Annotated in this window: 55 protein-coding genes and 2 tRNA genes (1 of these 57 running past the window's edge); 34 read left to right on the plus strand and 23 right to left on the minus strand. The window is 39.8% G+C overall.

All coding sequences use genetic code 11. From position 1 onward, the window contains the following. Positions 1–104 precede the first annotated feature (104 nt). The 6 genes from ACKTS5_RS17245 to ACKTS5_RS17270 all read right to left on the minus strand — a co-directional run bounded on the left by ACKTS5_RS17245 (position 105) and on the right by ACKTS5_RS17270 (position 4,219). Complete coding sequence (locus tag ACKTS5_RS17245) at positions 105–275, minus strand: class I lanthipeptide (RefSeq protein WP_408045127.1); 171 nt, start codon at positions 273–275, stop codon at positions 105–107. 49 nt (positions 276–324) lie between these two features. Continuing rightward, positions 325–483: a class I lanthipeptide gene (locus ACKTS5_RS17250; protein WP_408045128.1), complete on the minus strand. Its 159-nt coding sequence runs from the start codon at positions 481–483 to the stop codon at positions 325–327. A gap of 181 nt (positions 484–664) precedes the next feature. After that, positions 665–841, minus strand: coding sequence for a class I lanthipeptide (locus ACKTS5_RS17255; RefSeq protein ID WP_408045129.1), 177 nt, complete (start codon positions 839–841; stop codon positions 665–667). A gap of 39 nt (positions 842–880) precedes the next feature. Continuing rightward, on the minus strand, positions 881–1,042 hold the full coding sequence (locus tag ACKTS5_RS17260; RefSeq protein ID WP_408045130.1) for a class I lanthipeptide: 162 nt from the start codon (positions 1,040–1,042) through the stop codon (positions 881–883). 68 nt (positions 1,043–1,110) lie between these two features. Then, positions 1,111–3,480, minus strand: coding sequence for a TonB-dependent receptor domain-containing protein (locus ACKTS5_RS17265; RefSeq protein ID WP_408045131.1), 2,370 nt, complete (start codon positions 3,478–3,480; stop codon positions 1,111–1,113). A gap of 52 nt (positions 3,481–3,532) precedes the next feature. Next, entirely contained in the window at positions 3,533–4,219 is a 687-nt protein-coding gene (locus ACKTS5_RS17270) for a hypothetical protein (RefSeq protein WP_408045132.1), read from the minus strand. A gap of 176 nt (positions 4,220–4,395) precedes the next feature. Here ACKTS5_RS17270 and ACKTS5_RS17275 point away from each other — a divergent pair, with 176 nt between their 5' ends. Then, entirely contained in the window at positions 4,396–5,157 is a 762-nt protein-coding gene (locus ACKTS5_RS17275; RefSeq protein ID WP_408045133.1) for a response regulator transcription factor, read from the plus strand. Here ACKTS5_RS17275 and ACKTS5_RS17280 read toward each other — a convergent pair. Continuing rightward, entirely contained in the window at positions 5,154–5,909 is a 756-nt protein-coding gene (locus ACKTS5_RS17280) for a ThiF family adenylyltransferase (RefSeq protein WP_408045134.1), read from the minus strand. The genes ACKTS5_RS17275 and ACKTS5_RS17280 overlap by 4 nt on opposite strands. 249 nt (positions 5,910–6,158) lie before the next feature. Here ACKTS5_RS17280 and ACKTS5_RS17285 point away from each other — a divergent pair, with 249 nt between their 5' ends. From ACKTS5_RS17285 to ACKTS5_RS17310, 6 genes are all read left to right on the plus strand, one after another. Further along, on the plus strand, positions 6,159–7,670 hold the full coding sequence (locus tag ACKTS5_RS17285; RefSeq protein ID WP_408045135.1) for a tetratricopeptide repeat protein: 1,512 nt from the start codon (positions 6,159–6,161) through the stop codon (positions 7,668–7,670). A 143-nt stretch (positions 7,671–7,813) separates the two neighbouring features. After that, positions 7,814–10,675, plus strand: a complete 2,862-nt coding sequence (locus ACKTS5_RS17290) for a TonB-dependent receptor (protein WP_408045136.1) — start codon at positions 7,814–7,816, stop codon at positions 10,673–10,675. A 32-nt stretch (positions 10,676–10,707) separates the two neighbouring features. Beyond that, positions 10,708–11,727 (plus strand): phytase, encoded by a 1,020-nt coding sequence (locus tag ACKTS5_RS17295; RefSeq protein WP_408045137.1) that lies wholly within the window; start codon positions 10,708–10,710, stop codon positions 11,725–11,727. 96 nt (positions 11,728–11,823) lie between these two features. Beyond that, complete coding sequence (locus ACKTS5_RS17300) at positions 11,824–12,441, plus strand: DUF4230 domain-containing protein (RefSeq protein ID WP_408045138.1); 618 nt, start codon at positions 11,824–11,826, stop codon at positions 12,439–12,441. After that, a complete protein-coding gene (locus ACKTS5_RS17305; protein ID WP_408045139.1) occupies positions 12,438–12,803 on the plus strand; it encodes an MmcQ/YjbR family DNA-binding protein in 366 nt (121 codons plus the stop codon). The genes ACKTS5_RS17300 and ACKTS5_RS17305 overlap by 4 nt, the downstream gene beginning before the upstream one ends. Beyond that, positions 12,804–13,352, plus strand: a complete 549-nt coding sequence (locus ACKTS5_RS17310) for a 5-formyltetrahydrofolate cyclo-ligase (protein ID WP_408045140.1) — start codon at positions 12,804–12,806, stop codon at positions 13,350–13,352. A gap of 52 nt (positions 13,353–13,404) precedes the next feature. On the opposite strand, the gene rho is transcribed toward ACKTS5_RS17310, so the two are convergent. Continuing rightward, positions 13,405–15,072, minus strand: coding sequence for a transcription termination factor Rho (rho, locus tag ACKTS5_RS17315; RefSeq protein ID WP_408045141.1), 1,668 nt, complete (start codon positions 15,070–15,072; stop codon positions 13,405–13,407). Positions 15,073–15,273: 201 nt separating this feature from the next. On the opposite strand from rho, the gene ACKTS5_RS17320 reads away from it, so the two are divergent. The 4 genes from ACKTS5_RS17320 to ACKTS5_RS17335 all read left to right on the plus strand — a co-directional run bounded on the left by ACKTS5_RS17320 (position 15,274) and on the right by ACKTS5_RS17335 (position 19,602). Further along, complete coding sequence (locus tag ACKTS5_RS17320; protein ID WP_408045142.1) at positions 15,274–15,711, plus strand: DUF4293 domain-containing protein; 438 nt, start codon at positions 15,274–15,276, stop codon at positions 15,709–15,711. A 353-nt stretch (positions 15,712–16,064) separates the two neighbouring features. Then, positions 16,065–16,718 (plus strand): response regulator, encoded by a 654-nt coding sequence (locus ACKTS5_RS17325; RefSeq protein ID WP_408045143.1) that lies wholly within the window; start codon positions 16,065–16,067, stop codon positions 16,716–16,718. Between the two features lie 275 nt (positions 16,719–16,993). Beyond that, positions 16,994–17,701 (plus strand): hypothetical protein, encoded by a 708-nt coding sequence (locus ACKTS5_RS17330; protein ID WP_408045144.1) that lies wholly within the window; start codon positions 16,994–16,996, stop codon positions 17,699–17,701. Positions 17,702–17,814: 113 nt separating this feature from the next. After that, positions 17,815–19,602 carry a tetratricopeptide repeat-containing sensor histidine kinase gene (locus ACKTS5_RS17335; protein ID WP_408045145.1) on the plus strand — a complete coding sequence of 596 codons (1,788 nt, stop codon included), beginning with the start codon at positions 17,815–17,817 and terminating at the stop codon, positions 19,600–19,602. On the opposite strand, the gene ACKTS5_RS17340 is transcribed toward ACKTS5_RS17335, so the two are convergent. Continuing rightward, complete coding sequence (locus ACKTS5_RS17340; RefSeq protein WP_408045146.1) at positions 19,589–20,086, minus strand: metallophosphoesterase family protein; 498 nt, start codon at positions 20,084–20,086, stop codon at positions 19,589–19,591. The two genes, ACKTS5_RS17335 and ACKTS5_RS17340, sit on opposite strands and share 14 nt — an antisense overlap. Positions 20,087–20,344: 258 nt before the next feature. Here ACKTS5_RS17340 and truA point away from each other — a divergent pair, with 258 nt between their 5' ends. The 3 genes from truA (at position 20,345) to ACKTS5_RS17355 (ending at position 23,432) form a co-directional block, all read left to right on the plus strand. After that, the gene (gene truA / locus ACKTS5_RS17345) at positions 20,345–21,082 is read left to right on the plus strand and encodes a tRNA pseudouridine(38-40) synthase TruA (RefSeq protein WP_408045147.1); all 738 of its coding nucleotides are present in this window, start codon (positions 20,345–20,347) and stop codon (positions 21,080–21,082) included. Positions 21,083–21,129: 47 nt separating this feature from the next. Continuing rightward, positions 21,130–22,842, plus strand: a complete 1,713-nt coding sequence (locus tag ACKTS5_RS17350) for an ABC transporter ATP-binding protein (protein WP_408045148.1) — start codon at positions 21,130–21,132, stop codon at positions 22,840–22,842. A gap of 119 nt (positions 22,843–22,961) precedes the next feature. Then, on the plus strand, positions 22,962–23,432 hold the full coding sequence (locus tag ACKTS5_RS17355; RefSeq protein WP_408045149.1) for a hypothetical protein: 471 nt from the start codon (positions 22,962–22,964) through the stop codon (positions 23,430–23,432). 44 nt (positions 23,433–23,476) lie between these two features. On the opposite strand, the gene cdaA is transcribed toward ACKTS5_RS17355, so the two are convergent. The 4 genes from cdaA to ACKTS5_RS17375 are packed head-to-tail and all read right to left on the minus strand — an operon-like array spanning position 23,477 to position 26,547. Beyond that, positions 23,477–24,259 carry a diadenylate cyclase CdaA gene (cdaA, locus tag ACKTS5_RS17360; protein WP_408045150.1) on the minus strand — a complete coding sequence of 261 codons (783 nt, stop codon included), beginning with the start codon at positions 24,257–24,259 and terminating at the stop codon, positions 23,477–23,479. 27 nt (positions 24,260–24,286) lie between these two features. After that, complete coding sequence (locus tag ACKTS5_RS17365) at positions 24,287–25,129, minus strand: metallophosphoesterase (RefSeq protein WP_408045151.1); 843 nt, start codon at positions 25,127–25,129, stop codon at positions 24,287–24,289. 7 nt (positions 25,130–25,136) lie between these two features. Beyond that, the gene (gene folP / locus ACKTS5_RS17370; RefSeq protein ID WP_408045152.1) at positions 25,137–25,958 is read right to left on the minus strand and encodes a dihydropteroate synthase; all 822 of its coding nucleotides are present in this window, start codon (positions 25,956–25,958) and stop codon (positions 25,137–25,139) included. Further along, positions 25,942–26,547, minus strand: a complete 606-nt coding sequence (locus ACKTS5_RS17375; protein WP_408045153.1) for an LOG family protein — start codon at positions 26,545–26,547, stop codon at positions 25,942–25,944. The genes folP and ACKTS5_RS17375 overlap by 17 nt, the downstream gene beginning before the upstream one ends. An 85-nt stretch (positions 26,548–26,632) precedes the next feature. Between ACKTS5_RS17375 and ACKTS5_RS17380 the strand changes: the two genes are divergently transcribed. The 4 genes from ACKTS5_RS17380 to ACKTS5_RS17395 all read left to right on the plus strand — a co-directional run bounded on the left by ACKTS5_RS17380 (position 26,633) and on the right by ACKTS5_RS17395 (position 29,312). Next, complete coding sequence (locus tag ACKTS5_RS17380; RefSeq protein ID WP_408045154.1) at positions 26,633–27,178, plus strand: DUF1599 domain-containing protein; 546 nt, start codon at positions 26,633–26,635, stop codon at positions 27,176–27,178. A 22-nt stretch (positions 27,179–27,200) separates the two neighbouring features. Beyond that, positions 27,201–28,166, plus strand: coding sequence for a DoxX family protein (locus ACKTS5_RS17385; RefSeq protein ID WP_408045155.1), 966 nt, complete (start codon positions 27,201–27,203; stop codon positions 28,164–28,166). 66 nt (positions 28,167–28,232) lie between these two features. Continuing rightward, positions 28,233–28,607, plus strand: coding sequence for a fluoride efflux transporter CrcB (gene crcB / locus ACKTS5_RS17390; protein ID WP_408045156.1), 375 nt, complete (start codon positions 28,233–28,235; stop codon positions 28,605–28,607). Beyond that, a complete protein-coding gene (locus ACKTS5_RS17395) occupies positions 28,608–29,312 on the plus strand; it encodes a crotonase/enoyl-CoA hydratase family protein (RefSeq protein ID WP_408045157.1) in 705 nt (234 codons plus the stop codon). A gap of 59 nt (positions 29,313–29,371) precedes the next feature. Here ACKTS5_RS17395 and ACKTS5_RS17400 read toward each other — a convergent pair whose 3' ends face one another. Further along, positions 29,372–29,977, minus strand: a complete 606-nt coding sequence (locus tag ACKTS5_RS17400) for a DUF1684 domain-containing protein (RefSeq protein ID WP_408045158.1) — start codon at positions 29,975–29,977, stop codon at positions 29,372–29,374. A 406-nt stretch (positions 29,978–30,383) separates the two neighbouring features. On the opposite strand from ACKTS5_RS17400, the gene ACKTS5_RS17405 reads away from it, so the two are divergent. The 4 genes from ACKTS5_RS17405 to ACKTS5_RS17420 all read left to right on the plus strand — a co-directional run bounded on the left by ACKTS5_RS17405 (position 30,384) and on the right by ACKTS5_RS17420 (position 32,545). Continuing rightward, positions 30,384–30,614 (plus strand): hypothetical protein, encoded by a 231-nt coding sequence (locus ACKTS5_RS17405; RefSeq protein ID WP_408045159.1) that lies wholly within the window; start codon positions 30,384–30,386, stop codon positions 30,612–30,614. 134 nt (positions 30,615–30,748) lie between these two features. Next, a tRNA-Pro gene (locus ACKTS5_RS17410) sits at positions 30,749–30,823 on the plus strand. 121 nt (positions 30,824–30,944) lie between these two features. Next, complete coding sequence (locus ACKTS5_RS17415; protein WP_408045160.1) at positions 30,945–31,505, plus strand: TetR/AcrR family transcriptional regulator; 561 nt, start codon at positions 30,945–30,947, stop codon at positions 31,503–31,505. Positions 31,506–31,516: 11 nt separating this feature from the next. Further along, positions 31,517–32,545 carry an NAD(P)/FAD-dependent oxidoreductase gene (locus tag ACKTS5_RS17420; RefSeq protein ID WP_408045161.1) on the plus strand — a complete coding sequence of 343 codons (1,029 nt, stop codon included), beginning with the start codon at positions 31,517–31,519 and terminating at the stop codon, positions 32,543–32,545. An 80-nt stretch (positions 32,546–32,625) separates the two neighbouring features. Here ACKTS5_RS17420 and ACKTS5_RS17425 read toward each other — a convergent pair whose 3' ends face one another. The 8 genes from ACKTS5_RS17425 to ACKTS5_RS17460 form a co-directional block, all read right to left on the minus strand. After that, positions 32,626–34,842, minus strand: a complete 2,217-nt coding sequence (locus ACKTS5_RS17425; RefSeq protein ID WP_408045162.1) for a nitric-oxide reductase large subunit — start codon at positions 34,840–34,842, stop codon at positions 32,626–32,628. Next, the gene (locus ACKTS5_RS17430; protein WP_408045163.1) at positions 34,839–35,561 is read right to left on the minus strand and encodes a hemerythrin domain-containing protein; all 723 of its coding nucleotides are present in this window, start codon (positions 35,559–35,561) and stop codon (positions 34,839–34,841) included. Before ACKTS5_RS17430 ends, ACKTS5_RS17425 begins: the two co-directional genes overlap by 4 nt. Positions 35,562–35,764: 203 nt before the next feature. After that, a complete protein-coding gene (locus tag ACKTS5_RS17435) occupies positions 35,765–36,202 on the minus strand; it encodes an RrF2 family transcriptional regulator (protein WP_408045164.1) in 438 nt (145 codons plus the stop codon). 69 nt (positions 36,203–36,271) lie between these two features. Further along, positions 36,272–37,042 carry an N-acetylglucosamine kinase gene (locus ACKTS5_RS17440; protein WP_408045165.1) on the minus strand — a complete coding sequence of 257 codons (771 nt, stop codon included), beginning with the start codon at positions 37,040–37,042 and terminating at the stop codon, positions 36,272–36,274. Positions 37,043–37,165: 123 nt separating this feature from the next. Beyond that, positions 37,166–39,220 (minus strand): beta-N-acetylhexosaminidase, encoded by a 2,055-nt coding sequence (locus ACKTS5_RS17445; protein ID WP_408045166.1) that lies wholly within the window; start codon positions 39,218–39,220, stop codon positions 37,166–37,168. A gap of 62 nt (positions 39,221–39,282) precedes the next feature. Beyond that, the gene (nagB, locus tag ACKTS5_RS17450; RefSeq protein ID WP_408045237.1) at positions 39,283–41,199 is read right to left on the minus strand and encodes a glucosamine-6-phosphate deaminase; all 1,917 of its coding nucleotides are present in this window, start codon (positions 41,197–41,199) and stop codon (positions 39,283–39,285) included. A gap of 151 nt (positions 41,200–41,350) precedes the next feature. Next, positions 41,351–42,943 (minus strand): SusD/RagB family nutrient-binding outer membrane lipoprotein, encoded by a 1,593-nt coding sequence (locus ACKTS5_RS17455; protein WP_408045167.1) that lies wholly within the window; start codon positions 42,941–42,943, stop codon positions 41,351–41,353. Between the two features lie 4 nt (positions 42,944–42,947). Further along, positions 42,948–46,031: a SusC/RagA family TonB-linked outer membrane protein gene (locus ACKTS5_RS17460; RefSeq protein WP_408045168.1), complete on the minus strand. Its 3,084-nt coding sequence runs from the start codon at positions 46,029–46,031 to the stop codon at positions 42,948–42,950. 369 nt (positions 46,032–46,400) lie between these two features. Between ACKTS5_RS17460 and ACKTS5_RS17465 the strand changes: the two genes are divergently transcribed. The 4 genes from ACKTS5_RS17465 to ACKTS5_RS17480 all read left to right on the plus strand — a co-directional run bounded on the left by ACKTS5_RS17465 (position 46,401) and on the right by ACKTS5_RS17480 (position 50,913). Further along, entirely contained in the window at positions 46,401–47,462 is a 1,062-nt protein-coding gene (locus ACKTS5_RS17465) for a sensor histidine kinase (protein ID WP_408045169.1), read from the plus strand. Further along, positions 47,459–48,172 (plus strand): LytR/AlgR family response regulator transcription factor, encoded by a 714-nt coding sequence (locus ACKTS5_RS17470; protein WP_408045170.1) that lies wholly within the window; start codon positions 47,459–47,461, stop codon positions 48,170–48,172. The genes ACKTS5_RS17465 and ACKTS5_RS17470 overlap by 4 nt, the downstream gene beginning before the upstream one ends. Before the next feature lie 120 nt (positions 48,173–48,292). Beyond that, the gene (locus ACKTS5_RS17475) at positions 48,293–50,104 is read left to right on the plus strand and encodes a sodium:solute symporter family protein (RefSeq protein WP_408045171.1); all 1,812 of its coding nucleotides are present in this window, start codon (positions 48,293–48,295) and stop codon (positions 50,102–50,104) included. A 2-nt stretch (positions 50,105–50,106) separates the two neighbouring features. Continuing rightward, on the plus strand, positions 50,107–50,913 hold the full coding sequence (locus ACKTS5_RS17480; RefSeq protein ID WP_408045172.1) for an acyltransferase family protein: 807 nt from the start codon (positions 50,107–50,109) through the stop codon (positions 50,911–50,913). On the opposite strand, the gene ACKTS5_RS17485 is transcribed toward ACKTS5_RS17480, so the two are convergent. After that, on the minus strand, positions 50,893–51,054 hold the full coding sequence (locus ACKTS5_RS17485; RefSeq protein ID WP_408045173.1) for a hypothetical protein: 162 nt from the start codon (positions 51,052–51,054) through the stop codon (positions 50,893–50,895). The genes ACKTS5_RS17480 and ACKTS5_RS17485 overlap by 21 nt on opposite strands. A gap of 142 nt (positions 51,055–51,196) precedes the next feature. Here ACKTS5_RS17485 and ACKTS5_RS17490 point away from each other — a divergent pair, with 142 nt between their 5' ends. The 8 genes from ACKTS5_RS17490 to ccsA all read left to right on the plus strand — a co-directional run. Beyond that, positions 51,197–51,535: a hypothetical protein gene (locus ACKTS5_RS17490; protein WP_408045174.1), complete on the plus strand. Its 339-nt coding sequence runs from the start codon at positions 51,197–51,199 to the stop codon at positions 51,533–51,535. Positions 51,536–51,650: 115 nt separating this feature from the next. Continuing rightward, positions 51,651–51,724: transfer RNA gene (locus ACKTS5_RS17495), tRNA-Thr, on the plus strand. Positions 51,725–51,823: 99 nt separating this feature from the next. After that, positions 51,824–52,429, plus strand: coding sequence for a uridine kinase (gene udk, locus ACKTS5_RS17500; RefSeq protein WP_408045238.1), 606 nt, complete (start codon positions 51,824–51,826; stop codon positions 52,427–52,429). 2 nt (positions 52,430–52,431) lie between these two features. Continuing rightward, a complete protein-coding gene (locus ACKTS5_RS17505) occupies positions 52,432–52,746 on the plus strand; it encodes an FtsB family cell division protein (protein WP_408045175.1) in 315 nt (104 codons plus the stop codon). Positions 52,747–52,748: 2 nt separating this feature from the next. Next, entirely contained in the window at positions 52,749–54,098 is a 1,350-nt protein-coding gene (locus ACKTS5_RS17510; RefSeq protein ID WP_408045176.1) for a methylmalonyl-CoA mutase subunit beta, read from the plus strand. Beyond that, positions 54,091–56,154: a methylmalonyl-CoA mutase gene (gene scpA / locus ACKTS5_RS17515; protein WP_408045177.1), complete on the plus strand. Its 2,064-nt coding sequence runs from the start codon at positions 54,091–54,093 to the stop codon at positions 56,152–56,154. Before ACKTS5_RS17510 ends, scpA begins: the two co-directional genes overlap by 8 nt. 2 nt (positions 56,155–56,156) lie before the next feature. Further along, positions 56,157–57,035 carry an archaetidylserine decarboxylase gene (asd, locus tag ACKTS5_RS17520; protein ID WP_408045178.1) on the plus strand — a complete coding sequence of 293 codons (879 nt, stop codon included), beginning with the start codon at positions 56,157–56,159 and terminating at the stop codon, positions 57,033–57,035. A 138-nt stretch (positions 57,036–57,173) separates the two neighbouring features. After that, positions 57,174–57,671, plus strand: partial view of a cytochrome c biogenesis protein CcsA gene (gene ccsA, locus ACKTS5_RS17525; RefSeq protein ID WP_408045179.1) — the beginning only. Its footprint extends 2,649 nt past the window's final position; only the first 498 of its 3,147 coding nucleotides appear in the window; its start codon is at positions 57,174–57,176; its stop codon lies off the right edge, out of view.

Genomic DNA, 57,671 nt, shown 5'->3' on the forward strand with positions numbered 1-57,671 from the left:
GTTACTGCCTCTTTGTTTAATTTCAATCCTTTGGTGATGTTGATTTTGTTCATCGTTTCTAGTTTTTTGGTTATTTTATTGTGTGAATTTTTTGGGATGCGTGATTAACGCTCAATTGATTGCTCTGATGCTTTGTCACAAGACAATAACAAACAAGATTTTGCTGGTGCCTTTTCTCCAGCTCCTCCTTTTAAGTTTGCCAATTGTGAATCTTGTAATTTCGTTACAGCTTCTTTGCTTAATTTCAATCCTTTGTTGATGTTGATTTTGTTCATCGTTTCTAGTTTTTTGGTTATTTAATTATTGAATGCTTGATAGTTACTCCTATTTATCGTCCTCCTTCTTACACGAAATAAAGAAGCAAGAGTAGTTGGGTGTTTGATCACCTACACCACCTTTAAGCTTGCTCAACTGGCTTTCTTGTAATTTGGTAATGCGTTCCTTGGTTAATGTAAGGCGTTGCCTGGTGTGAATTTTATTCATAATCTATCGGTGTTTTCTGGTAAAAAAAGTATACCCCCTATACCTCTGAATTCTCCTTACCATGAATTCAGTTAAGCTCCTTGTGAAACAGCTCTCCGAAATTTTATCAATTGGCTCCCCGAGTCCTTTCTTCTCAGTTGCAAAATTTCATTTCGACAGGTTCCACCCGAAAATCCATTCTTTATCGGTTAATTGTATTATCTTCTTCTTGCTGTCCGTCACAAGAGAAAAATAGACATGATGAAGCAGGTGCTGCTCCTTGTTTTCCTCCTCGAATATGCTCCATTTGAGAGTCTTGTAATTTGGTGATGACAGCCTTATTTAATTTTAATCCCTTTTCTAATCTTATTTTTTTCATGATCTTATATGTTTTTTAGTTCAGTATTCGTAGTTCGTTTTAGTTTCTTGCTTGCTCTTCATCACACGATAAAAGGAGACACGACGATGCTGGTGCGGCCTTTTGTCGCCCTCCTCGAATGTCCTCCATTTGAGAATCTTGTAATTTGGTGATGACTGCTTTGTTCAATTTTAATCCGTTGGTCAGTTTGATTTTTTTCATGGTGTTCTATTTTTCAGGGTTGTTCTATAATTGTATTGTGATTCAGTACTGTTTTACTCACCGGGTAGCTACCTGGCGCGGTTCTGGATATCTTTGTTTCCTGCTCGATTTCTCTTCGTTCGAATTTTATTATTTCCGAAGGTGTAGCGTACACTGAAACTCACCGATCGAGCATCGAAATAATTGTCATAACGGGTACGTACGTTGTTGTAAATGGTAGTTGCTCTCGTTCGATACGTTTTTAAGACATCGTTGAAATTCACAGCCAAATTCAAGTTTCCTTCCATGAGTTTCATTCGAAACGAAAGATCTAAGGGGCCATAACCTTCTATCTCGGCTACGTTTTGTCGGGATGGAAAAATGTAGTAATAGTTAATTCCAAGAGACATTTTATTCTTCGGAGCCAGTTTGATAAAGTTTTGACTTTGTACAAACGCATTCGCCCCTTCTTGTTGTCCGATCGTTTGTGGGATTGATGATTTTATTTTTGAATACCCCACATCAACAGTATTGTACGACGTTAACCAACTCCAAGAATCAAACACATAGGTATCTCTAAATCCAAACGATTGGATGTTGAGGTGGTTGTAGTAAGTGTAATTCACTACTTTGGTTGTCGGATTCACTTCACTCAACTGCTCGTAATCATTTTCGATATCCTTGAAGTAAAACTTTAATTCGTTCTTTTTACTGTTGAAGTTAAATTCGTAGTTGGTGATAAATGCCGGTTGTAAAAAAGGGTTTCCTTGTACCGTTTTAAACGGATTTACCACAATTTTAAACGGATCCAAACTTTCGAATTGAGGCCTGTCTATACGTCTGCTTACATTGAGCCCTATCGAATTGTGCTCACTTAACTTATAGTTTAAGTAGACCGTAGGAAACAACTTGGTGTAGTCGTTGGTGTTGGTCTGATTTCCTGACTTCGAATAGGCTTTGGTCTCTGTACTCTCCATTCGTAGCCCTACTTTTGCACTCAGTTTATCTGTGATGTTTTTTGATGCCGACACGTACAAGGCGTAGATATTTTCATCGTATTGAAACATGTTTGACTGATTCGGATCTAAAACAGGGCTCCCCGAAAAACTATTGTAAAATTTGAAATCATTGTTCGTTTTTGACAAGGCTAGTTTTCCACCGGTCTTTAAGGTGATGGCCTCAAGTGGTAAGGTCAGGTCAACTCGTCCGGACCAATTTTCAAAATTGTACTCCACTCCGGTCTGATTTGCAAAGGTCGGTTGCAGTACCCCTGCCGTTTGTCGTTCACCGCTATTGCCGCCGTCTTGAGTAGACCCCGATCTAAAATAATCGACATCGATAGAAAGTTTTTTACCTAAGGTATCCAAGGCGATGGTATTGTTTAAATTCACCGCATGTGTGGTCGCATCCTTAGCGCTATTTCCTCTGGAAATCAATGCGTACTTTAACTGGTTATTTAAATCAAATACCTCATCGATATTGCTATTGATCTTTTCAATATCCGTATTGCTTCCGGTATATCCGATACCGAGTTCCCAGGCATCTGTGAGTTCTTGTGATAAAGAGATTCGGTAATTCCAATACTTGTTGGAATAATCTAAAGGACCTTTTCCTTCCCAACGTTCATCGCTGAAGTAATTGGTATTCTGAAATGTATTTCTCTTTTTGTACACCCCATTAGAAGCACTAATGCTCAAATAGGTTTTGTTTTGCTTATAATTAAACGCTAAGCTACGGGCATGTGAAAACAAGGTTCTCTGAGTACTCGAGACTCTCGCTACTGCACTCCAAAAGTCATTTCGTTGTTTTTTGAGAACGATGTTGACAATCCCTCCGTTACCTTCTGCCTCGTACTCTGAAGGCGGGATGGTAATTACCTCGATACGTTCGATATTTTCACTGTTGATAGCCGACAAATACCCTCTCAGTTCATCGCCTTGTAACGGCAACATTTTTCCATTGACCATTAAGCGAACAAAACTCTTCCCTAGCATACTCAACTTGTCGTCTCTAATCACGAGGTTCGGTGTTACTCGTAAAACCTCTACGGCCGATCCTAAATCCTGAGCAACGCTCTCCTTTACGTTGAATACCAATCGATCACTGCGCCTTACCAAAGTCTTTTTCTTCTGAGTGATCACAACTTCACTCAAAACGCTGGAATCTTCTTTTAGCTCAACGGTTCCTAAATCAGGAGCTTTGACGGGTACTTTTTGCGTTTGAAATCCCATAAAACTCACCTCTATATACGCGGGTTTTTGCGCTAAGCTCAATCGAAACTCTCCGACCTCATCGGTCACAGCTCCTCCTATGAAATCTGCCGTCTCTGTAAACGCGACAACATTGGCAAAAGGCACCGCTATTTTTTCCGAATCAACAACCTTTCCAGTATAGGTGTTTTGTGCTGTCAGCACGGTAGAAATTAGCGTTAATAAGATGGTGAATATTAGGTTTTTCATGGTTTACTTTTTAATGACAATTCAAAGGTACAGCGGGTTCGTAGCTAAGCTGTTACACTAAAGTGTAGTTGGCGTTTTGTGGAGTAGAAACTACACTTTGGGGTAGTGTGTAAGCTTCGTTTTGGTTCGTTGATGTAGCGGTAGCCACTAAGTGCTTATTGCGCTCGTAAAAAGAAATCAATCCCTCATGGCTCATACATACAGGAATGGTCTCTGAACCTAAATAATCTACGCTTTCCCCTACTACTGTTGCTTTGATTCCCAAAGCGCGTAATACGCGTAAAAGTTTACTATCAATTTCTGCAAAAGCTACAGCGTTCTCTCGGGCGCAAATTGGGGCGATTGCGCAAACCATTAGTTTTTTAAACAATTGTACATCGCTGGCTTCTTTTTTGATCGCAAAACGCCCGATGTGGTAAATGTGCTTCATCGGTGACATCCCGGCAATCTCAATTGGATTAATTCCGAAGATTTTTTGAATAGGCAATACTGATTGGTAATTCCAACGCAAAACGCGAATCGATCCTTCTATTTCTCCTTGAGCTGATTTAGCAACAAAAGTTTGAGAAGCATCAAAAAACTGTAACTCTTCATTGTAAATCTCCTCGACATCAGATCTGAAATTTTCAGGTAAATTTCCTGCCGCATGGTGCTTAAAATTCTCTTTTACGATAAATTCTGAAAGTGCTAAGATTTCTGACTTAGATAATTGTTGTAAAGCGTTGTTATTGAATCCCATAATAGTTTGATTTATACTTCAAAACTATCTCCAAGCTGAGCCTCTCTCATTACACGAAAGTGTAGTTAAGTTACACAGTATCAAAAAACTACACAAAAGTGTAGTTTTTTGATTACCTAATAATTAACTTTTTATTAGATTTGTTAAAATTTTAGACAAAAGCAATAAATTTTCACATGGATAAGAATATAAATGACTTCTTTTCTAACAAGAACACCGTAAATGATATTTCTGATTCAGAACGCCTACAAACTTCTGATTATTTAGCCCCTATCAAAGCATTCGCACGGACCACTTATAAGAGCATTTATATCATCGATTATCAGAAAAAAGGTTTTGAGTACGTTTCGGACAACCCTCTTTTCCTCTGCGGACATACAGCCGAAGAGGTCAAAGAAATGGGCTATGCCTTTTATTTTAAATACGTCACGGAGTCGGACCTAGACCTGCTGCTAAAAATCAATACGATCGGCTTTGATTTTTATGAAAAGCTACCTGTTGAAGAGCGCTTGTCTTATACCATTTCGTACGATTTTAACCTCAAAAATCAAGAGAACAAAAAGATCCTAATCAATCAGAAGCTAACACCGCTTTTCTTGAGCAATGACGGTAAGGTTTGGAAAGCTATTTGTATCATTTCAATGTCGACAGAACACAACTCTGGGAACATCAAAATCTACAAGCAAGGTGATAATACCATGCACAAATACGATTTAGAGGGTGATTTTTGGAAGAAAGTGGATAAGATAACCCTAACCACCAGAGAGAAGGAAATACTGCAGTATTCGGCAAGAGGATTCAAAATTAACGAAATTGCTGAAACCATCTTTGTGTCGCCAGATACCGTGAAGTTTCACAGAAAGAAACTCTTCGATAAATTGGAAGTTGCCAATATTACCGAAGCTATTTCTTTTGCGACCAATAACAAGTTGATCTAATGGAGGTCTTCCTCTAGTTTGGTGAGGTAAAATTCTGGAAACTGTTTTACGTTGTTGCCCGTAGCGATATCAATCGCTATATGAGTACTTATTTTCGCGACCAATTGTGAAGCTCTGAGCATTTGCGCTTTGGATATATCCGTACCTGCTCGATATTCACGTGCTGCCTCTTCTATCCAATCTTGAGGTTTTCCCCAAAACTTCATATAACTCGTCACGTATTCAACTACCTTGGAAGCGTTGAGTAACTCTCCTTCCTTTACAATGGTTTCGAGTGATAAACTTTCTGGACTCACCACCACAACTAACGATCCCCACCCTAAATTATAAGGGTGAATCACAGGTATCCCTGCATCGTTGCAAGCCCTATCAAATTGCATAGGGACGTTTGATGCATCATCAAATGCGTTTACCGCCAAGCTTTGACCCGCCAGTACTTCTGAAAAAAGGGATGCTTCCATTGTACCGCGATGCCAGGTAAGCATGGCTTCTGGATTTACTTCTTGTAGTTGGGCTATGTGTTCTTTAACTTGTTCTGGACTGAGTAGTTCTTCTCGAAAATGGTCATTTTCAGGCTCATCAGCCGTTTCTATACCATCGACGATAGTGATGTTTTCAAATCCGTTCTGCAATGCCTGTTTGGCAATTGTCATCCCTAAATTACTCCCTCCGATTAAAAGCCGAGTCCGCTTTATAACCGCAAGGTTATCAGGGGTCATTGATAGGTTGTTTCTGCTATATTTAGGTTCCATAGTAATGGTTTTACTGCAAAAATAACCCGCTGCCAATCAAAACGAACTACACAAAAGGGTAGTTTCTTAATTTTAACACAAATCACTCACTAACAATACATTACCTCAAACAAACACATAAAAAGGTAAGATTACCCTAACATTTTGGACATATTTCTGGCAAACGCTACCTACAAATTAACCGAGTCCCCTTCTTTTGATAACCTTTACTTAATCCGTTTTCTATTGCGGAGCTATTGCTTTGTAAGTATGGCTAAAATTTACTTCTATTACATTTTTTTTCTGTGTTACGCTGCTGTTCAAACACTTTCTGCTGCTCCTCGAGAAGAAAACTTCCAACAACCTTCACAAGCAGTTCAATTGTATGAAAAAGCAAAGAACTTTGCTTCGCATAATTTATATGCTCAAGCACTGGAATATTACAATCAAAGCTTGCAGGCCCAACCGGACCACGAGCTATTCACTGCCCTGCAACTCGCCATGAGCGAGCTCTATCTGACCGTAAAAAACATCACTTTAGCAAAAGAACACGGTCAACGAGCACTGCGCTCAGCCGTCAAATATGAATACCGACCGTTAATAGCCAATGCACATGCTCAACTAGGACAAATCAATGAAAAAGAAGGCAATTACCTAGAAGCCATTGAACACCAACAAAAGAGTTTGCGTTTATTCTGGGAACTAAAGGATACACTAGGACTCGCACAAACCAAGCGCAACCTCGGTAGTATTTATGAAGATTTAAACCAGGTACAAAAATCGTTTCAGTACTTTGAAGAAGCCTATGCCCTCGTTAAAAACTGTCGTTCTACAGCAGCCTGCGACATCCTCAATAATCTCGGTGATACCTACCGAAAAAACAACCAGTTACCACAGGCCTTACATTATACTCAGAAGGCCTTGCAACTAGCCCTCGAGCTCAACGATTCCCATTTGCTTGAAAGTGCCTATAAAGATTTAGCCAAAACCTATGCAGCCTTAGAAAATTACAAAGAGGCCTACCGACATCGGTTACAAGCGGCTCACTACAAAAACCGAAGTCTACAGCAACAAAATACGCGACAAATTAACTTTTTACAAGCCCGGTATAGCCTCGCTCAAAAAAAAGCAGAAATTTCCTTACTCAAAGAAAAAACCAAGGTGAATTCAGGACGACAAAAACTACTTTTATTGGCATTAATCGCAGTGATATCCTATGGGATCATCGCGGGATATCTCGTTAAAAAACGACGAAAATCAGATCGTAAATTACAGCAATATAAAGAGCGAACACTCCAAGCAGAACTCGAACAAAAACAAATACAGGAAACCCTCTTACAACAAACTCTCGAAACTAAAACCGCTTCCCTCTCTACCTACAGCTTGCAACTCTCACAAAAAAACAACCTGCTCCAAGCAATAGCCGAACGCTTAAAAAAATTGAGCCAACGCAAGAATACGGACCTCTCTTCGGTACTCAAAAAACTCGTTTCAGAAATTGAATTCAATATCAAACAGGATACAGAATGGGAAGATTTCAGTAATTTTTTTAACGAAATTCACCCGAGTTTCAATCAGCAACTAAACGCAATCGCATCCGACAAGCTTTCACCGGCAGAACTCAAACTAGGCATGCTCCTACGCCTCAATTTATCGTCAAAAGAGATTGCTGCCATCCTCAGAGTTACTCCCGACAGCGTCCGAGTAGCTCGCTACCGATTGCGCAAAAAACTGCCCATCGATCCCAAGGAAGAACTGGTTTCTTTTATGCTCAATATCTAAGCATTACCGCGGGGTTACAGCAATGTAAATTTTACCTTAATGTTGCCTTCTTGTTGCCTTTATATGCACACTTTGTTGCCTTCAAAAAAACAGTTAACCTCCTTGTTAATACTAGTTTTGGAACGAAAACAAAATCAACATCAATGACACATTCAAATTTCTTACAACTACTCTTTGTAACGATTATTTCTTTGTTTTTACAGCAAAAAGTCTCCGCCCAAAAAGGAGGACTCAAAGGAATAATCATCGACGAAAGCGGGCTTTATTTACCCGGTGCCAATGTTACTATTAAAAGTATCTACAAAGGAGCTTTTACAGATTTTAACGGTCAGTTTACCTTAGTAAACATCCCCGCAGGTCAGTACGACTTAAGCGTGAGTTTTATCGGTTTTCAGCCCTATACTAAATCGGTTACCATTAGTGCTCATCGAACCCAATTTCTAAAAATCACCTTACTTCCTGACAGCAATGTTTTGGACGAGGTTACCATTGCCACTGCCATTGGAGGTGAAGCGAAAGCACTCAACAAACAACAAGCAAATACCAACATCACCAATGTCATTGCCACGGAGCAAATTGGGAAGTTCCCAGATGCGAATATTGGAGATGCTGTAAAACGCGTTCCCGGAATTACCATGCAAGTAGATCAAGGAGAAGCGCGAAACATTATCATACGTGGACTAGCACCTCAATTGAATTCAGTGACTTTGAACGGGAGCCGTATCCCCTCAGCCGAAGGAGACAACAGAAATGTTCAAATGGATCTTATTCCTTCTGATATGATTCAATCCATTCAAGTCAACAAGGCTATCACTCCTGATATGGATGGTGATGCTCTCGGTGGGTCGGTAAATTTAGTTACCCGAACAGCACCTCAAAACTTTCGTTTGGCAGCAACGGCTGGATCGGGAATCAGCTTTATCACCAACAAACGAATTCTCAACGGTTCCTTGTTACTCGGGAATCGAACAAAAGACAAAAAGTTTGGATGGATGTTAGCCGGTTCGTGGAACGATACCGATTTCGGATCTGACAATATAGAAGCTGAATGGAGCAATCAATTCGAATTCAACAACGGTAGTACAACAGAAAAAAGAGCTGTTAATCCCTATACCAAAGAATTTGAACAACGCAATTACCTGGTTCAACGCATACGACGAAGTTTCTCTGTAAACCTGGATTACCAAATTGACCCCAACCACAACCTGTATTTAAAAACCATGTACAATTGGCGTGATGATCGCGAAAATAGGTTTCGCTCGAAATACAGTATGTTAGACGGGGAAGACATTGCTATCGGTGACTTCACACTTACCAACAATACTCCTACGCAGTTTCCAGTAAAGGTTAAACGTGAAACCAAAGGAGGAATAAGCAACTCGCGCAATAAAAATAGACGATTGGAGGACCAACGCATGCAAAACTATAGCTTGGGAGGAGATCACTTGTTGGGCGCTCTCAAAATAAACTGGCTCGGATCCTTTTCCAAAGCTTCCGAAGAACGACTCAACGAACGCTATGCCGTATTTAAAAATGAATACCGCGTACACAATGACATTCGAAATTCGAGATTTCCGCTGTATACTCCAGTATCTGCCAGTGACGCAAATACACTGGCTAACTTTGAATACGATGAGATTACGGAAGAAAACAAATACACCGACGAAACCAATTACAATATTGCAACCCATTTTACCCTACCTTCTCCCTTATTTAACAGTCCAAACGGGTTTATCAAATTCGGATTTAGAACGCGTTTAAAGCAAAAGCAACGCACGAATGATTTTTACGAATACGATTTGGAAAGCACCTTTCCAACCATGGCGGCCGTCTCAACAGAAAATTTGAGTTCCGACACCTTCCTTGCAGGTACGCAATATCAGGCAGGCTATTTTGCCAAACCTTCTTGGTTGGGAGCACTTGCCTTAACTGAGCGTACTCCGAGAACTTTAAAATACGACGAATTTTTAGGCGATAATTATCAGGCCCGTGAAAATGTATATGCAGGCTACCTTATGACCGAGCAGCAACTCACCCCTCAACTTACCCTACTAGCAGGTGTGAGGATTGAGCAAACAAGAATTACTGCAACAGGAAATCTAGTTAACTATGATAATGACGGTGATTACGTGAATCATCAAACCATTACTCACAGTCATCAATACACCAACTACTTACCCGGAATCCACCTAAAATACACCCTAAAACCCAATAGCATACTCCGATTTGCCTTCACCAATACACTGGCACGTCCGAACTATGTCGATTTGGTACCTTATAGAAATATATTACGAGAAGATGGAGAAATACAACTCGGAAATCCAAATTTAAAGCCCGCCGAATCCATGAATTTTGACTTTATGGCTGAACATTACTTTTCAAACATCGGAATCCTATCGGCAGGAGCATTTTTCAAAAACATCAGTAACTTTAGTTATACGTATATTTCCAAAGCAAGTGATAACTCGCTGGGAAGCAACACCAAAGGCTACGATGTTAAACGCCCACAAAATGGTGAAGATGCCTACGTATTAGGTGCTGAAGTCTCTTTTCAAAGAAAACTCAGCTTCCTCCCTGGCTTTGCTAAGAATTTTGCCGTAATGACCAACTATACTTTCCTAAAATCGAAAGCAAAAGGGATCAATAATGAAGATGGTGATGAACGTCAAGAAATGACTTTACCAAACACCGCTCCTCATATGTTTAACGGTTCTTTGAGCTACGATGACGGGAGTTTTACCGCCAGAATATCTGCAAACTACTCAGCTGCCTACATCGATGAAATTGGCAAAAGTAACTTCTACGATCGCTATTACGACCAACAGTTTTTTATCGATATCAATGCTGGATATTCTATCAACAAAAACATCCGCGTATACGCTGATCTTACCAATATTACCAATCAACCCCTCCGATATTACCAACAAACAGCGAACAGAACCATGCAAGCTGAATACTACGGAAGTAGGTTCAATATCGGTATCAAATACGACCTATTCCGATAGGTCCATACAATAATATTTAAAGAAAAATCATCATGAAGAACTATATATACAGTTGTTTAATCCTCCTATTAACCCTGGGCTCTAGTTGTAAAACTGGCTCAAAACTTCCTAAAATTACCCCCGCCGTCATTACTGAAAAAACGGGATATGACAGTGATGATCCAGCGATATGGTACAACGAAAAAGCTCCCGAGAAAAGCATCGTATTCGGAACGGACAAATCGAGTGATGGTGCTGTTTACGCCTTTGACCTCTCTGGTAAAATTTTGCCGGAGAAAACACTCAAAAACATCCGTCGTCCCAACAATGTTGACATCGCCTATAAGGTTAGAATTAACGACAGTACCTATTCGGCAGTACTCGCATTTACCGAACGCGAAAAACGCCAAATACGCCTGTATAGCATTCCCGAAATGAAACCTTTAGACAACGGAGGATTTCCCGTATTTAGTGACGAAACTACGGTCGATTTTGACCTCCCAATGGGGATAGCACTTTACCGTCCTTCGAATTCTGAAAAACTCTACGCCATTGTCAGCAGAAAACAAGGCCCGAAAAGCAACTATCTTTACCAATACGAACTAACTGCTAATCAAGGAGTTTTTCAATCAAAACTCGTCAGAAAATTTGGTGCTTTCAGCGGTAAAAAAGAAATTGAAGCCATCGTCGTTGATAATGAACTGGGACATGTGTATTACTCTGATGAACAACACGGGATTCGAAAATACTACGCAGACCCCAATAAAGGTTCAGAAGAACTCGCTTGTTTCGGAGGTGCGCACTTTGAAGAGGACATCGAAGGTATTGCCTTGATAAAAACTACCGATACCCAAGGCTACCTCATTGTTTCGAATCAGCAAAAAGGAGAATTCAACCTCTTTAACCGTGAGAATAACGCATTTGTTAAAGCTGTAAACCTCGGAACGACTGCCACAGATGGCTGTGATGGATACCACCGCAGTATGGGGCCCTTGTTCCCCAATGGAATTTTCGTCGCTATGAACGATGATAAAAATTTCTATTTCTACGACTTGGCAACCATCATCCCCTAAATTCTTGCGACAATCAGTATTAACCAGTATCAACAAAGAGCAATCGTTCAGCGATTGCTCTTTTTCGTTTACCTACTTTTACTTAACTTCGTCGTTATGGAGTTACTTTTTATGGGCTTGGCTGCAGGTGCCGTGCTTTCGTATTTTATATTTTCAAAATTTGCAACGCGTTCAAAACGACAACGCGCCAACCAGCAATCAATTATTTTGCTCGAAAAAATTAAACGAGTCTCAAAATTGATTAGTGTCGAAGGGGAATTTGCAGAAATTTACCACCATGAAAATACAAAAGAGAAACTTTTAGGACTGATTAGCAGCAAAAAAAAAGCTATTGTTATCATCAATGCCAAAGTACATATAGGCTTTGATTTTACTAAAATCCAAATGGAATCGGACCTCGAAGAAAAATGTATTCGACTCCTGGCTTTTCCCGAACCAGAAATTATCTCGGTTGAGCCTACCTTGCGTTACTACGACATACAAAATGGCTTGCTCAATAAGTTTAACTCTGACGACCTAACCGCGGTGAATGCCGCTGCCAAGGAACACATTATTAACAAAGTGCCAGACAGCAATCTAATTCCTATGGCGAATACCGAAGCGCTACAAGCACTACAAGTATTAAACAACCTTGCCGAAACTATTGGATGGCGATTAGACATCAGTGCTCTCGAACTTCCCAATCACACACAAAAAAAACTCACAACATCATGAATGTCGAACAATTACGAAACTACTGTATTCAAAAAAAAGGAGTCACCGAACATTTTCCGTTCGATGAAGTAACCTTGGTGTTTAAGGTGATGGGAAAGATGTTTGCCCTTACTGGATTAGACAAATGGGAAGCTGGAATTCCCAGCGTCAACCTAAAATGTAATCCTGAATGGTCATTGGAACTTCGCGGAACCTACGATGGTATTAACCCGGGATTTCACATGAATAAAAAGCATTGGAATACCGTAACCATAAACGAAGACGTAGACGATGCCATGCTCAGAGAATTAATCGACCATTCCTACGAAACCGTTGTAAAAGGACTACCTAAAAAAACGCAAGCCTCGTTAAACGAACTATAAATGGACAAAAAAGCACTGCGCCAAGCGTATAAGCAAAAACGAAAACAACTTAGCGCTGATCAAATAATAGCAATAGAAACTTCTATACTGGAACAATTACAAGCCATCAATTTTGATACGGCTTTGTACTTTCACGTGTTTCTACCGATAAAAAAACAGCTGGAAATAAACACCTACCCTATTATTGACTACCTAAAGCGCCTTGATAAAAAAATCATTATCAGTCGGAGTAATTTTGACGATTTTAGTTTAGAACATTTCATTTATGACAACAATACCCAAATAGCGTTAAACGCTTATGGAATTCCGGAACCCGTTACAGGAACCCCAATAGCTGTCAATAAAATCGATGTCGTGTTGGTACCCTTACTCATCTCCGATCGAGAAAATTACCGAGTGGGATATGGCAAAGGGTTTTACGACCGCTTTTTAGCCGACTGCCGTCAAGACATCCAAACGATAGGAATCAACTATTTTGCTCCTATCGATAAAATTACCGATCGAGACGCATACGACATAGCACTAGATAGGGTAATTTATCCCAAATAAAAAAGCCTGTAGAAAAACTACAGGCTTTTTTATTTATTTATTTTTAAGGCTCTTAACCATTCATTGAAATCAAAAATTCTTCGTTATTGAGCGAAGTCTTTATGCGTTGCTGAATAAATTCCATCGCCTCAATAGGATTCATATCTGCTAAGTATTTACGCAACACCCACATGCGTTGTACGGTTTTCTCGTCTAAGAGTAAATCGTCGCGACGCGTACTTGACTTGATCAAATCGATAGCAGGATAAATTCTTCTGTTCGCAATATTACGCTCTAACTGAAGTTCCATGTTACCCGTACCTTTAAATTCTTCAAAGATTACCTCGTCCATTTTAGATCCAGTTTCAGTTAATGCTGTAGCAATAATTGTCAATGACCCTCCATTTTCGATATTTCTGGCCGCTCCAAAGAAACGCTTTGGCTTGTGCAATGCATTGGCGTCGATACCTCCTGATAATATTTTACCTGATGCCGGAGCTACTGTATTGTAAGCTCTTGCCAAACGCGTGATAGAATCTAATAAGATGACCACATCATGTCCGCACTCTACCAATCGCTTCGCTTTTTCCAAAACGATGTTGGCAACACGAACGTGCTTGTCTGCAGGCTCATCAAAAGTAGAGGCAACTACTTCACCACGTACACTTCGTTGCATATCCGTAACTTCTTCCGGACGTTCATCGATGAGTAATACAATTTGATATACTTCAGGGTGATTTGCAGCAATGGCATTGGCCACATCTTTCAACAACATGGTTTTACCCGTTTTAGGTTGTGCTACAATCATCCCACGCTGTCCTTTTCCGATTGGTGAAAACAAATCAATAATTCTCGTCGACAACGAACTTCCTTTTTGTGCTAAATTGAAACGTTCATTCGCAAACAAAGGAGTAAGGTGCTCAAAAGACACGCGATCGCGTACAATGTTCGGATTCAATCCGTTGATTTTCGAAACGCGGATCAGCGGAAAATACTTTTCTCCTTCTTTAGGAGGACGCACATTTCCACGAACCGTATCACCGGTTTTTAAGCCGAATAACTTGATCTGTGATTGAGAAACGTAAATATCATCAGGTGAAGACAAATAATTATAATCAGAAGAACGCAAAAATCCATAACCATCAGGCATCATTTCTAACACCCCTTCACTTTCGATAATTCCGTCGAATTCAAAATCAGGATCGCGGTATTTGTTACCACTTTTGTGGTGTTGCTTCCCTTTATTTTGGTTGTTATGATGTTGTTTTCCTTTGTTTTGGTTTTGGTTATTGCGTTGACGATTGTTGTTCTGGTTCGTATTTTGATTTGACTGACCTTGCTTTTTATCGTCGTTCCCACTGCGCTTAGTTTCATCTTCACGCTTCTCCTCTTTCTGATTTTGAACCGTTTTTGAGCGCGCTGGGGCTTTGGGTTTATCTTGAGCTGCCACCTCCTTTTTTGCAGGAGCTGGTTTGGTACTTTTCTTTTCCGTAGCTTGTTCAACCTTAGACTCTTTAGGAGCTTCTGCCTTTTTAGAAATACGTTTTCTCTTAGGCTTTTCTTTGACCTCCTTTACTTCTGCTGGCTTCTCTTCTTTATTTGAAGATTCTGCCTGCGCGTCTAAAATTTTATACACTAAATCTAACTTCTTTAACTGACTAATTCTAGTCAAACCAATGCCTTTCGCAATGGCCTGTAAATCCGTAAGTTTTTTAGCTTTTAATTCCGAAATTTCGAACATTCGTAAAAAATATTAGGTTAAATAATTCTGTTGTGACTGAAGAATTAAATATTTATTATTTGTTTCCTGATTGCTTAGCTATATATGAGGTATATAACTGTAAAGTGCGGTTACTTATATCGCAAATATATACAAATAATTTAACTTCTAATATTTCTTTTTAAAAAAAGAAGTGTTATTTTTGCTACCCAAATTCAGAAAATGATACAGAGAATACAAAGCATATATTTGTTGATAGCTAGCTTACTAGCGGGTGTTTTAGCACCAAACGTAAGTTTGTGGACACAAGAATCAGCTGACGCTTCCGTGTTTATTACGGACTTGTTAAGCAGTGACCAGATTGCTTTAAAAGGAATTCCTGTACTGTTTTTTGCCTCGGCCCTAGTAGCTTTAGCAGCTATCTTTTTGTTTAAAAATAGACAGTTGCAATTTGTGCTTGGTCGAGTAGTAATCTTGATTAATCTTTTTTTAGTAGGATTATTGATTTATTTGTCACTAACATTATCTGGAGAAACTGCGGTTTCTGAGAAAGGTATTGGGATGCTCGTTCCTATTTTTGTTATCTTGTTAGTAGTTCTAGCAAACAAAGCCATTAGAAAGGACGAAGATCTTGTAAAATCTGTTGACAGATTGCGATAAGCCTAACATCTTAGTATATTTAGTGCGACAAAGCCGAGTATGAACTCGGCTTTTTTTTTTTGCCTTTTCCCCTTCTTCATCCCTTTGAATTTAAAAACAAGCACTTATAAAATTGTCTCGTTTTTATAGCTAAATATTCTTAAAATTATTTTAGTTTTATATTCGGAAAAAAGAAACCACCCCCACAAAAAATATATTTAAAAAACTGATATTCAGTGTTTTGATGAGTTTTATTAACAAAAAAACTAGGGTTAACCCTGATACCGTAAGTAGAAACCCTTAAAAACCGTTTAGGGATTCTGAGTATTGTACAAAACACAGTTGTCACATAAATTTGTAAACGTAAACAACAAATGAGTTACAAGATTAAAGTTCATATAGCCGACGATCACAAAATTCTAATTGAAGGAGTGATGGCTCTTATAAATATCGAAGATGACATTGAAGTTGAAGGCTTCTCTTTAACAGGAAAAGAAGTTGTAAACTGGTCAAGCACCAATACTGCCGATGTATTAGTATTAGACATCAACATGCCAGAAATGGATGGAATTGACGTTTTAAAAGTTTTCAAACAACGAGACGTACAAATAAAAACCATCATTCTTTCTAGTTTGAGTGATCCTAAGCTAGTTCAGGAAATGATCGCTTTAGGCGCAAATGGGTTCTTGGAAAAGAGCTGTGCCAGCGAACATATCGTGGAAGCCATCAGAGCAGTGCACAAGGGGTTGCAATACTTTAATGAAGACATTAAAAGTAAATTGTTCAACTTGTATGTGGCGAGTACCAAAAACGAAAACAACAAGGAAGAATCTCACAAAGATTTGACAGAAAGAGAAATTGAAGTCCTCAAATTAATAGCTCAAGAAAAAAGTTCATCTGAAATCGCAGATATGCTTCGCATCAGTGTAAAAACCGTTGAATCGTATCGAAGAAACCTATATAAAAAATTGAAAGTAAAAAATGTAGTAGGTTTAGCGATGTACGCAGTTAGGAATAAGATAGTATAATCCTTTCATTCTATTTTTCTTTGCCCCCAAAGAAAATACTCCCCCCATCCTATAATTCCTGATGAAATACATCGCTAAGAACTACAGCTAAGATATATACATGGCGATGTGCGCTGTTATTAAAACATAACATAGTTTAGAAAACCCCTTCATTTTGTTTTCTTTATCCCCTAACTTTTGAGAACGTCCCCCGTATCTCCATCTGTCTATACTAAGTGCATCGCCTTTGTAATTTTATTAACGAAATTCCTTAAATTAAAAAAAAATCAAAAACCATGAAAAAATTTACCGTTCTTTTCTCAGCATTAAGTATTGCCTTTTTAAGCTCTTGCTCTAACAACGACACCGACCCACAATTATCTCACGATTTAAGACAGCCAACGAGCTATTTAAAGTCGTATACCTTAAAGAAGAATACCAGTGGAAGCTATTATATTGATTTTGATCTAGAAGAAAACAGTAAAGTAGATAGCTACAAAAATACAGACTTGTCAAACGACTTAGTGATTAGCGAAGGTAGCAATACCGCAGCTCGCTCTAACAGTACAGCGCTTGAGTTAAACGACGATGTTTTAAAGGTAAACATCTTGGAAACAAACAATGGTAAAAAGACGAGAATCATCGTTGAAGACGACGAAGTGACTAAAGCTCGTGGTATTACTGAATTCTTAAACAACTACAGCATCAGTAAGAACGAAGATGACTCGTACAATTTAAAATTTCAAGTAAATACGAATGTTCAAACGGAATTCATTTTTAATGAAGATACCAACACTCATGAAATTCACTTATCTTTGGGAACAGCAACCGTTCAGAATTTCTCTAGAGATTTAAAAATGACTAACGGACGCTTAGAAATTGGATTTATCAATCACAAAGAGGACGGAGCTTCGAATGCAGCCAACCGCGCCAACAGAAGTCTTGAAAAACCAAACAAGCCAAAAATTGTAATTTTCTATGACGGAAGTAGTTCTGTAGAATAAAAGTAAAAAAACATATGAGATACATTGTTATACTGACGATTCTTTTCTTTGCAAGTATATCATTATCTTACGCTAATAACCATTCACCCAAGTTTGATCAATCACGAACAAACTTGGGTGAATTAGTAGTAAGTAAAAAAGATTCGCTCACCTACGTACAGTACCAGAAAATTGTTGTCAAACACGAAAAAGGGAATTACAGAGATGCCTTAAAAGAAGCCTTGGTACTACTTGAACAGTGTAACAAAACGAATAATACAACGCTCAAATCAGCTGTTGCTGAACTCATTGCTGATATCTATCGCGAAATTGGGGAAATCGCCATATCAACCGAATACTACAAAAGAAGCTTACAGGATTTACACGCCTTTAACCATGATAAAACAGCCTTATCAAACGATACTATCGCTAATATCAAGGCTCGTATGTTTTTAAAAATCGGAGGGAATTTTCAACGTACCTTCACCCGTCAGAAATTCCGATTAAACAAGTTTTACAGTCGTGAAGACAAAGATTTTGACGCGATAAATGCACTTAAAGAAATCACTGCTCAAAATAGAGATAGTGCCATTTACTACTACGATCAGCTCGAACAAATTCAAACCTTAAACACGAATATACAACACCAAAGAGCTAAAGGATATATCAACATTGCCGGAATCTATCAAATGGATTCTACCTTTACCAAAGCTGAACATTACATTTTAAAATCAATTGAGATCAACAAAACAAATAATGATTCAATAGTGCTCGCAGGTGCCTATTGTAATTTGGGCAATGTTTTTCTAATGCAAAACAAGTTTGAGTTAGCAAAGAAAAACTATTTTGAAGGTATCAATTACGTGCACGATATCAAGAGTCCAAAAGCCATACGAATCAGCGCTAAACTATATTACAACCTGGCTTGGGCGATGCGCAATTTAAATGAAGTAAAAGCCTACGACAACCTTGAAACTTCGTACGAATTTGAAGAAGATTTACGAAAAAGAGACTTAAAGAAGATCATTAAACAGATTGAAACGGATCACAATGCAACGCTCAAGAAGCTCGAAAACGAAAAGGAAATCAATATCGCTAAACTGAAAAAGAAAAACACGACGTATTTATTTGCTGCACTCACTGCATTGATTTTAATTGCCTCGGCAGTTGTCATCTATAATATTCGATTGAGACAACGCAACTTACAACTAAAACTCAAACAAAATAAATTATTAGAAAAACAGAATATTGATCGTCTAAAATCAGAATCGCAAATAAAAATACTAAACGCAACCATTGACGGAAAGGAAACAGAACGGAAACAAATTGCCGAAACACTGCACGACAGTGTCAGCGCCCTACTCTCTTCAGCGAACATGCACCTCAGTGCCACCAAAAAGCAGTTCGACGGAGAACCTCCGGTTGAATTGGAAAAAACACGTGAAATTATCTTAGAAGCTTCACAAAAAGTACGCGACCTATCGCACAACCTCGTGTCGTCTATCTTATTAAAATTTGGACTGGAGTACGCCCTGAAAGACATCACTAAAAAATATTCTAACACCGAACTTAGTTTTCATTCTGAGTTCAATAATATCAACAGGTACAATCAGGAATTTGAAATCAAGATCTACAATGTTATCCACGAGCTAATCAACAATATTATCAAACACAGTTTAGCCAGCAATGCCTATATTGTTTTGGAAGAACAAAACGAGTTTTTATCCATTTTAATCGAAGATGATGGCGTTGGATTTAATTACCGCAAAAGCACGACGAAATCAGGACTTGGACTCAATCAAATTGAAGCGAGGATACAAATGATGAACGGAAATTTCTTAATTGAAACCGCTACTAACAAAGGTACCAAAATAACGATTTCGGTCCCCGCTCCTAAAAAAACTGCCGTTAGCCTCGTGTAGCGAGCTCTATAACCTCCAAATCGCCAATTTCTCCTTGGTCGAGCACAAAGCGCAACATCGTACGCACTTTGTGAAAACCGTGATTTCCGGCAGCTCCTGGGTTCAGATGTAATAATTGATGCGTCGCGTCAAATTGCACCTTTAAAATATGCGAATGCCCGCAAATAAAGAGCTTTGGGCGTTCTTTTTTAATGAATGCTTGCACTTTGGGTTTATAACGGCCTGGGTAGCCACCTATATGCGTAATGTATACCTTTACCCCCTCTACGACAAATAAATTGTTTAGAGGGAATTCCAAACGAGCATCCTTATCATCAATATTTCCGTACACCGCTCGCAGTGGCTTTAGTGCTTTAATAGCGTCTGTAACCGATAAATCACCAATATCTCCTGCATGCCATACCTCATCTGCTTGACGTACAAACTTGAGTATTTGCTCGTCGAGATAACTGTGTGTATCCGATAACAACAAAATTTTCTTCATTTCATTTTCCTATTGGTCAGGCAATATCAAAAAAATAAACTCGCAATCAAAATTACGAGTTTATCTTCTGAAGGATAGACATGCGGGGGGACTATTCAATACCTACCTATAAGATACTAAAAAACAAACCAATACTCCTTATACTATGTTAAGCAACTACTACAACAGCCAAAATTCTCATAGCCTAAACTCCACAAAATTTTATACGATAATAACCAGTAAAATTCCATAATTTAGCTGTCTAAAATTTTTACTTTTTTGAGATATTTTTTAGAGTTAGCATACCACGGAAAACACTATCATGGATGGCAAGTACAACCCGATGCCATTAGTGTTCAAGAAAAAATCAGCACCGCGATGAGCACCATCATGAGAGAACCCATCACTATAGTTGGTGCAGGACGCACGGACGCAGGGGTTCACGCTTCACAGATGTTCGCTCATTTTGATACGGAAAAATTACTCGATGAGAATTTCACTTATAAATTGAACGCTATACTACCCAATGATATCGTCATTTATAGAACCCTCCCTGTAGCGGACGATGCACATGCGCGTTTTGATGCCACTAGCAGGAGTTATGAGTATAAAATACAGTTAGGCAGAAACCCTTTTTCACTGGATACTACGTGGCAATTACACCATACGAATATTGATATCGCCGCGATGAATGAAGCTGCTAAGGTTTTGTATGACTACAGAGATTTTGAATGTTTTTCAAAAGTAAAAACGGATGTAAACACTTTTTTTTGCGAAATTAGTCATGCCGAATGGCGATTGGATGGTCAGGAACTCACTTTTTATATCAGTGCCGATCGATTTTTGAGAAACATGGTACGCGCCATCGTGGGCACCTTACTCGAAGTGGGACTGGGCAAAAAAACGCGTTCTGATTTTATCGCCGTGATTGAAAGTAAAAACAGAGGAAAGGCAGGAGTTTCAGTGCCTGCAAAAGGATTATTTTTAACGAACGTAGCATACCCATATATATCGTGAGTAAAACAACAGGAAAAGCATTTGATCTAAAAATATTTGCAAGGCTCATGAGCTTTGCAAAAAATTACAAGTTAAAATTTAGTATTGCCGTTATCGCTACGGTTTTACTTGCTGTAGCGACCGCGGCAGATCCGTATATACTAATGTATACCATCAACGAATTTACGGCCTCAAAAGACATCAATCAACTGCTGAACAATACCCTGCTGTTAATTGCCGTACTCTTGTTGCAAGTACTACTTCAATTTGCCTTTATCTATTACGCAAATTGGGTAGGTCAGCATATTATACGAGATATTAGAGCCAAGACCTTTCGAAAAATCATGGGCTTTAAAATGGCATATTTCGATACGACTTCCGTGGGTAAATTAGTAACCCGCGTGGTTTCGGATATAGAAACCATTGCCAACTTTTTCACCCAAGGTGTATTTATGATCGTAAGTGACATTTTAAAAATGCTCGTCGTTGCGGTCTTGATGGTAGTCATCAACTGGAAATTGGCCCTGATCAGCTTGGCTGTACTCCCTATATTGATCTACGCTACCAAGTTGTTTCAAATTGCGATTAAAGCTACCTTTCAAGACGTGCGTAATCAGGTAGCAAACCTCAACGGTTTTGTACAGGAACGCGTTACGGGAATGAAAATCGTCCAACTGTTTAACAGAGAGAAAATCGAATATGACAATTTCGTCGCTATCAACGATAAACACAAAAAAGCCCACGTCAAAACCGTTTGGTATTATTCCATCTTTTTTCCAATTGCTGAAATTTTATCTTCTATTGCTATCGGACTCATTGTTTGGTATGGAGGGCTGCAAGTAGTGACGGATAATGCCGTAACCGTTGGAGCAATTATCGGATTTATAAAAATGGCGCAAATGCTATTCCGTCCCCTACGTCAGATAGCGGATAAGTTTAACCAATTACAAATGGGAATCGTGTCGGGAGAACGTGTTTTTGCCGTACTCGATACCGAAAGTAGTATTGCTCAAAAAGGCAATCAGCCAGCCACAGCCCTTGAGGGCAGCATTAAATTCGATCAAGTTCGTTTTAGCTACATTCCTGGAGAAGAAGTTTTGAAAGGCATTAGTTTCAATGTTGAAAAAGGACAGACCATCGCCATCGTCGGGGCTACTGGAGCAGGAAAATCTACCATTATCAATCTTATAAATCGCTTTTATGAAATTGACAGTGGTACCATTACCGTCGATGGAATCAACGTCGAAAATTTTGACATCAGCTCACTACGCCATCAAATTGCTGTAGTACTACAGGACGTCTTTTTGTTTTCGGATAGCATACTCAATAATATCACCTTAAAAAATGAGGCTATTTCCTTAGAAGAAGTTCAAGAGGCCGCTAAAAAAATCGGTATTCACGACTTTATCATGAGTCTCCCTGACAATTACCACTACAACGTCAAAGAACGAGGAAGTATGCTTTCGTCAGGACAGCGTCAGCTAATTGCATTTTTAAGAGCCTATGTCAGTAATCCTAGTATTTTAATTCTGGATGAAGCAACCTCATCGGTTGACTCCTACGCAGAACAAATGATTCAATATGCTACGGACCAACTCACAGAAGGAAGGACCTCTATTGTTATTGCCCACCGACTGGCAACCATCAAGAAGGCCGACCGTATTATCGTTATGGATAAAGGAACCATTGTGGAACAAGGAAACCACCAAGAACTCCTACAAATCGCTAATGGTTACTACAAAAACCTCTATGAGGTACAATTTCAAGAGGCGCAGTCCTAAGCAGCTAGCTTTCTGAATTGCAGAGAATTTACACCAATTAAAACTGTGTTGTATTTGGAAAATTCATTCGTTTTGTTACATTTGTTACTCAATCTATTAAAACTAAAAATCATAATACGATGAAAAAAGTAATCTTATCTGCCTTAGTAGTTGGTGCTTTAGTAGCAACTTCATGTAAAAACACGAAAGAGGAAACTACCAAAGCCGCAGAAGCAGCCGTAGAAGCGACAGAAAAAGCAACTGAAAAGGCAGCAGAAGCAGCTACCGAAGCAGCGACAAAAGTTGTAGAAGCAACAGAAGAAGCAGCGACAAAAACTACCGAAGCTGTTGCATCGGCTTTAGAAGGTGTAAGCATCCCTCATTTTGACAACGAAAAAGTTGAGGAATACCTTAAAGAGTACGCTGCTCATGCAAAAGAATACATCGCTGCGAAAGGAGATGTAGTAAAAAATTCAGCATTAGCCGTTAAAGGAACTGAATTAGCTAAAAAAGGAGAAGAGTTAGTTAAAACCTTAGACGAAGAAGGAGTTAAAAAATTCAAAAGCGTAATGAGCGCTATCCAATCTAAAATGGCTCCTGCTACTAAATAATATTTTTCTAAAAAAAAAGCTCTTCTTTATTGAAGAGCTTTTTTTTATGTCATAACATCTGCGTGCAATTTCTTTCGCAGTACGTCTACGGAATCGTAGAGTTCAAACCCACCATCCTTTATATAAGATATCTCACCTGTTTCTTCTGAAACCAATAAGCACAAGGCATCCGTACGTTCTGAAACTCCAATAGCAGCGCGATGTCGCAGCCCAAAACGCGCCGGAATCTGCGGATTGTCAGAAATTGGCAATACCACTCGTGTAGCAATGATACTATTGTCGCGAATCAGTGTAGCTCCGTCGTGAAGCGGACTATTTTTATAAAAGATACTCTCCAAAATAGCTTCATTTACCACGGCATTCATCGCATCACCTGTACCCGCTAAAAAATCGAGGTTATTGGTACGTTCTACAACGATAAGTGCTCCCGTTTTGGTTTTAGCCAAATTAATACAGGCGTCTAAAATGGTATCGGTATCCACCTCGGCATTCATTTCTGACTGCAAAAATTTTAGTTGATTTAAAAAATTTCGTTTCGACGAGAAGTTGGTAGTTCCAATCATCAATAAAAACTTTCGTATTTCCTGCTGAAAAACGATAATTAAAGCGATGACTCCTCCCGACAACAAATACCCTAAAATTCCACTCAGCATTTCCATATTCAGAGCCTGCGTAATTTTCCATATCACGAAGATTACCGCTATTCCTACAACAATATTAATGGCTACTGTACCTCGCAACAACTTATAGATATAATACAACAAGACTGCCACCAATATGATATCTAAGATATCCAATACGGAAAAATCAATAAAATTCAAATTCATACCTCTCAGTTCTATCCCCTTTAATTACTAGGCTCGCTGTAACTCAAACACTGTAATCTCAGGACGCACATTAAATCGGACCTGCCATAAATGTCCTAGCGCTCTGTTTATATATAATTTTCGCCCGTCGTTCAGGTCTATCTCTCCTTGATCATAGGCTTTATTTTTCACTGGCAACATCGGTGCTGGCAGAAAAGGAGGTTTGCACTGTCCTCCATGCGTATGTCCCGATAAAATCCAGCTGTTATAATCTTTCCACACCGGCAAATCACAAACGTCTGGATTGTGACACAACGCAATGTTGGCGCGATCATTTTTAAAATCTAGCATCGCCAATTCCGGGTTAAAATTGATTCCCCAATAATCGTCAAAACCTATAAAATTAAGCCCTTCATACTCCTGCTGTTCATTTCTGAGGACCGTGATCCCTGCATTTTGAAGAATACTACAAATAGCATCAGCTACTTCGTGTTGTGACCAATTTTCTCCGTAATCGTGATTTCCCAACACTCCTAAGGTAGCAATCTTACCCAATACTGCGTATTCTGCTACTTCCTTAAGCTGTTCCAACTGCCGCACACTATTGTAATTTACAAAATCACCGGTGTATACTACAAAGTCGGGTTGGTATACTGTCGCCTCCTTAAAGCTCTCAATAAGGTAGCTATAATCGAAACGATCCCCGACGTGAATATCGCTTATTTGCATCAACGTTTTCCCCTCTAAGGCTTTCGGTAAATTTTTTACCGGCATGGTGCGTTCAACAAATTCTAGCCAAAAAGGCTCTACTTGCCAAGCATAGCCCCCGAGTACTCCTCCCATTGCAAGAGATCCCAAAGTAATATTTTTAATAAACTTCCTCCTTTTCATTCAATTTCTATTTCAATTGTGTATAAATGGTGACAGCTTCCATTGCCTCTTTTACATCGTGAACTCTTAAAATTTGTGTTCCCTTCATCAGAGCAATCGTATTGGCAACAGTTGTTGCATTCAATGCCTGCTCCGGAGTACTGTCGAGCAACTTGTACAACATTGACTTTCTAGACACTCCTGTCAAAATAGGAGCGTCGAGTTTTTGAAACAAGTTCAAATTATTTAATAACTCGTAATTGTCCTGAATGGTTTTTCCAAACCCAAATCCTACATCCAAAATCACGTCGTGTACTTTTAGCGCTCTCAATTGCGTTAATTGCGCTGCAAAAAAAGAAACGAGTTCTGTCACGATATCTTCATAAACCGGTTTGTCTTGCATGGTTTGAGGAGTTCCTTGCATGTGCATCAAAATATAAGGCACTTGCAGTTCGGCTACCAACGGAAACATCGCTGCATCCATACTTCCACCCGAGATATCATTGATCATGGCCGCCCCCTTTGCTACAGCAGCTCTTGCCACCTCACTCCTAAAAGTATCTACTGAAATTAGAATCCCATCAAACTCCTTAGTCAACAGTTCGATGACCGGAACTACCCGCTGTAGCTCTTCATCAACACTGATGTGTTTTGCTCCTGGGCGTGAAGAATATCCTCCAACATCAATGAAGGTCGCTCCTTCCTCGAGCATCCTGGCCACTTGTTGCACTATGGCAGCGCCATCGCTGTATTTTCCTCCATCATAAAACGAATCAGGCGTCAGGTTTAAAATCCCCATCACCTTGGGTATCGACAAATCGATGAGCTCACCTTTACAGTTTATCGTCATTTTTCTTTACAACTTTATTAATAATTGCTTCTACTTTTGGTGCGGTATAATTTCTCAATTGATCCATAAGTTCTGGAACCGTTGCTGCCACAAGTAACAACGCTCTATTTTCGGGCTTTAAAAAACCTTCTTTAACCATCCTATCAAGCTGTTCCAATACCGGATCGAAAAAGCCTTCAACGTTTAACAATCCTACAGGTTTTTGCTCAATGTGGAGTTGCTGCAAGGTCAAGGCCTCAAACAATTCATCGAGCGTTCCAAACCCGCCGGGCATGGTTACATACGCATCGATCATCTTACTCATCACTACTTTTCGCTCACTCATCGTTTCAGTAACCACCATCTCTGTCAGTGCATTGTGCATCACTTCTTCCTCCTTTAACAAACCGGGAATCACACCAATTGCTGTTCCATTTTTCTCCAAAACAGCATCGGCAGTTACACCCATCAGGCCTACTTTTCCTCCTCCATACACCAATGAAATACCATTTTCAGCAAAATAGTGCCCCAATGCTTTGGCAGCGGTCTGATACTTTTCTCCAAATCCCATGCTCGATCCACAAAATACAACTACGTTCTCTAACTTCATTTTATACGTATAATTTATTTACGTAAAAATAAAGGAAAACCTAATTCATTTCTTATTTTTACCTAATTATTTCAGAATTGACAAAATGCAAGATACCTCAAAGCAATACGACGAAATCGTTGAAAGATGCCGTAGCTTATTTATAAAAAAAATGACGGATTACGGAAGTGCCTGGAGAATACTAAGACTACCTTCCCTTACCGACCAGATTTTCATCAAAGCACAGCGCATCAGACAATTGCAAGAAAACGAAGTACGCAAAGTTGATGAAGGAGAAGTTTCTGAATTTATTGGAATTATCAATTACTGTATCATGGCCTTAGTCCAGTTAGACCTCGGGGTGGTAGAACAACCTGACCTAGACACTCCGGAAGCCACCGTTCAGTACGACAAACAAATTGGAGTTACCAAGCAATTAATGGAATCAAAAAATCACGATTACGGTGAGGCATGGCGAGAAATGCGCATCTCTTCGTTAACCGATTTAATACTCCAAAAACTACTGCGTGTAAAACAAATAGAAAACAATAAAGGAAAAACGCTCGTTTCAGAAGGAATTGATGCAAATTATCAAGATATGATAAATTATGCTATTTTTGCCTTGATTCACTTCTCAGAATTAGAACGTTAACTATTAAAAACAACCCTTGATTATGATGTTAAAATTAGCCACTCAAATCTCCCGAGTACTAGTAGGACTCTTATTCGTCTATTCAGGTTTTGTGAAATTGGTTGATCCAATTGGTTCACAATTCAAATTTGAAGAATACTTTAGTGAAAGTGTTTTAAACATGGAATTCTTAATTCCATTTGCACTGCCTTTCTCTATCCTACTCATCGTTGCGGAACTCGCATTAGGTATTATGTTACTCGTTGGTTACAAACCTAAACTAACTGTTTGGAGCCTATTCGGACTCAACCTTATTTTCTTATTCTTAACTTGGTATTCGTATACCTATAACAAAGTTACAGACTGTGGTTGCTTTGGAGATGCTATTAAATTAACACCGAAAGAGACCTTCTATAAAAATGTCATTTTTATGGTATTTATCGGAGTTTTATTGGCTGGTGTAAAGCACATCAAACCGCTAATTTCTGAGAAAATAGCAAGTCTTACGAGCTTGGCTTCTATTTTGATTTCGCTAGGAATTGTATACCACGTACTCAACCACTTGCCTATCGTTGATTTTAGGGCGTACGCCATTGGTAACAACATCGCGGAAGGTATGAGTTACGAATTACACGAGGAGCCTCCTATTCACGATTTCAGCATCGATACTGACGAAGGAGATAAACTGGAAGAGGCTTTGACCAAAGACAAGGTAATGCTTATCTTTTTGTACAATTTTGACAAAACAGAAAAGGAAGGACTTGCTTCTATTTCAAAAGCGGCTAAAAAAGCCAAGGAAAACGGTTACGAAATTTACGTGTTAACAGCTTCTTATATTGAAGATTTGGCGGCGACACAAAAAGAATTTGACCTGCCTTATACCTTTGCTTTTTGCGATGAAACAGCACTAAAAACTGCCATCCGCGCCAATCCTGGAATTATGACTATTAAAAAAGGAGTGATCGCTGGAAAATGGAATTGGGTTGATGTTGAAGACATCGATTTTTAACAAATACCCGATCAATAATAACTCAAAACCCCACAAAATTGTGGGGTTTTCTTATATTCGCATAGCATGAAACAGCTACTATTAATTTTTATTGGAGGAGGTTCAGGAAGTATCTTGAGATACCTTCTGGGGAAGTGGTTGAACAACGGAACTACTGGAATTCCTTTCGGAACTTTTGCTGCAAACATACTCGGGAGCCTGCTTATTGGCTTCATACTCGGATTGGCTGCTAAACACGAAAGCCTAGGGCCGAACCACACCCTATTATTAGCTACTGGTTTTTGCGGTGGATTCACCACGTTTTCCACCTTTGCCTACGAAAATCACGTGTTTCTAAAATCAGGAGACTTCCTAAGCTTTGCACTCTATACGATTGCGAGTTTTGTTTTGGGCTTTCTCGCTGTTTTTGGAGGCATTCACCTTATAAAACTTATATCATAAATGACCGAATTAGTTCAATACACCGATCGAGAAACCCATGCGATTATCACGCTTAACAACGGAAAGGTAAACGCCATTTCTCACGAAGTAATCGAAGCCTTAAACTCACATCTAGACCGAGCTGAACAAGACCAAAAAGTAGTTGTTATTACAGGACAACCAGGGATTCTATCAGGTGGTTACGACCTCAAAAGCATGACTGCATCACCGGCTTCTGCTCTTGAACTGGTAACCAAAGGATCACAACTTGCGTTACGCATGCTTTCATTTCCGTTACCCATCATCATCGCTTGTCCTGGACACGCGATTGCCAAGGGAGCTTTTTTATTACTCGCTGCGGATTACCGCTTAGGAACAGAAGGTCCTTTTAAAATAGGACTCAATGAAGTTCAAATTGGAATGACAATGCACGAGGCGGGTATTGAAATCGCCAAGTCAAGATTAAGCCCAGTATTTCTTCAACGAAGTGTAAACAACGCAGAAATTTACGATCCTGAAACGGCTATTCAAGCAGGTTTCCTCGATAAAATTGTACCCGCTGAACACTTGCTCCCTACCGCTGAAAAAATAGCGCAGATGTTTACTCAGCTCAATTTAAAAGCGCATGCGGCCACCAAAGTAAAAGTTCGTAGAGAAGCATTGGCTGCCTTAGAGAAAGCCATACAAACAGACCTTGAACAAGGACTTACTCCTCCTTCAAAATAAAAAAAGCCCCAAGGTGCTAGACAGCATTTGGGGGCTTTTTCTTTTTAGACGAATCGTTGCTACTTTTTATAGGCCATAACTCCGGCCTCTACCGCTAAATCCAATGCATTTTCACTAGGTGTTATTGGGCAAGAATACCTATTACTATAGGCACAGTACGGATTGTAGGCCTTGTTAAAATCGATGATTACCGTCCCATCTTTTTGAATGTCTGTGGTCATGACATCAATAAAACGCCCACCTTTATACGAACTCACGCCATTGGTTTTATCTAAAAACGGCAAAAACAAATGCTCTTTATAGGCTTCTTGGGGATATTTATTTTTATAGATGAGGAGTTGGCATTCCTGATTTTTAATTTTAAATGTCAAGGTACCATATACCTGATATACAGCGACACGCTCGGTGGTCGTCGGCACCTCTATAATGCGTTCTGTTGGCGCCTTCGCTAGCGTCGCCTTTACTCGATACGTACTATCTACCGGAAAAAACGCCAAGCCATCAAACTTCTTTAATCCGCGACGCGTTAAAGGTGAAGTAGAAGCGTCTTTAAATTGAGCATTCATTTCTCTTTGAAATTCCGTCTCTCCTTTTATCGATCTCTTTTGCTGAGAGTTACAAGAAACCACCCCTAAAATGGCGATTAATAAAACAATTTTTTTCATGTAGTTTAATTTATACGGCAAAGATACATTAATTTGCCCCAGCATAGCTCCCCACAGCTTACAAACGAAACACATCATATTACACAATACAGGGGTTTTCCCATACAAAATTAGCTCAATTCACTTGACTTCGATTAAAACATTTGTTATATTTGAGAGAAGGCCTTCAAAAAACAATCAGCATAAAAACCTGATTATCAAAGCAAATAGAAAAATTTTATAAAAATATAACATATTTTGATTGTTTTTTAACATAAAAATACGTAGATAACCCTATATTTGACCCCCATTTTTGTCATAGTCATATGGCATAAAGAATGTCTCGTGTAGAGAACCTGTGAATTATGGCTTTTTGCGTTTAAGGTAATGCAAAAAGGAAGTTATTAATTTAAACGAAAGCACTTATATGAATTCAGAATTAATTGGTAAAGCGGAGGAGTTTGAAAACAGAAAATTCAAATTTGTAACCACTAGCGATCGAATTTTAGCATCAAGAGAAGCTAAGTCGTTAATCTTAGAAATAAATGAAGTGTATAAGCAAAGTAAAGATACCCACCTTATGGACCTCATGAAGCGTTTAACCATCATCAAACAACGTATTGACAAACGCTTAAAAGGAAAACCTTTAACTGCTTAATACTATTTTAAGTTTTTTAACGTTACAAGTAAGAGCTTATTAATGAACAGCTTAATAAACTCTTTAAAAATAAAATTTATTCTTGATAAAAAATCTAGGCTCGTTCCTAGATTTTTTTTTTAGATTTGTCTCAGCGGGATGTAGCTTAGTCCGGTTAAAGTGCTGGTCTGGGGGACCAGAGATCGAAGGTTCGAATCCTTTCATCCCGACTGCTAAAACACAGGTATTGATATACTTGTGTTTTTTTTTGCTCTCAATTTAAAATTTACCCACAAAAAAGTCACACCAATGTGACATAGTTTTGTATTTTTGTCACTCTAATGTGACAAAATGAATTCAACAAAAGAAAAAATAATCCTTGCCGCGATCAACTGTCTCGGAAAATCTGCGGCGGCTTCCTTAGAAGAAATCGCCACTTCTATACAGCTAAGTAGGCGTACTATCCATCGCCATTTCCCTAGTAAAACGGCTCTTATTGATCAGATCACTAGCTATGCGAGTGCCCATTGCTTAAACACCACTAAAGCTGCCTTAAAAAACTCAAAAATACCTAAAGAACAGCTGCATCAAATGTTTAGGAGTGATGTCCAAAGCGGTATGCAGTTTCGATTCTTATACCAAATAGGAGGCAATATGGAGACTGTGGAAGAGCAATCCGACGATTTCAAAACCATGATGTTATTATTTCGAGAAGTACTCAACACCTTAAAGCTAAAAGGCGATTTACTACCGGAAGTGACGCTTCCATGGATTGAGCAATTTTACCTAGCCACGATAGATGCCGCCATTGCTATGCAAATGCGTCCTGAAACTACTACCACTGGCCAAGAAATTACCACTATGGCTTGGTCGAGCTTTGCACGGGCCGTGTTTCTAAATCCTGACACCTAACTCCTACTCGTATGAATAGGAGATCTTTTATCCAATTTGGAAGTTCCACTACGTTGGGGATTTTACTAAGCCCATCCCCTATACTTAACACTATTAACCACCTAAACACTATGCATTACCCCGTTATCATCATCGGAGGAGGTCCGGCTGGCATGAGCGCCGCCTTAGTGCTCGGAAGAAGCACTATCAACACACTCCTTATCAACAGTGAAAACGCCCGAAACAAGGTCACCACCCATTCACATGGCTTTCTTACTCAAGATGGAAAACATCCAAAAGAAATTTTCAATACTGCTCGGGAACAACTCTCTAAATACCCCAGTGTCCATTACAGAAAAGACAGCGTTATTGACGTGAAAAAACAAGACCGAGGCTATCTTGTCCGTACGGCAAAAGAACAGTTTACAGCCGATAGAATTCTCCTTGCTACAGGTCATCGAGATCAAATTGAAAAGATTAACATTCCAGGACTCACCGAGGTATACGGTACATCAATATACCCATGCCCCTTTTGTGACGGATTTGAACTAAGTAATAAAGCTCTGGCCGTTATAGGAGATGCAGATATGGCTCCCATGTTTGCCAAAACTATATTTCACTGGTCAAAAGACCTCCATGTTTTCACCAATGGAGCTCCAATTAAAAATTCTTCCCTAAAAAAAGCACTGAAAGCCAACGGTGTACAGTATTTTGAACAAAAAATTAGCAAACTACATGCGATTGAAGGGAAACTAACCGCTATAGAACTGGCAGATGGCCAGCACATTCCAAGAGAAGGAGGTTTTTTACCCGATACCCTTGCCATTGAAAGTAGCCCGTTTGCAAAAGCATTAGGACTCCCTACAGAAACAGGTGTTTTTGGAATGGAGTATTACCAAACCGACGAACACTTTGAGAGTCCGTTACCGGGATGCTTTATCATAGGAGATGCTCAAAATGGATGGAGCGGAATTGCGGGTGCTGTCGCCGCAGGAAGTACGGCTGCTGCTGCCATTACTCATCAAATAATTGACGAAAACTGGATTGCTGTTTCCGATTAATTTATCCCCTAAACACAAGGCAACCTCCAACAAGTACACACTCATCAGGGGTTGCCAACCAATATAGCACAATTGATATTTTACCTTGATCGGAGGGCGTTGTAAGTAGTTTTCACAACAAACCAACAGTAGTATACTATTCCTAATGAAAACACTATATCACCTATCATACGTAACCATTTTAACACCTGTACCTCATCACTGTACAGCAAACTTGCGTCGCGGGCATGGGCATATCCTTCATGAATGGAAACATAAGTCTGTATAATACCTATCGGTAACAAGCTTAACAAGACCATCAATAACAACCCGATATTCAACAACCAAAACGCTCGTTTTACCAGCTTTTCATTCCAAACATCTCGTGAATACAGACGTAAACAGATCAGAATAAATCCCATTCCCAGCATTCCATAAACTCCAAAAAGAGCTGTATGCGCATGCACTGCGGTAGTATTTAATCCTTGGATATAATACAAAGCGATGGGCGGATTGATTAAGAAACCAAAAACACCTGCTCCGAGCATATTCCAAAAGGCGACTGCCATAAAAAAGAAAATAGGCCATTTGTAACGCTGAATCCACGCATTGCTTTTCAACACTTGCCAATGCTCACGAATTTCAAAACCCATCAGTGTCAAAGGCACTACTTCAAGTGCGCTAAAAGTTGCCCCCAATGCTATTGCTTGCACCGGTGTTCCTGAATAATACAAATGATGTAAGGTTCCTATAATTCCTCCTGCCAAAAAAATCGTTGCTGAGGCTATTGCAGTCTTCCCTGCAGTCTTTACCGATACTATTTTCATTCTTGAAAATAAGTACGCAATAACCACCGTTGCAAACACCTCAAAAAATCCTTCCACCCATAAATGTACTAACCACCATCGCCAGTAATTTATTACGGGCAACGAACTATTTTCACCATACATCAATCCTGAAAAGAAAAACATTCCAATGGCCATTACGGCAATCAACAATATAGTCAGTAGGTGTTTGTCATCGTTCTTTTTACGAATTGCAAAAACTATATGTCTTCCAACCATGAGCATCCATAAAACGAGTCCTACTGCTAGTAAAATCTGCCAGAAACGCCCCAAATCCATATACTCAAACCCTTGGTGCCCAAAAAAGAAATTGGTTGTAGCATCAAAAAATTGATGTATCCCTAACCACTCTCCCAACATAGAGCCCAATACAATTACTAACAGGGCCACAAATAAAAAATTGATTCCTAACACCTGATACTTCATTTCTCGCTCACTAATCATAGGAGCTAAAAACAAGCCTGTTGCGAGCCAGGTAGCCGCTATCCAAAATACAGCCAACTGAGTATGCCAAGTTCTTGAAACCGAATAGGGTAAATACTCGGCCAATTCAAATCCGAAAAATGCTTGCCCCTCTACCGTATAATGAACCGTAATGATTCCTAAAACTATTTGTAAAAAAATCAACAAAGAAATCACTACGAAATACTTCAGTACCGCACGTTGTGAAGGATGCAATTTCAAAGAAGACAACGGATCCGTTTCTCGTTTTAACAAAGCCTCTCCTTTCTCGTGATTTTTCAGGTAGTAATACACGAGAATAGCGATGAACAACAGCAGTAACACTACTGAAAATCCCGACCATAATTGTGCATCAGGTGTAATGGTGTTTTCAATCAATGGTTCGTGCGGCCAATTGGATGTATACGTATATGCTTTATCTGGGCGATTGGTACTAGCTGCCCAAGACGTCCAAAACAAAAAAGCATTTAATTTTCTCAACTTTTCACGATCGGTCAATGCTCCTTCAGGAATGGCGTATTGTTCATGTCCTTTTGAAAACAGGGCTGAATAATACGCTGTATTCTTCGCAATTGCCAAGGCGCGATCTTTTGAGAGCCATAACACTCTTGTTTTTGGATCAAAGGTATTGGTCCGTATAGCAGCGACCAACCGAGCTTGCAAGGCCCCTTTATTTTCAATCCCCAGCGAATCGAAGCTCATTTTATAAGCACGCTCCGCCCAGTGATTCAAAAGAAATTCAGCTTCTCTGTGTATCCAATCGGCGGTCCAATCTGGGGCCACATAACTTCCGTGACCCCAAATAGAACCAACCTCCATCCCCCCGATGGACTCCCATACATTTTGTCCTTGTTCTATCGTTGTTTTGTCAAATAGCACCTCACCCGTTTCACGGATTAGTACACGGTCGGGTATTGGTGGTTGCTTTTGATAAATTTCAGTTCCTACCCATATCAATGCCGCAAATGATGCGAGCACAACGGCTGCAAAGCCGATCCAAAGTTTTCTCATGATTTGTTGTGTTTTTGAAGTATTTTACGCTCCAAGTAAATTGCCTCGTTAAAAAGTATGTCGTTTTCAAGACGCATGTGTTCGTGCAAATTCGCATCAAAATCACGCAGTAATTTATAGGTTCGCCCATAGCTTCCGCAAGCTTCCTCTGGAACGCTATAGTTCGAAGTGAGTTTCCGTAGTTGCTCCACCACAAATTCTTCGGCCGAGTGTTCTTCATGAAGTCTGACGACCAAACTTTCGATACTCCCAAATTTTTCAAGGTAATTGAGCTTTCCTGCTTCCAACTGTTTAATCCTCGGAAAAAGCAGCAGTTCTTCCCGTTTCATATGCATTGCCAAAGCAGCACTCAATTCAGAAAAACAGCTATGAACAGCATACAACTCAGGATGTTCAACTCCGTGCAAACTGCATAGTTTTACCAACTCCGCTTTAATGAAAGGGCTTTGTTGTTCAACGTATAGATGGTGGTGTTTATAAATGCGATCTATCAATGCAACCAAAGATGCTGGCTGTACAATTAATCGCTCTCTCTTTTCGCGAACCCTGCTGAGGAGCATCGATGCACTTTCAACTTTCAAGATTCTTGCTGCGACTAACTCGTCTAAATTTCGATCTCCCACACAACTAATATCAATATGAAGTTCCTCCAACGCTGACTCCAATGAAGGATCCTGCTCTAATAGGACGGCTATGCTCGTCGTTTCGTTTACATTCATGTACTTCTAAAATTTTCGACCGCTCCACTATCCTCCTAAGTACTTACCTCTCGTTAAACGAGAAAAAGCAGTAGTAATAGTCTACTCATTCTTTCGAAACGACTATGTACTACACGTCTCCCAGCATACTCTAAGCATAGTGAGAAAAGAACCTAATAAATTTTATAACGGATATTTTTGTCTTTTATTAATTTAAATTTTTTTTAGCGTTTCAGCCATAAAAAATTTTTCTCCTTGTCGGTATAGAGAATACTATGTAAGGTATTTTCTTCCAACATTTCCTTCAATTGATTTCTAATTGCTACAAATTTGTGATGTAACGGACATGGACTTTTAGCATTGCACTGCGCCAAACCGAGGCCACAGCCTGTATAAATAGCATCGCCATCAAGTACTTTAACAATATCACTTAATCGCAATTCTTTTAACCGATACGGCTCTATCACAAATCCACCATAGGGCCCTTTGATAGATGTAATAATTCCGTTTTTGGTCAAATTTTGCAATATCTTTCCTGTAAATGCCTCCGGAGAGCCGATTGCCTCAGCAATGGCCTTCACACCTACTCTAAGATTCAAAGTGGATTGTTCTGCTACAAATATGGCAGCTCGTAATCCGTATTCACAAGATTTTGAAAACATACATTCTAATTCTGATACAAAGGTAGCTGTTTTTTATAAAAGACAAAAACATCTTTTATAAAAATTAACTCAGGATGCAATTGCGTCGAGTAAGGTCACATCGTTTAGCACCCCTTGTACAAAAACATCGAGTGGCCTTCGAATAAAGGTCGTCTTTACTCGAATTCGTTTTTCTTCGAGTAACTCTTTTAAAACTTTTCTTGCGTAGTACCCTACAGAACCGATGATAAACAAAGGATGATCTTTCAATTCCTCTTTGTAAACTAACAGTTGATTTTCAACAAATTCGCGCATACAATGCTGGACCAATTGCTTGGCATAAGGATGCTCTAGATGCTCTATCAAAAATCGACCAATACTCGCCAAATAAGCACTCGGTCTATTTCCGCTGTACAAACCGGTTATCAGTTCTGACTCTTGCAAACTGTACACACGTTCAAAATCAATTTTTAAATCAGTGGGGAGTTTTCCGTAAAAGTAACTTCTCAACAGTTCTTTCCCCAGGTGATTTCCACTTCCTTCATCCATCAGCAAATACCCCATTGCTCGTACGCGGTGCTCCACGTCGAGTCCGTTAAAAAAGCAGCAATTAGAACCGGTTCCTAAAATACCCACCACGCCAGCACAAGAGGAAGTTGCGTGAATGGCAATCATCAAATCTTCCTGTACAACACAGGTTTCCATCATCGGAAACAACTCTGCAAAAAGAGAATTCAATACGGCAACCGCCTTTGCGTTGTTGCATCCTGCTCCAAAGAAGTAAATTGCCTTAACGCGCTCTTTACACTCTAAGACATATTCACTACAATTCAAAACCGCAAACATTTCACTCTTTTTCATAGTAGATGGATTCAAGCCCACAGTACGAAAAGAGCGTCTCCTTCCCGAGTTATTTTTTGTTAGAAGTACCCAATCACACTTTGTCGATCCGCTATCAGCTATTAAAATCATCGTCTAAATTATTTACGATTTTTTTCCTCCTTCGGCTAGCGCTACTCCCAAGTGTCCAAACAACCGTTTTAGGCTAGGTAATACCATAAACTCCGTATCTACCAGGGGAGTCTCCAATTTTTTTATGGTAGTTCGCAATGCCACATCATCGCGAAGAGCAACTGTATTGGACAAGGCTTTTTCCAAACGCTCCCCAATGAGCGCCATGGCTTTGTAATGTTCCGTCAAACATACCAGGTTCGGATTGGGTGCTAAGCTTTTGAATGCCTGATATCCCCGTTGCCAACGCTTCAGTATCGCTATAATTTCTTTCTTAGTTCTTTCTTTACCAAACTTCAAATACTCGTCAATCAAGGTGTTCAATTCCAAAGCTCCGTAAGCATCGGCTGTGCAAGCATCAGCAAACAAGGTAAAAGGCGAAAAGGACTTGTACTCTACTCCATCCTTATTCCGCTCGTAAATTTTGAGTGGTTCGAAATACTCCGTTAACAATTGAACACTTGCAACTGTACTTGACTTGGTGATATTCCTTAAAATTTGATCTTTGTTTTTTCTATGAGTAATCCCCATTTGGTCTAAATACAAATCCATCGTTTTTAAGCGACTTATAAAATTAGGATCATCTACAACCTCAGCTTTCGACCAAAACAACTCTGCAATTCCAGCTGTTCTTGGCCATATTCTAGAATCTATAGTTAATGGGGTTACCAACTCACTCCACATGGTCACTTCTCCTCCTAGCACAAGCGCTTCCTGTGCCGCGGTTAGCGCGCCATTTTTTAAGGGATCAAACTTTCGGTGATGCAATACAGACTGCATTCTATCAATGTAATAATCATTTGACAATACTACCTGATACCCTTTTTTTACAGCTTCAATGAGTGTACCGTTTGGAAACCCTTCATTACGGCCTCTCCACGAATGTATGATAGCCGAAGTAGGCATGTCTTTGGTCATGATTTCATCCCACCCCATGAGTTTTTTTCCATAGGATTTCAAGATAGCTTCTAACTGTATATTAAAATACGTTTGTACCTCGTGATTCGTAGTCCAGCCGTGTTTCTTTTTGAGTTGTTGAATTTCCACATTTTGATCCCAGTGTTTTCCTTCATTCTCATCGCCTCCGATATGAAAATAAGGATCAGGAAAAAGACTACTCACTTCTTTAAATAGGGTCGCTAAAAAAGAATAGACCTCTGGATTCGCTGGGTTTAAGGTAGGATCAAAGACACCCGCATATCGTTCTATGGTATACGATTCTCCTTTTTTACTACCGTATTCCGGATACGCTGTCAGGATGGCTGTTGCATGCCCTGGGACATCAATTTCTGGGACTACGCGAATTCCTAAACTCCCTGCATAGGCAACGAGTTCTTTCACTTCTCGTTGGGTGTAATACTGACCATCTGAAGCGAGCTCTTGTAATTTAGGGAATACTTTTGAAGCTACGCGAAATCCCTGATCATCGGACAAATGCCAGTGAAAAACATTCATTTTTAATGCGGCCATTGCTCTTAAATTCCTCTTCAAAACAGCCATCGGTTGAAAATGACGAGCAACATCAATCATTAATCCACGCCAGGCAAACCTAGGCGCATCCTTAATACGAATCCCTGGAATATAAAATGAGTGTTCATCAAACTGAAGCAATTGCAATAAGGTTTCCATTCCGTGGAGTGCTCCCACATCTGTTTTTGCCTTAATAATCGCCCCAGCGGTACTGACAGACAATTCGTAAGATTCATCTATTTTTTCCCCCAAGACTGCTACCTCATCAAATTGTATCGTTACCGTTGATGATTGCTGAATACGAGGAAAACCTCGGTTGACAAACACTCCTGTTCTATCGGTGATGCTGCGAATCAGATTGACCGCTTTTTGATACACTCTACCCTTTTTGCTCGACACGCTTACCGAGAAACTGCTGTCAATTACCAATTTCCCTGGTGCTTTGTGCACCTCTTGTGGCCAAGGCATTAACGACAATGTACGAGACGTATATTCCTGTGCTAGTAAACACTGACCACATAAGAGCAGTGCTACTAGCAGATGTATGGTTCTTTTCATTTTGTTATGATACTTAAATTATCCCTCAGTGGAAATTGCCTGCAAACTCCGCGTTCACAGCGCTAAAAATAATAGCGCTTGAAGGCCTCTATTGCAGCGTATTCCGCCATCCCCAAGGCTCTGTATTTTTCAGCAGTTAACCTATTTCGGTCCTCTGCTCTTACCCAAAATTCACGTGCGTCATTCCCTTGAAACATCACGTTGTCTTTTTGGGATTGATGATAAAAAATTGCTTTTCTCTTTTTAACTACTTGATCTGGACTCATGGGTACTGCCATATCTATCTCGTGCGGTTGCCATTCAAACCAAGCTCCGCGGTAGAGCCAAACCCAACAATCCTTCATAAATGGAGCCCGCTTTAAAGCCCCAACCGCCTCGAAAACAGCATCCAAACAAACTTTGTGTGTTCCGTGTGGATCAGCCAAATCACCAGCTGCGTATATTTGATGTGGTTGTACTGATTCGATTAGATCTTTCATTATCTGTACATCGCGCTCACTTAGATTGTCTTTCTTAACCTTTCCGGTTTCATAAAAAGGCAAATTCAAAAAGTGTACTTTAGCGTCTGGTACCTCGAAATAACGGGTAGCTCCTAGGGATTCTGCTTTTCGAATCTCTCCTTTTAACTTGCGAACAGCCAGGGTATCTAATTCGTTAGTCCCTTTGCTTACCAAGGTCTGGATCACTTCTTTGATATTCTGTGCCTCTGGATTCAAAGACAAGGCGACTTCAGCAAAACGCAGAGCATCTTGGTCAGACACGGCTATATTTCCTGAAGTTTGATAGGCGATATGTACTTCATGACCTTGCTCCACCAATCTATTAAAAGTTCCTCCCATAGAAATCACATCATCATCGGGATGAGGACTAAAAATAATAACGCGTTTACGCTCAGGTGTGCTTCGTTCGGGTCTGGTACTATCATCTGCATTGGGTTTCCCTCCAGGCCATCCAGTAATGGTATGCTGTAAAGCATTAAACATCTTTATATTCAGCTCATAGGCACTTCCTTCTTCGACCAATAAACTTCCCATGCCGTACTCGTTATACTCTTTGTCCGTGAGCTTCAAAATGGGCTTCTTTAGCTGTTCACTCAACCAAAAAATAGCTTTTTTCTTTAATTCATCGGTCCATACACAAGCGCGGACCAGCCAAGGAGTTTTTATCCGAGTCAAAGCGTCTGAGGCTTCTCTATCGAGTACAAACGTAGTGTTCTCATGCTCTTGCAAATACGTAGCCGGAACTTGTGAACTCACCCCACCTTCTATGGTTTCCTGTACAATTTCAGCTTTGCTGATTCCCCATGCCAGCAACACAATACGCTTTGCCTTTCTAATCGTACTGATCCCCATGGTTATCGCTTTTTTAGGAACGTTTTCCAAACCTAAAAAACTCGGTGCAGCATCTTCCCTAGTCAGGTGATCTAAGGTAATACTTCGCGTACTTGAATTAATATGTGATCCGGGTTCATTAAACCCAATGTGTCCCGTTCTTCCAATCCCTAATAATTGAAAATCCAAACCACCTACCTCTTTCATTTTCAATTCGTAATCAACACAATACTGGTATACTTCTTCAGGAGCAATGGTTCCGTCAGGAATGTGAATATTCTCTGGAAGTATATCTACATGGTGAAACAAATGTTCATGCATAAAATGGTTGTAGCTCTGTAAATCATCGGGCTGCATCGGCCAGTATTCATCCAAGTTAAACGTAATAACATTCGAAAAACTCAATCCTTCTTCTCGGTGCAACCTCACGAGTTCTTCATATACCTTAATCGGTGATGATCCGGTAGCTAAGCCTAAAACACAGGTCGTATTTTGCTGTGCTTTTTCTTTGATTAACTGCGCGATTTCTGCCGCAACTACCTTAGAGGCATCCAAAGAACTATTAAAAATTACATTGTGTATTTTTTCACAGCGGGTCTCTTCAAACTGACCTGCTGGCTTGTATTCAATTTCTTTATATTGTAGCATTGTCATAGAATATGGCTTTAATTAGAACTTTTATAAAGGTACTTTGCAAGCGAGGGCTTCGCTATTTTTTTCGACTAAGAACCTCAAAACAACTACAAAAAACAACCGAGGAAATTATTCAACTTCCCCAGTTGTCATGGAAAATAAATGCTTAAAAGTTGGCTGCGCCAGTATCCCACCACAAACGGGTTCCTCCCGTGTCTGGTCCTTTTAAGAAACTGACCGCAGTGGTTACATTTGCTGCGTTGGTATTGCGTTCGCTGGCAACAAAATTGATTCGTCTGATTTGAATATTGGTATCGATAGCTCCTCCGCTATTGTTGATGACTACAGGATACAATCTGGGATACCCCGTTCTTCGAAACTCACTCCAAGCTTCTTGACCATCCGGATACATCGCAATCCATTTTTGAGTTATGATTTGTTCTAATTGCTCTTCGCGTGTCCCTGAGGCCTTATACGCAATCGTCACATTGCTTCCGTAAGCGCTATTATTCGCTGCATTTTTGGCATCAACAAAGGCATTAGGTGTACTTACCCCGTCCGCCAAATAGGCATCAACCCCAGCAACTGCGTGTTGTTGAAAAGAAGCTTTTACTCCGTTTTCGTAATGAATCTTGGCATCTCCAGCTCCTGTCCACCCTCTGAGTGCTGCTTCGGCCTTTAAAAAATACACCTCCGCTTTGGTAAACCACGTTTTTCTCGTGGCATTCATAACAGTTTCTCCAAGTAAAGAGTGACTTCCGTATTCCGATTTCGCTGTAATGGCAATACCTTGACGTACGCCTTTATAACTCCCCAAACTCGCATCGGCTGGTGCTGCAAAATACTTAGCTATTCTCCCGTCTTTAAATCCTTCTAAAATAGACTCCATTTCAGCACTCATACACACGTCACCCCAGGTACCACTAATAGTGGCCAATGGATGTGGAAATCCTCCCATGTCAACGGTAATATCATCGGTAATAAATCCGGTTGCGCTAGCCAATGCCTTTTCTCCTTCTGTCTTCGCTAGCACGGGAGCCACCTTTGACACTCTGATTGCTAAACGCAGACGCACAGTATTCGCAAAAGCGCGCCACCCAGCGATATTTCCTCCTAAATTAGACTCGTCAAAAGGCACAAATTGCTGATCGCCTTCGTATTGCTGTAAGCCTTGAATCGCTTCGTCTAAGTCTGCAAAAAATGCACGATATACTGTTTCTTGCGAGTCGTATTGCCCAGAAGAACTGTAATCGTTGTATTTCGTGTAACGTATAGGACCAAACACATCGGACACGCGATGCATTGCCATAACTTTAATAATATTGGCCAAGAAAATGAATTTCTCTCCTCCTTGAGAATTAGACAGGGTTACCTGATCTTTAATTTCCCTCACATAAGGCATCACCCCATTTCCATTGTTCGCATCATACGCATCGTTCCAAATAAAATTGTTCCACCCGTCTATTAAACTATAGGTTTGGTTATTAATATTTCCTGCGAATGGCGTAGGTGCGGTCATATATCCCGAAAACACATCTGCATTTAAATTCTGCTGCAACTGATAGTTCCAAGCAGGCTCTGCTCTGATAATATTCGCGAACATCGGAGAAAATCGAGACCCGATATGATTATTTTGCTGTGTTAAACTCCCTTGGGATATTCCGTGCGGATCCGTATTGATATTTTTAAAATCCTCCGTACAAGCATTTAAAAAAACGGCCACAAAAACTGCTGATATACTTCTTATTACTATTTTCATTTCTTTAAAAGTTAAGGTTGACATTAATACCGAAACTACGCGTTGTCGGTTGGTTATAAATATCTACGCCCTGTAGTCCAAGTCCTGTACTTGCCGCAATATTCGGATCGAAAGGTGCTTCTTTGTACAAGAAAAACAAGTTGTTGGCAATGAGTGACAATTTGATACTCTTAAAAAAATCAGACGCTATGGGCAGCTTATACCCAATCGCCAATTCTCTCAAGGAAACATTTGTCGCATCGTACACGTATTCTCCTAACATTCCATCACGTCCACCAATCGCATTGTAGTAGCTCTGTGCTGTAATTTGAGAGCTCACGCCACTTTCATTGACAACATCAATCATTCCTCCATTTCTATTTCGAGCATCTGCAGTTGCCTGTGATACTCCGTATTTGTCATTCACTGCTTCGGTAACACTAACGACCTCTCCTCCAAATTTTCCATCGATCAAGAAACTCACTGTAACATCTTTAAACGTAAAGCTATTATTCCATCCTAACGTAAAATCAGGCAAGGCATTAGCCACCGTTTTAAAATCAGTAGATTTAAGTGCTCCTGAAGCATTAATCACAGGTGTACCATTAGCATCTCGAACTAGTGATCGGGCTTTGATACTTCCGAAATCTTCTCCCTCTATCAAGGCGTACTCATACCCATTTACACCGCGAGCTGTAATAATAGCTTCGCCGTTTTGTAGCGATGGATGAACTGATACTACACGGTTTTTATTGCGCGCAAAATTTACTGTTGAATCCCAAGTAAAATTATCGTTTCGCACGGGCTTCCCATTCAATACCACCTCAATTCCGCTGTTGGTTATTTCTCCTGCGTTTACGATATTTTGTGAATATCCGTTAGGATTTGGCGCTGCTTGAATAAAGAAAATTTGATTGAGTGTTTTTGTATGGTAATAGGTAAACTCTAGCCCTAAGCGATTGCCAAACAAACGCCATTCCGTTCCTACTTCGAAAGACTTTTGACGTTCTGGCTCTAAGGTTTCACCCGCTATAGGAGCGAAAGGAACCGTGCTAATTCCTGTATTGGTCGGATTTATTCTGTTTAGAGGAATGGTAGCATATACAGGGATGTCTTTTCCTACCTCAGCATATGACAAACGCAGCTTTGCAAAATTCACTGCCTCTGGCAGTTCAAACATTTCTGAAAGCACTCCTGTTAACCCTACCGACGGATAGAAAAAAGAAGTAGAATTGGTATTCACTAAAGTAGACGACCAATCTGCTCTTCCGGTTAGATCCAAAAACAACATATTGTCATACCCTATATTCATAGAGCCAAAAACCGACTGCACTTCACGATTTCCTACTGTTTGTCGAATATTATTCGTCGTTTCAAAATTTGCTAACGTAAATACATTCGGGTAAATCAACCCTTTTCCATCTCTTCCTGAGTCTAAAAATAATTGGTCACCAATACTGTATTTTGTCAAACTCGTCCCTAATATCCCGGTAAAGGATACTTTCTCTGAAAAGTCTCGCGTATAATTGGCTATCAAATCGATATACTGCTGCGTATTTTCTGTTTTCTCAAGTATATAGCGTCCATTACTTCCTGAATTTACAGGGTCTGTACCTGCGTATTGTCGTTTGTCGTAAGTAAAAAAGGACTTATCAAAACTACCACGTGTTTGCAATGACAAGGCATCGGTGATTTGATAGTTTAGCGACAGGTTTGCCAATACGCGTTGTGCTACATCTTTACTCGGGTTTCGGTATATTAACCAATACGGGTTCTGCTGAATATTTTCATCAAAAGACGTCGCGTATTGATCCATCATGTTCAATGTTTGATTAAAGTACTCAAACTTCTCTTTATAGGTGGTTCTATCGATCCCTACTGGATGTAAATACATCCCTGTCAGCGGATTTGCATACAATCCGTTGGTGGGTCTGTTCCAAATGCGTTGATCAGATAAATTAACACTGGCGGATACTTTTATTTTATCATTTAAAAAACTTGCGTTTTCGCGAAGTGTCACATTATTTCTGACCAATTTGTTTTGAGGAATCACCCCTTCTGCCAAGGTATTGGCAAAAGAAAAATAGGTTTGCACCTTTGAGGTTCCTGAAGTTAAGGCCACCGAATTAATAGCTGTATACCCAGAGTTAAAAAAGTCTTTTGGATTATTAGACAACCCAGAAGCCTTAGCTCCCCATGACTTTGGGTCGCTTACCCTACCATTTTCAGCAATTGGATTTCCTACAGATGCCGATTGGTATTCCGATTGTAACTTGGGAAGTGACATAACCTGATCAACAGTAAAACTCGAAGATACATTGACCGATAAACGTCCTTCTTTCCCTTTTTTAGTCGTTACTAAAATAACACCATTCGCCCCTTGGCTTCCGTACAAAGCAGAGGCTGAAGCTCCTTTAAGAACAGTAATTGAGGCTATGTCATCAGGGTTTAAAAGCGACATCGCATCACCCCCATCTCTGTTTCCTGTTTGACTACCGAAAATATCCGTTCCCGGCTCAGAACCATTTGAGCCATTTCCACTATTCAACATCGGTACTCCGTCAATTACGTACAGAGGATCGTTGTTTGAGGTAGATGAATTTCCCCTAAGTATTACCTTAGCAGCACCACCAAGTCCTGACGAACTTCTCGTCACATTGATTCCGGCAGACTTTCCAGAAAGACTGTTTAGTGGATTGGTCTGTTTTACCTTAGTCAATTCTTCCCCATTTACTTCCTGAGCAGAATAGGTCAGTGCTTTCTTCTCTTTTTTGATCCCCAAAGCAGTAACCACGACTTCGTCCAACACATTAGCTTCTTCCAGTACTATCTTTATTTGCGTACTTGCCCCTAATACAATAGATTGGGTTTTCATACCGACGAAACTAAACTCCAAAACAGCGCCTACTGGTGCTTGAATTTGAAACTTACCGTCGAAATCGGTTTCGACTCCCTTTAAGGTTCCTTTGATTATTACTCCCACCCCTGGAAGTGGTTCCCCATCTGATTTAGCGACTACCGTTCCGGACACAGTTCTCTCTTGAGCAACTGCGAATTGTGCAAACCACAGGACACAGAATAACAGTAGTAACAGTTTATTATTTTTCATGAATAAGTTAATTAATTGTTTGTTTAAAGTTAGCGACTATTAAAAATCCTAAAAAAAAATTATATACAAACAACACAAAATAACACATGAATAACTCAATTTTAAAGACTTAACTTTCTGTCATACCAAAACAACAATTCCTTTACTTTTATCTATTTTTTTGATGAAAAACGGGCAAATACGGATGAAAGCGGATTGGTGTTTCCTTTTCTCACAAAAAAATTAAATCTACCAATGACTCTCAAAACACAACTAACAACACCCCAGCATAGCTGAATTACCTCGGAGGTCCATTTCAACGAGCAGTGGTTTTTGCTTTGAAAGAAAAAACATTATAAATTACACGCAACAAACAACACACAGTTCACCTTGAATCAGAAGAAAACGACGCATAATACGCGAACCATACCCAGAAAATATCACATCGTATTTTGGTTGGGATATTTTAGCTTTAACGTCCTTCGTTGGGGAAGTTACTTTGACGACTATTGGTATTCGTTAAAATCTAACCTCGTAGAATTCCCCTTACACATCCTCTTGGTCTATGCCAACCTGTACTATTTTATTCCTAAATTTCTAATACAAAAAAAGTACAAGCGTTATATTGTATCCATTGTTGGTTCCCTAACAGCACTGTACATAGTGCGAACGGCTCTTACCTATTTATTGGTCACCAAAAACATTTGGCCAGAAGCCGCAGCAGGACAGGAAGCTTTTAGTCTGAATCATATTATTGCAGTAACCCTCGGTGAATTTTATGTTTTGGCTGTAGCCACAGCCATCAAGCTCACCATTGATTGGGTACAGCAGCGTCAACGTATAGAGAACTTGAAGAAAGAACAGCTAAAAAGCGAATTAAACTTTTTAAAAGCACAGATCCAACCGCATTTCTTTTTCAACACGCTTAACAACCTCTACGCCTTAACCCTAGAAAAATCGAATCAAGCGCCTTCGGTGGTCTTAAAATTATCCGACATCATGCAATACGTCATTTACGACATTGCCGCTCCGAAAGTTCCCTTACTAAAAGAAATTGAATACCTTCAAAACTATATAGACTTGGAACGATTTCGCTGTCATGAAAATGCCACCATTGAATGTAGCATAGACGGAGACGTTACAGGTGTAGAAGTTCCTCCAATGATTTTCTTACCGTATTTAGAAAATAGTTTTAAACACGGAAATAAATACAGTGACGATTTTTATATCTATATTAGTTTCGAAAAAACATCCGAAAAACAACTAGTCTTCCGAATAACAAACTCGCTTCATCCTTCTGATCACAGCAGTACAGCTGGAATAGGCAATAACAATACACAACGAAGACTAGATTTGCTATACGGAAACGAGCATACACTCACGATAAACAGCAGTACTAACTCGTTCGAAGTATCATTAAAACTACCACTAACCCTAAACGACACAAAGTGAAAATACAATGTATTATCATAGATGATGAGCCTTTGGCAATCAAGGTTATCCAAAATCACCTCAACGAATTCCCTAACATTGCGGTGATTGACACCTTTAACAATCCATTAGAAGCCATTCAAACCTTGGAGCAGGAGAACATCGATGTTCTGTTCCTAGATATCAACACACCTAAAATGAATGGATTGGATTTTCTTAAAAACATTCCTGTTAAACCGCAGGTCATAATCACCACAGCCTACCGCGAATTCGCAGCAGAGAGCTATGACCTAGACGTATTGGATTACTTGGTCAAACCCATCCCTTTTCCGAGATTTCTAAAATCAATTAATAAGCTCACTCAGCAATTACACCTCAAACACCCGCACCCAAACGCAACACCAACCGAAGGTTCCTATATCTTTTTAAAGGTCGATAAGAAACTCGTCAAGGTTAAGTTTGAGGATATACTATATATAGAAAGTCTTAAAGACTACATCAAAGTATGTACTCGTCAAGGAAATTACATAGTTCACAAATCTCTCACGAGCATCACAGAAGAACTCCCGAGTACTAACTTTTTACGAACACATAGATCGTATACCATTGCCATTGACAAAGTCAATTCTATTGAAGGCAATTCATTAGAAATCCAAGACAAGCGCATCCCTATTGGAAGAAAGTACCTAAATATAACCAAGCAAATAATTTTAAAAAATCAAAATCTTTAACCAGAAATACCGCTACTGACTTGATTTTAGGTTTGTTTAGCAAACAAACAATGTCGTTGGTAGATTTTTTTTCCGGTCTTTCTATAAGATTCCTAGTTTTCAATTCTAAAAAATCAATTAATGATTAACTTAACTACCCTAGACTACTGTATCATAGCCTGTTTCTTCGCTATTGTCTTAGCCATTGGAATCATCGTTTCAAAACAGTCAGGAAAAAACTCAAATGAGTATTTTTTATCCGGACGTAACATGCCCTGGTGGTTGTTAGGACTCTCCATGGTAGCTACGACATTTTCAACAGACACGCCAAACCTCGTAACAGATATAGTCCGCAACAACGGAGTTGCTGGTAACTGGGTATGGTGGGCTTTTTTAGTAACTGGCCTGCTCACGGTTTTTGTGTATGCAAAACTCTGGCGCAAGTCAAATGTCACCACAGATATTGAATTTTACGAACTCCGTTACGGAGGCAAACCTGCACGTTTTCTAAGACAACTCAGAGCCGTTTATTTAGGAATCGTATTCAATGTTATGGCAATGGCCGCAGTGACACTGGCCGCCATAAAAATTGGAGAAATCATGCTAGGACTCACCCCTGAAGAAACCATCATATATGCCGGAACAATCACAGTATTATTCAGTGCTATTGGAGGTTTTAAAGGTGTTGTATACACAGACTTCCTCCTCTTTTTTGTCGCTATGGCAGGTGCCATCGGTGCTGCCTGGTACCTCGTAAATTTACCAGAAGTTGGAGGCCTAGAGCGTTTGGTTAACCATGAGGCCATAGTTGACAAACTGGCCATCTTACCCGACTTTAGCGATACTGAAGCACTTATAAGTCTCTTAATTATTCCTTTTGCCGTTCAGTGGTGGAGTGCCTGGTACCCAGGTGCCGAACCTGGAGGAGGTGGATACATTGCCCAGCGTATGCTAGCCGCTAAAGATGAAAATCACGCCATCGGCGCTACCTTCTTTTTCAACATCATGCACTACGCTTTACGTCCGTGGCCTTGGATTTTAGTTGCCTTAGCTTCTCTTATCGTATATCCAGACTTAGCGAGTATTCAGGAAGCTTTCCCGAACGTATCTCCAGATAAACTCGGACATGACTCCGCATATTCAGCAATGCTAACAAAACTCCCTAGTGGATTGTTGGGAATTGTTTTAGCGTCACTTGTAGCCGCTTATATGAGTACCATTTCTACCCACCTTAATTGGGGAGCCTCATACATTGTAAACGATTTATACAAACGCTACCTCAACCCAGAGGCCAATGAAAAAAAGCTGGTAGGTGTTGGACGAATTTCTACCGTAATCTTAATGATTTTTAGCGCTTATTTTGCTCTAAAACTCCAGAATGCTATTCAGCTATTCAATATTATTTTGATGTTTGGAGCGGGTACTGGACTCATTTTTATTTTGCGTTGGTTTTGGTGGCGTATCAATGCATGGAGTGAAATTTCAGCAATGTTTGTATCCGGAATCATTTCGTTACTTATCAATTTCACTTCTGTAGGAACGCTTTTGTTCCAACCAGAAACGGGTATTTTCCCGGGGTGGATGAAATTTCCCTTGATCGTTTTAATCACAACCATCGCATGGATCGTTGTTACTTTCTTAACCCAACCGGAATCCAAAGAAACCCTGTATGCTTTCTATCAAAGAATTCAACCTGGTAAAAGAGGTTGGTCTCCGATCCTAACCCAAGCACAAGAAGAGAATATCAACATCGTCACTGAAAAGGGCACCTCTCTACCTCAGGGGATATTAGCAATGTTACTCGGTATTGCCGTAATCTATTTTTGCATGTTCGCCACAGGAAATTGGCTTTATGGTAATTATGGCCTTGCCTCATTACTTACTGGAGGCGCTGTTATTTCGGGGTGGTTATTGACGAGTGTTTGGAAAAAAATCAGTAAAACCATTTTGTAAACATGAAACGATTAGCGTCTGTTGACAACTTGAGAGGACTTACAATTATTGCCATGATACTGGTTAACAACCCCGGTTCTTGGAACGATGTCTACTCCCCACTCCTACACAAACCCTGGAATGGTCTCAGCCCAACAGACTTAATCTTTCCTTTTTTCTTGTTTGTTGTAGGCATTGCTATTAGTCTTGCCTATACTGACAAGGTCATCACCCAACAAACCTATAAAAAAATACTACTGCGCAGTGCCAAACTCATAGGGCTCGGACTCTTGATCAACCTCTTTACTCCGTATTTCCCTTTTTTCCAAGACTTAGATACGGTTCGCATTCCAGGAGTATTGCAACGAATTGGTGTCGTGTTTTGTATCGGGGCACTATTATTTTTAAACGCAAATTCACTGACCTTGCTCGGTACTGCCATGGGGGTATTACTCGTGCATTATTGCCTACTCACGCAAGTTAACTTACCCAACGGATTGGCGCCAACGCTTGAGAATACAAACAACAACTGGAATAACCTTATTGACCAGGCCGTTTTCGGGTCGCATCTTTGGCAAAAAAATTTTGACCCAGAGGGGATATTGGGCACCCTTTCAGCAATTGCGACCTGTTTGTTTGGCATTTTAACAGGAAAACTGATACACCGTGCAAAACAACAAAAATTACGAATCTTACTTTTGGCTGGAATCGGATTAATTCTTTTAGGTCACTTACTTGATCCGTATTATCCCATCAACAAAAGTTTATGGACAGCGAGTTTTACATTCGTTACCAGTGGTTGGGCGTTGTTAGTATTCAGCCTTTTCTAGTACCTCAACGACATTAAAAACATTGCTTTTCCATCGATATTGACTGCCGTTAGCAAAAATGCCATCGGTATTTATGTACTCTCCATGCTCCTTTCCAAAAGTTTCTATCTCATTAAAGTCAACTCGAATGAAAATCTTCATAGCTTTTTATTTAAGCAACTACTCACTGTTTCTACCGATACCAAATTGCTCTCTTTGATTTACGCTCTTGTAGTGGTGAGTTTTTATGTATTGGTAAGCTATTACTTACGTAGAAAAAACCTTTATTTTAAAGTTTAACAGCATGATATCTTTATGTACTTCTCCCGCTGCCTACAACCTCGAAAAAGACACCCGTTTTTTTCAGGCTCCACCCTATTATTGTTTTCAATACCAATCAAACCTGCCCTTAGAAGCGTACCATACCTTCATTAACTGGACCTATGGTGTATTTGACCTGTTCTTAAAAGACTCCCAAAACGAATATCATTATATTTATTTTCCTAACGGAATCATCGAAATTTCACCTTTCACTAATGGGATGGTCGTAGTACTTATAAAAAGTAAAACCAGTGAAAAAGGACAATTTTTCTTAAGAGAACTCTTTTCACTATTAAAAAACTCAAAAAAAACAAAACCATAACATTCTGATAACGTGACAACAAAACAAACCACCTTAAAAAACTCAAAAAAAAGTGTGAAAAAAATTTTTCCAGTACGCAAAAAGCTCATATCTTTGCCACGCTTTTAAGGCAGACGCCGATATAGCTCAGCTGGCTAGAGCAGCTGATTTGTAATCAGCAGGTCGTGGGTTCGAGTCCCTCTATCGGCTCAAAACAAAAAGTGCTAACAGAAATGTTAGCACTTTTTTTATGCACTATTTTTTCTATAAATTTGTTAACTCAATATCACAAGAAATTAAATGAAGAATATTTTTGTAATCGGCATTGCAGGAGGAACGGGAAGTGGAAAAACCACTGTGGTAAATCAAATCATCAACGAACTCCCGGCAGATGAAGTTTGTGTTATCTCTCAAGACTCTTACTACAAAGAAACTGATAACCTAACTTACGAAGAACGCACTAAAATCAACTTTGACCATCCGAGAGCCATCGATTTTGACTTATTAGTAAATCACCTGAAAGGCTTAAAAAACGGAGAGATCATTGAACAACCGATCTACTCTTTTGTCGCGCACAACCGTACCAAAGACACCATTAAAACACACCCGAGAAAAGTGGTTATTGTCGAAGGTATTCTCATTTTTAACAGCAAAGAACTTCGCGACTTATGCGACATCAAAGTATTTGTACACGCCGATGCTGACGAGCGCCTTATCAGAAGAGTTCGCAGAGATATTAAAGAACGCGGAAGAGATGTTAATGAAGTACTGAGCAGATACCAAGACACACTGAAACCGATGCATCAGCAATTTATCGAACCTACTAAAAATTACGCGGACATTATTATTCCAGGTGGAGGACACAACAAAGTAGCCATCGATATTGTGAGAACCGTAATTAACGATCGCTTATAGTCATGGAAAAACAAACACCAAAAAAGAAAAAATACGTTGGAATTTTCGCCAATCGATACCTATTAATTTTAGGGGTGTTTGTTATATGGATGGTATTCCTCGACAGAAATTCTTACCTTACACACAAGGAGTTCAACAAGGAGATTGAAGAACTAGAAACTTGGATTGACATCCACAAAAAAATCATAGAAAAAGACAAGGAAACGATCAAAAAACTGGAAAACAGTAAGGAACTAGAACGCTATGCGCGGGAAAAGTACTTGATGAAAAAGAAAAACGAAGACATCTATATTATAGAATTTGACACCCTAAAGTAATAATGGATAATTATTTATTTGACGAATTTGAAAAAGTAAGCCCACAGGCCTGGAAAAATAAAATCCAAGTAGACCTCAAAGGCGCCGATTACAATGAAACCTTATTGTGGGACAACAACGAAGGAATTCGAGTAAAACCTTTTTACACCAAAGAAGACCGCGCTAGCTTTGACATAAAGCTACCATCTTCCAATTTCAATATTTGTCAAAAAATACAGGTTGACAACGAAGTTTCAGCGAACCAAAAGGCCAAAGACGCACTACAAAGAGGAGCCGATGCCATTGAGTTTATCTGTGTAAAAAGCATAGACCCTGTGATATTGCTCAAAGAAATAGATGTTAAACACACACACTTCTATTTTCGATTGAATACACCGAATGAGGAACTTGTCAATCACATTCGAGAGTCCGTAAAACAGGCTACGATCTTTTTCAATATAGACCCTATAGGTACGCTTGTGAAAACAGGGAACTGGCACCGTAACTACAAAGCGGATACAGCACTCTTAAACAAGCTGTCAACGATTCAAAATTCACTACTCGTAGATGCCAGTACGTATCAGAATGCAGGGGCTAACTGCAGTCAACAACTCGCCTATGCGCTTGCACATACACACGAATACATCGCACAATTAGGGCCCAATTGTGTCCCTAACCTACACTTTCGCTTTGCCGTTGGTTCCAACTACTTTTTTGAAATTGCCAAATTGAGAGCCTTCCGAGTTTTACTGGCAGAACTTATGAGTTTTTTAGCCCTTCCAAACACGAAGGCCGCCCATATTTTTGCAGAGCCAAGCACGCGAAATAAAACCTTGTACGATTACAACGTAAATATGCTGAGAAGCACTTCGGAAAGCATGAGTGCTGTGCTCGGTGGAGCGAACACTGTGGCCAACATTCCCTATGACGATTTGTTTCACGAAGCGAATGAGTTTGGTGATCGCATTTCGAGAAACCAACTGTTGATTCTCAAAGAAGAATGCGAAATGGAAACACCTCATACCATCGCAAACGGAGTCTATTATATCGAAGCACTCACACAACAGCTCGTACAAAAAGCACTGGAAATATTTAAACAGATAGAAAAAGGAGGAGGCCTTCTTAAACAATTAAAAGAAGGTACTATTCAACGTAAAATAAACGAGTCAGCACAGCGTGAACAAGCAGATTTTGACCGCGGAGAGCTGGTACTTTTGGGTACTAACAAAATCCAAAATGACAACGATAGGATGAAAGGAGAACTTCAAAAATCACCGTTTTTAAAAGAACGCAAAGAAAAAACCTTATTACAGCCGATATTACCTAAACGCCTAGCAGAAAAACTAGAACAAAAACGCTTAGAAAATGAGTAGAAAAGACTTTTCCAATTTTACCATAAAAAATCAGGTAACAGAAACGACGAGCCTATTACACGAAGATTTTGTAGCCGGAATTGCACCTAATTTACGAGGCCCCTACTCTACTATGTACGTGAGAAGGCCTTGGACCATTCGACAGTACGCCGGTTTTTCGACTGCAGAAGAGAGTAACGCTTTTTACAGAAGAAACTTGGCCGCAGGGCAAAAAGGACTGTCGGTAGCTTTCGATTTAGCCACTCACAGAGGGTACGACTCCGACCACGAACGCGTTCAGGGTGATGTTGGAAAAGCAGGAGTAGCCATTGATTCTGTTGAGGACATGAAAGTACTGTTCGATCAGATTCCACTGGATAAAATGTCTGTTTCCATGACGATGAATGGTGCTGTTTTACCCATTCTCGCATTCTATATCATTGCAGCAGAAGAACAAGGCGTTGCACAGCATTTACTTTCGGGGACGATTCAAAATGACATCCTCAAAGAATTTATGGTACGTAACACCTATATCTACCCTCCGACTCCTTCTATGAAAATTATTGCTGACATTTTCAAATACACGAGTCAGAACATGCCTAAATTCAATTCAATCTCTATTTCGGGTTACCACATGCAAGAAGCGGGTGCCACTCCTGAGATTGAATTAGCTTACACCTTGGCGGATGGACTTGAATACATCCGAAAGGGAATTGAGGCCGGAATGGACATCGATAGCTTTGCACCTCGACTGTCTTTTTTCTGGGCGATTGGAATGAACCACTTTACAGAAATTGCCAAAATGAGAGCTGGAAGAATGCTCTGGGCTAAAATTGTAAAGCAATTCAACCCAAAAAACCCAAAATCACTTGCTTTAAGAACACACAGTCAAACAAGTGGATGGAGTTTAACAGAACAAGATCCATTTAACAATGTGGCCAGAACCACTATAGAAGCCATGGCAGCGGCTTTTGGAGGTACGCAAAGCTTGCACACCAATGCCTTAGACGAAGCCATTGCCTTACCTACAGACTTTTCTGCGAGAATTGCGAGAAACACACAAATTTACTTACAGCAGGAAACGCATATTACCAAAACGGTAGACCCTTGGGCTGGAAGCTATCACGTAGAACAAAAAACAGAGGAAATCGCAGCAAGAGCTTGGGAATTGATTCAAGAGGTAGAAAACCTTGGAGGGATGACCAAAGCCATTGAAAAGGGAATTCCTAAAATGCGAATTGAAGAGGCAGCAGCCATCAAACAAGCCAAAATTGACAGTGCACAGGACGTCATTGTCGGTGTTAACAAATACCAACTTGAACAGGAAGATCCCTTACATATTTTAGAAGTAGATAATCAAGCCGTTCGCCAATCGCAAATTGAACGCCTGAACACTCTAAAAGAGGAACGCAATCCAGAAACGGTAAAAGCGGCACTGGCTGAATTAGAACAGTGTGCAAAAACCGGAAACGGAAACTTACTTGATTTAGCCGTAAAAGCAGCTCGACAACGAGCGACACTCGGTGAAATCTCAGATGCCTTAGAACGTGAATTCGGACGACACAAAGCCGTTCACAAAACCATATCAGGAGTGTATAGTAAAGAAATCAAAGACGATGCCCTATTCCAAAAAGCATCACTACTCGCCGATGAATTTGCAGAAATTGAAGGACGACGTCCTCGAATTATGATTGCCAAACTCGGACAGGACGGTCACGATCGCGGGGCCAAAGTAGTTGCTACCGGATATGCTGACCTCGGTTTTGACGTGGATATAGGACCGCTGTTCCAAACTCCACAAGAAGCCACCAAACAAGCCATCGAAAACGACGTTCATATACTTGGAATTTCTTCGCTGGCCGCTGGTCACAAAACGCTCGTGCCTCAAGTAATCGCCGAACTAAAAAAATACGGTCGTGAAGACATCATGGTCATCGTAGGTGGTGTAATCCCTGCACAAGACTACGACTACCTTTTTGAAGCCGGAGCAGTAGGAGTCTTTGGACCAGGAACAAAAATTGCACAAGCTGCCATAGATATGCTTGAAATACTAATCGAAAGCAGTGAAGACGAATAACTATGAACATTCAATTTATCAATAGAACCACAGGAAAGACAGAACAGGAAACACCTCCTGGAGAAGGCTTTTTAAAATTTATTTACGAAAACCCTATCGGAAAGCTAACATTGCTACCGTTGGTGAAACGAAAACTCATTACGAGTATCTATGGTACTATGATGGACAAACCATCTTCTGTAAAAAAAATTCCTTCTTTTGTCCAACAATTAGGTATTGATTTATCTGAAGCTGCAAAAAAACTAGAAGAATTCACCTCTTTTAACGATTTCTTTTACAGAAAACTAAAACCCGGCGCTCGTCCTATCGGTTCGGATGTCGTTTCTCCTGGAGACGGAAAGCTCTTAGCTTTTCAATCTGTAGCACAGGTACATAATTTCTTCGTAAAAGGTAGGAAATTCACGGTAAGCGAATTTTTAGGAGACGCTCAACTAGCTAGTAAATACGAAAAAGGAAGCATGCTTATTTTGCGATTAGCTCCCAACGATTATCACCGTTATCACTTTCCGTATGCCGGACTACCCAGCAAGAGTACCTTAATCAAAGGAAATTACCTCTCGGTATCTCCTTATGCTTTAGCGAGTAACTTTACACGTGTATTTTGTGAAAACAAACGCGAAATATGTAGCTTACACACACCGGATAAAGGCACGATACTATTACTTCCTGTAGGAGCTACCATGGTAGGAAGCATTATCAGTACTTACACTGCTGATCAACCGGTAAACAAAGGAGATGAAATGGGCTATTTTGCCTTCGGGGGGTCAACGGTTGTCATGCTTTTCGAAGAAGGTCAAATTACCATCGACGAAGATTTACTCAATAATACTGCCAACGGAATGGAAACCTTTATAAAAATGGGAGAGCGCATTGGAAAATAGCGCTCTTTTTTTCACTTCTCTACTCCCTACTACCCATTTTTTATAATCAGTTTTAATAACAAATTAAGAAACGATTCATCAGGTCATTAAAGCTTTAATGCGTAAATTTGCAAAGTTTTATTCTTATCAAATTTACCGATGAAAAAAATCCTAAATATACTCTACTCAACAAAACTGATGGCCGTTTTATTTTTGGTATACGCTGCTGCAATGGGGATTGCAACGTTTATTGAAAATGACTACGGAACTCAAACTTCTAAAGCCCTCGTTTACAACACGTGGTGGTTTGAAGTTATCATGATATTCTTTGTAATTAACTTTTTCGGAAATATTTTTAGATACCGCCTCTACAAAAGAGAAAAGTGGGCTGTATTTCTATTTCACATTGCCTTCCTTTTCATCTTAATTGGTGCAGGAATCACTAGGTATATCAGTTATGAAGGAATCATGATTATTGATGAAGGAGAGGCTACTGACACTTTTTACTCAGACACGAACTACTTGAACGTGATTATTGATAATAGTAAATTTCAAAAAGCGACGGCGAACAAACTACTATTATCTGCGTGGGGTACCAATGAGGTTGCTTTTAACGAAGTATTCCAACCGACACCTGAAGACAAAGCCCATACTATT

Origin of the sequence: Tenacibaculum litopenaei, assembly GCF_964514025.1 — a bacterium.
GTDB classification, from domain to species: Bacteria; Bacteroidota; Bacteroidia; order Flavobacteriales; family Flavobacteriaceae; genus Polaribacter; species Polaribacter litopenaei.

Excerpts from the sequence above, each read along its gene's own strand:
- ACKTS5_RS17245 (WP_408045127.1), bottom strand. The coding sequence starts at position 275 with ATGAACAAAATCAACATCAACAAAGGATTGAAATTAAGCAAAGAAGCT.
- ACKTS5_RS17250 (WP_408045128.1), bottom strand. The coding sequence starts at position 483 with ATGAATAAAATTCACACCAGGCAACGCCTTACATTAACCAAGGAACGC.
- ACKTS5_RS17255 (WP_408045129.1), bottom strand. The coding sequence starts at position 841 with ATGAAAAAAATAAGATTAGAAAAGGGATTAAAATTAAATAAGGCTGTC.
- ACKTS5_RS17260 (WP_408045130.1), bottom strand. The coding sequence starts at position 1,042 with ATGAAAAAAATCAAACTGACCAACGGATTAAAATTGAACAAAGCAGTC.
- ACKTS5_RS17265 (WP_408045131.1), bottom strand. The coding sequence starts at position 3,480 with ATGAAAAACCTAATATTCACCATCTTATTAACGCTAATTTCTACCGTG.
- ACKTS5_RS17270 (WP_408045132.1), bottom strand. The coding sequence starts at position 4,219 with ATGGGATTCAATAACAACGCTTTACAACAATTATCTAAGTCAGAAATC.
- ACKTS5_RS17275 (WP_408045133.1), top strand. The coding sequence starts at position 4,396 with ATGGATAAGAATATAAATGACTTCTTTTCTAACAAGAACACCGTAAAT.
- ACKTS5_RS17280 (WP_408045134.1), bottom strand. The coding sequence starts at position 5,909 with ATGGAACCTAAATATAGCAGAAACAACCTATCAATGACCCCTGATAAC.
- ACKTS5_RS17285 (WP_408045135.1), top strand. The coding sequence starts at position 6,159 with ATGGCTAAAATTTACTTCTATTACATTTTTTTTCTGTGTTACGCTGCT.
- ACKTS5_RS17290 (WP_408045136.1), top strand. The coding sequence starts at position 7,814 with ATGACACATTCAAATTTCTTACAACTACTCTTTGTAACGATTATTTCT.
- ACKTS5_RS17295 (WP_408045137.1), top strand. The coding sequence starts at position 10,708 with ATGAAGAACTATATATACAGTTGTTTAATCCTCCTATTAACCCTGGGC.
- ACKTS5_RS17300 (WP_408045138.1), top strand. The coding sequence starts at position 11,824 with ATGGAGTTACTTTTTATGGGCTTGGCTGCAGGTGCCGTGCTTTCGTAT.
- ACKTS5_RS17305 (WP_408045139.1), top strand. The coding sequence starts at position 12,438 with ATGAATGTCGAACAATTACGAAACTACTGTATTCAAAAAAAAGGAGTC.
- ACKTS5_RS17310 (WP_408045140.1), top strand. The coding sequence starts at position 12,804 with ATGGACAAAAAAGCACTGCGCCAAGCGTATAAGCAAAAACGAAAACAA.
- rho (WP_408045141.1), bottom strand. The coding sequence starts at position 15,072 with ATGTTCGAAATTTCGGAATTAAAAGCTAAAAAACTTACGGATTTACAG.
- ACKTS5_RS17320 (WP_408045142.1), top strand. The coding sequence starts at position 15,274 with ATGATACAGAGAATACAAAGCATATATTTGTTGATAGCTAGCTTACTA.
- ACKTS5_RS17325 (WP_408045143.1), top strand. The coding sequence starts at position 16,065 with ATGAGTTACAAGATTAAAGTTCATATAGCCGACGATCACAAAATTCTA.
- ACKTS5_RS17330 (WP_408045144.1), top strand. The coding sequence starts at position 16,994 with ATGAAAAAATTTACCGTTCTTTTCTCAGCATTAAGTATTGCCTTTTTA.
- ACKTS5_RS17340 (WP_408045146.1), bottom strand. The coding sequence starts at position 20,086 with ATGAAGAAAATTTTGTTGTTATCGGATACACACAGTTATCTCGACGAG.
- ACKTS5_RS17350 (WP_408045148.1), top strand. The coding sequence starts at position 21,130 with ATGAGCTTTGCAAAAAATTACAAGTTAAAATTTAGTATTGCCGTTATC.
- ACKTS5_RS17355 (WP_408045149.1), top strand. The coding sequence starts at position 22,962 with ATGAAAAAAGTAATCTTATCTGCCTTAGTAGTTGGTGCTTTAGTAGCA.
- cdaA (WP_408045150.1), bottom strand. The coding sequence starts at position 24,259 with ATGAATTTGAATTTTATTGATTTTTCCGTATTGGATATCTTAGATATC.
- ACKTS5_RS17365 (WP_408045151.1), bottom strand. The coding sequence starts at position 25,129 with ATGAAAAGGAGGAAGTTTATTAAAAATATTACTTTGGGATCTCTTGCA.
- folP (WP_408045152.1), bottom strand. The coding sequence starts at position 25,958 with ATGACGATAAACTGTAAAGGTGAGCTCATCGATTTGTCGATACCCAAG.
- ACKTS5_RS17375 (WP_408045153.1), bottom strand. The coding sequence starts at position 26,547 with ATGAAGTTAGAGAACGTAGTTGTATTTTGTGGATCGAGCATGGGATTT.
- ACKTS5_RS17380 (WP_408045154.1), top strand. The coding sequence starts at position 26,633 with ATGCAAGATACCTCAAAGCAATACGACGAAATCGTTGAAAGATGCCGT.
- ACKTS5_RS17385 (WP_408045155.1), top strand. The coding sequence starts at position 27,201 with ATGATGTTAAAATTAGCCACTCAAATCTCCCGAGTACTAGTAGGACTC.
- crcB (WP_408045156.1), top strand. The coding sequence starts at position 28,233 with ATGAAACAGCTACTATTAATTTTTATTGGAGGAGGTTCAGGAAGTATC.
- ACKTS5_RS17395 (WP_408045157.1), top strand. The coding sequence starts at position 28,608 with ATGACCGAATTAGTTCAATACACCGATCGAGAAACCCATGCGATTATC.
- ACKTS5_RS17400 (WP_408045158.1), bottom strand. The coding sequence starts at position 29,977 with ATGAAAAAAATTGTTTTATTAATCGCCATTTTAGGGGTGGTTTCTTGT.
- ACKTS5_RS17405 (WP_408045159.1), top strand. The coding sequence starts at position 30,384 with ATGAATTCAGAATTAATTGGTAAAGCGGAGGAGTTTGAAAACAGAAAA.
- ACKTS5_RS17415 (WP_408045160.1), top strand. The coding sequence starts at position 30,945 with ATGAATTCAACAAAAGAAAAAATAATCCTTGCCGCGATCAACTGTCTC.
- ACKTS5_RS17420 (WP_408045161.1), top strand. The coding sequence starts at position 31,517 with ATGAATAGGAGATCTTTTATCCAATTTGGAAGTTCCACTACGTTGGGG.
- ACKTS5_RS17425 (WP_408045162.1), bottom strand. The coding sequence starts at position 34,842 with ATGAGAAAACTTTGGATCGGCTTTGCAGCCGTTGTGCTCGCATCATTT.
- ACKTS5_RS17430 (WP_408045163.1), bottom strand. The coding sequence starts at position 35,561 with ATGAATGTAAACGAAACGACGAGCATAGCCGTCCTATTAGAGCAGGAT.
- ACKTS5_RS17435 (WP_408045164.1), bottom strand. The coding sequence starts at position 36,202 with ATGTTTTCAAAATCTTGTGAATACGGATTACGAGCTGCCATATTTGTA.
- ACKTS5_RS17440 (WP_408045165.1), bottom strand. The coding sequence starts at position 37,042 with ATGAAAAAGAGTGAAATGTTTGCGGTTTTGAATTGTAGTGAATATGTC.
- ACKTS5_RS17445 (WP_408045166.1), bottom strand. The coding sequence starts at position 39,220 with ATGAAAAGAACCATACATCTGCTAGTAGCACTGCTCTTATGTGGTCAG.
- nagB (WP_408045237.1), bottom strand. The coding sequence starts at position 41,199 with ATGCTACAATATAAAGAAATTGAATACAAGCCAGCAGGTCAGTTTGAA.
- ACKTS5_RS17455 (WP_408045167.1), bottom strand. The coding sequence starts at position 42,943 with ATGAAAATAGTAATAAGAAGTATATCAGCAGTTTTTGTGGCCGTTTTT.
- ACKTS5_RS17460 (WP_408045168.1), bottom strand. The coding sequence starts at position 46,031 with ATGAAAAATAATAAACTGTTACTACTGTTATTCTGTGTCCTGTGGTTT.
- ACKTS5_RS17475 (WP_408045171.1), top strand. The coding sequence starts at position 48,293 with ATGATTAACTTAACTACCCTAGACTACTGTATCATAGCCTGTTTCTTC.
- ACKTS5_RS17480 (WP_408045172.1), top strand. The coding sequence starts at position 50,107 with ATGAAACGATTAGCGTCTGTTGACAACTTGAGAGGACTTACAATTATT.
- ACKTS5_RS17485 (WP_408045173.1), bottom strand. The coding sequence starts at position 51,054 with ATGAAGATTTTCATTCGAGTTGACTTTAATGAGATAGAAACTTTTGGA.
- ACKTS5_RS17490 (WP_408045174.1), top strand. The coding sequence starts at position 51,197 with ATGATATCTTTATGTACTTCTCCCGCTGCCTACAACCTCGAAAAAGAC.
- ACKTS5_RS17505 (WP_408045175.1), top strand. The coding sequence starts at position 52,432 with ATGGAAAAACAAACACCAAAAAAGAAAAAATACGTTGGAATTTTCGCC.
- ACKTS5_RS17510 (WP_408045176.1), top strand. The coding sequence starts at position 52,749 with ATGGATAATTATTTATTTGACGAATTTGAAAAAGTAAGCCCACAGGCC.
- scpA (WP_408045177.1), top strand. The coding sequence starts at position 54,091 with ATGAGTAGAAAAGACTTTTCCAATTTTACCATAAAAAATCAGGTAACA.
- asd (WP_408045178.1), top strand. The coding sequence starts at position 56,157 with ATGAACATTCAATTTATCAATAGAACCACAGGAAAGACAGAACAGGAA.